50 protein-coding genes and 3 pseudogenes (2 of these 53 cut by a window edge) are annotated in these 57,671 nt (G+C 47.7%); 31 read left to right on the top strand and 22 right to left on the bottom strand.

The window, feature by feature from the left end:
- The 4 genes from SPI9445_RS0120370 to SPI9445_RS0120385 form a co-directional block, all read left to right on the top strand.
- Positions 1-360, top strand: partial view of a sigma-70 family RNA polymerase sigma factor gene (locus SPI9445_RS0120370; RefSeq protein ID WP_017306633.1) — the 3' portion only. It extends 216 nt beyond the left edge of the window; only the last 360 of its 576 coding nucleotides appear in the window; its start codon lies beyond the left edge, outside the window; its stop codon occupies positions 358-360.
- 17 nt (positions 361-377) lie between these two features.
- Positions 378-788: a hypothetical protein gene (locus SPI9445_RS0120375; protein ID WP_017306634.1), complete on the top strand. Its 411-nt coding sequence runs from the start codon at positions 378-380 to the stop codon at positions 786-788.
- A gap of 30 nt (positions 789-818) precedes the next feature.
- Positions 819-1,409, top strand: a complete 591-nt coding sequence (locus SPI9445_RS26380) for a Spy/CpxP family protein refolding chaperone (RefSeq protein WP_017306635.1) — start codon at positions 819-821, stop codon at positions 1,407-1,409.
- Between the two features lie 212 nt (positions 1,410-1,621).
- A complete protein-coding gene (locus tag SPI9445_RS0120385; protein WP_017306636.1) occupies positions 1,622-3,220 on the top strand; it encodes an Hsp70 family protein in 1,599 nt (532 codons plus the stop codon).
- A gap of 161 nt (positions 3,221-3,381) precedes the next feature.
- On the opposite strand, the gene rpsU is transcribed toward SPI9445_RS0120385, so the two are convergent.
- A complete protein-coding gene (rpsU, locus tag SPI9445_RS0120390) occupies positions 3,382-3,561 on the bottom strand; it encodes a 30S ribosomal protein S21 (protein ID WP_017306637.1) in 180 nt (59 codons plus the stop codon).
- Between the two features lie 481 nt (positions 3,562-4,042).
- On the bottom strand, positions 4,043-4,318 hold the full coding sequence (locus SPI9445_RS0120395) for an RNA recognition motif domain-containing protein (RefSeq protein WP_017306638.1): 276 nt from the start codon (positions 4,316-4,318) through the stop codon (positions 4,043-4,045).
- A gap of 322 nt (positions 4,319-4,640) precedes the next feature.
- Between SPI9445_RS0120395 and SPI9445_RS26385 the strand changes: the two genes are divergently transcribed.
- Positions 4,641-5,003 (top strand): hypothetical protein, encoded by a 363-nt coding sequence (locus SPI9445_RS26385; protein ID WP_164674569.1) that lies wholly within the window; start codon positions 4,641-4,643, stop codon positions 5,001-5,003.
- Positions 5,004-5,047: 44 nt separating this feature from the next.
- Here the strand turns inward: SPI9445_RS26385 and SPI9445_RS0120405 are convergent, their stop codons facing one another.
- The gene (locus SPI9445_RS0120405) at positions 5,048-5,482 is read right to left on the bottom strand and encodes a peroxiredoxin (protein ID WP_017306640.1); all 435 of its coding nucleotides are present in this window, start codon (positions 5,480-5,482) and stop codon (positions 5,048-5,050) included.
- A 124-nt stretch (positions 5,483-5,606) separates the two neighbouring features.
- Between SPI9445_RS0120405 and SPI9445_RS0120410 the strand changes: the two genes are divergently transcribed.
- The gene (locus tag SPI9445_RS0120410; protein ID WP_017306641.1) at positions 5,607-6,023 is read left to right on the top strand and encodes an Npun_F0494 family protein; all 417 of its coding nucleotides are present in this window, start codon (positions 5,607-5,609) and stop codon (positions 6,021-6,023) included.
- A gap of 49 nt (positions 6,024-6,072) precedes the next feature.
- Here SPI9445_RS0120410 and SPI9445_RS27115 read toward each other — a convergent pair.
- Positions 6,073-6,498: pseudogene (locus tag SPI9445_RS27115) on the bottom strand (RNA-guided endonuclease InsQ/TnpB family protein); the annotation flags it as partial.
- Between the two features lie 257 nt (positions 6,499-6,755).
- Between SPI9445_RS27115 and cobQ the strand changes: the two are divergent.
- The 6 genes and pseudogenes from cobQ to SPI9445_RS32295 all read left to right on the top strand — a co-directional run.
- Positions 6,756-8,249 carry a cobyric acid synthase CobQ gene (gene cobQ / locus SPI9445_RS0120420; RefSeq protein ID WP_026079967.1) on the top strand — a complete coding sequence of 498 codons (1,494 nt, stop codon included), beginning with the start codon at positions 6,756-6,758 and terminating at the stop codon, positions 8,247-8,249.
- Positions 8,250-9,164: a histone deacetylase family protein gene (locus tag SPI9445_RS0120425; protein ID WP_017306644.1), complete on the top strand. Its 915-nt coding sequence runs from the start codon at positions 8,250-8,252 to the stop codon at positions 9,162-9,164.
- Positions 9,165-9,216: 52 nt separating this feature from the next.
- Entirely contained in the window at positions 9,217-9,756 is a 540-nt protein-coding gene (locus SPI9445_RS0120430) for a GIY-YIG nuclease family protein (protein WP_026079968.1), read from the top strand.
- Positions 9,757-10,117: 361 nt separating this feature from the next.
- Positions 10,118-11,680, top strand: coding sequence for an AAA-like domain-containing protein (locus tag SPI9445_RS26395; protein ID WP_017306646.1), 1,563 nt, complete (start codon positions 10,118-10,120; stop codon positions 11,678-11,680).
- Between the two features lie 81 nt (positions 11,681-11,761).
- Complete coding sequence (locus SPI9445_RS27120; protein WP_017306647.1) at positions 11,762-14,362, top strand: AAA-like domain-containing protein; 2,601 nt, start codon at positions 11,762-11,764, stop codon at positions 14,360-14,362.
- Positions 14,363-14,369: 7 nt separating this feature from the next.
- Positions 14,370-14,465: pseudogene (locus tag SPI9445_RS32295) on the top strand (hypothetical protein); the annotation flags it as partial.
- Between the two features lie 35 nt (positions 14,466-14,500).
- Here SPI9445_RS32295 and SPI9445_RS0120445 read toward each other — a convergent pair.
- Entirely contained in the window at positions 14,501-15,394 is an 894-nt protein-coding gene (locus tag SPI9445_RS0120445) for a PhzF family phenazine biosynthesis protein (protein WP_017306649.1), read from the bottom strand.
- Between the two features lie 258 nt (positions 15,395-15,652).
- Here SPI9445_RS0120445 and SPI9445_RS27855 point away from each other — a divergent pair, with 258 nt between their 5' ends.
- The gene (locus SPI9445_RS27855; RefSeq protein WP_017306650.1) at positions 15,653-16,942 is read left to right on the top strand and encodes a septal ring lytic transglycosylase RlpA family protein; all 1,290 of its coding nucleotides are present in this window, start codon (positions 15,653-15,655) and stop codon (positions 16,940-16,942) included.
- Between the two features lie 59 nt (positions 16,943-17,001).
- Here the strand turns inward: SPI9445_RS27855 and trpA are convergent, their stop codons facing one another.
- The 3 genes from trpA to ndhL all read right to left on the bottom strand — a co-directional run bounded on the left by trpA (position 17,002) and on the right by ndhL (position 18,454).
- Positions 17,002-17,799: a tryptophan synthase subunit alpha gene (trpA, locus tag SPI9445_RS0120455; protein WP_017306651.1), complete on the bottom strand. Its 798-nt coding sequence runs from the start codon at positions 17,797-17,799 to the stop codon at positions 17,002-17,004.
- 68 nt (positions 17,800-17,867) lie between these two features.
- Positions 17,868-18,194 carry a DUF3007 family protein gene (locus SPI9445_RS0120460; RefSeq protein ID WP_017306652.1) on the bottom strand — a complete coding sequence of 109 codons (327 nt, stop codon included), beginning with the start codon at positions 18,192-18,194 and terminating at the stop codon, positions 17,868-17,870.
- A gap of 8 nt (positions 18,195-18,202) precedes the next feature.
- Positions 18,203-18,454 carry an NAD(P)H-quinone oxidoreductase subunit L gene (ndhL, locus tag SPI9445_RS0120465; protein ID WP_272943245.1) on the bottom strand — a complete coding sequence of 84 codons (252 nt, stop codon included), beginning with the start codon at positions 18,452-18,454 and terminating at the stop codon, positions 18,203-18,205.
- Between the two features lie 230 nt (positions 18,455-18,684).
- On the opposite strand from ndhL, the gene SPI9445_RS0120470 reads away from it, so the two are divergent.
- Together SPI9445_RS0120470 and SPI9445_RS0120475 are read left to right on the top strand one after the other, a co-directional pair.
- Entirely contained in the window at positions 18,685-19,719 is a 1,035-nt protein-coding gene (locus SPI9445_RS0120470) for a ParA family protein (protein ID WP_017306654.1), read from the top strand.
- A gap of 10 nt (positions 19,720-19,729) precedes the next feature.
- A complete protein-coding gene (locus SPI9445_RS0120475) occupies positions 19,730-20,332 on the top strand; it encodes a HEPN domain-containing protein (protein ID WP_017306655.1) in 603 nt (200 codons plus the stop codon).
- A 178-nt stretch (positions 20,333-20,510) separates the two neighbouring features.
- Here the strand turns inward: SPI9445_RS0120475 and pstA are convergent, their stop codons facing one another.
- The 4 genes from pstA to SPI9445_RS0120495 form a co-directional block, all read right to left on the bottom strand.
- Positions 20,511-21,413, bottom strand: a complete 903-nt coding sequence (pstA, locus tag SPI9445_RS0120480) for a phosphate ABC transporter permease PstA (protein WP_017306656.1) — start codon at positions 21,411-21,413, stop codon at positions 20,511-20,513.
- A 54-nt stretch (positions 21,414-21,467) separates the two neighbouring features.
- Complete coding sequence (gene pstC, locus SPI9445_RS0120485) at positions 21,468-22,436, bottom strand: phosphate ABC transporter permease subunit PstC (protein WP_017306657.1); 969 nt, start codon at positions 22,434-22,436, stop codon at positions 21,468-21,470.
- Between the two features lie 142 nt (positions 22,437-22,578).
- On the bottom strand, positions 22,579-23,694 hold the full coding sequence (gene pstS / locus SPI9445_RS0120490; protein WP_017306658.1) for a phosphate ABC transporter substrate-binding protein PstS: 1,116 nt from the start codon (positions 23,692-23,694) through the stop codon (positions 22,579-22,581).
- Positions 23,695-24,000: 306 nt separating this feature from the next.
- Positions 24,001-27,678, bottom strand: coding sequence for a hydantoinase B/oxoprolinase family protein (locus SPI9445_RS0120495; RefSeq protein ID WP_017306659.1), 3,678 nt, complete (start codon positions 27,676-27,678; stop codon positions 24,001-24,003).
- Between the two features lie 38 nt (positions 27,679-27,716).
- Here SPI9445_RS0120495 and SPI9445_RS27860 point away from each other — a divergent pair, with 38 nt between their 5' ends.
- Positions 27,717-29,138, top strand: a complete 1,422-nt coding sequence (locus SPI9445_RS27860; protein ID WP_017306660.1) for a methyl-accepting chemotaxis protein — start codon at positions 27,717-27,719, stop codon at positions 29,136-29,138.
- A gap of 113 nt (positions 29,139-29,251) precedes the next feature.
- On the opposite strand, the gene SPI9445_RS0120505 is transcribed toward SPI9445_RS27860, so the two are convergent.
- Positions 29,252-29,851, bottom strand: a complete 600-nt coding sequence (locus tag SPI9445_RS0120505) for a (2Fe-2S) ferredoxin domain-containing protein (protein ID WP_017306661.1) — start codon at positions 29,849-29,851, stop codon at positions 29,252-29,254.
- Positions 29,852-30,009: 158 nt separating this feature from the next.
- Between SPI9445_RS0120505 and SPI9445_RS0120510 the strand changes: the two genes are divergently transcribed.
- The 7 genes from SPI9445_RS0120510 (at position 30,010) to SPI9445_RS0120545 (ending at position 37,383) form a co-directional block, all read left to right on the top strand.
- The gene (locus SPI9445_RS0120510; RefSeq protein ID WP_017306662.1) at positions 30,010-31,602 is read left to right on the top strand and encodes a hypothetical protein; all 1,593 of its coding nucleotides are present in this window, start codon (positions 30,010-30,012) and stop codon (positions 31,600-31,602) included.
- A 785-nt stretch (positions 31,603-32,387) separates the two neighbouring features.
- Complete coding sequence (locus tag SPI9445_RS0120515; protein ID WP_017306663.1) at positions 32,388-33,941, top strand: B12-binding domain-containing radical SAM protein; 1,554 nt, start codon at positions 32,388-32,390, stop codon at positions 33,939-33,941.
- 159 nt (positions 33,942-34,100) lie between these two features.
- A complete protein-coding gene (locus tag SPI9445_RS0120520) occupies positions 34,101-34,499 on the top strand; it encodes a hypothetical protein (RefSeq protein WP_017306664.1) in 399 nt (132 codons plus the stop codon).
- 137 nt (positions 34,500-34,636) lie between these two features.
- Positions 34,637-34,867: an NblD family protein gene (nblD, locus tag SPI9445_RS0120525; RefSeq protein ID WP_017306665.1), complete on the top strand. Its 231-nt coding sequence runs from the start codon at positions 34,637-34,639 to the stop codon at positions 34,865-34,867.
- A gap of 277 nt (positions 34,868-35,144) precedes the next feature.
- Entirely contained in the window at positions 35,145-35,720 is a 576-nt protein-coding gene (aat, locus tag SPI9445_RS0120535; protein ID WP_017306667.1) for a leucyl/phenylalanyl-tRNA--protein transferase, read from the top strand.
- Positions 35,721-35,799: 79 nt separating this feature from the next.
- Positions 35,800-36,402 (top strand): DUF3172 domain-containing protein, encoded by a 603-nt coding sequence (locus SPI9445_RS0120540; protein WP_017306668.1) that lies wholly within the window; start codon positions 35,800-35,802, stop codon positions 36,400-36,402.
- Between the two features lie 42 nt (positions 36,403-36,444).
- On the top strand, positions 36,445-37,383 hold the full coding sequence (locus SPI9445_RS0120545; protein WP_017306669.1) for an NAD-dependent epimerase/dehydratase family protein: 939 nt from the start codon (positions 36,445-36,447) through the stop codon (positions 37,381-37,383).
- Between the two features lie 481 nt (positions 37,384-37,864).
- Here SPI9445_RS0120545 and SPI9445_RS0120550 read toward each other — a convergent pair whose 3' ends face one another.
- The gene (locus SPI9445_RS0120550) at positions 37,865-38,254 is read right to left on the bottom strand and encodes a DUF1823 family protein (protein WP_017306670.1); all 390 of its coding nucleotides are present in this window, start codon (positions 38,252-38,254) and stop codon (positions 37,865-37,867) included.
- 161 nt (positions 38,255-38,415) lie between these two features.
- Between SPI9445_RS0120550 and pap the strand changes: the two genes are divergently transcribed.
- Positions 38,416-39,909, top strand: a complete 1,494-nt coding sequence (gene pap, locus SPI9445_RS0120555; protein WP_017306671.1) for a polyphosphate:AMP phosphotransferase — start codon at positions 38,416-38,418, stop codon at positions 39,907-39,909.
- Here pap and SPI9445_RS32235 read toward each other — a convergent pair.
- Positions 39,899-40,138 (bottom strand): annotated as a pseudogene (locus SPI9445_RS32235) (RNA-guided endonuclease TnpB family protein); the annotation flags it as partial. The gene pap and the pseudogene SPI9445_RS32235 sit on opposite strands and share 11 nt — an antisense overlap.
- Positions 40,139-40,284: 146 nt before the next feature.
- Here SPI9445_RS32235 and psaK point away from each other — a divergent pair.
- Positions 40,285-40,548: a photosystem I reaction center subunit PsaK gene (gene psaK, locus SPI9445_RS0120565; RefSeq protein ID WP_026079972.1), complete on the top strand. Its 264-nt coding sequence runs from the start codon at positions 40,285-40,287 to the stop codon at positions 40,546-40,548.
- Positions 40,549-40,589: 41 nt separating this feature from the next.
- Here psaK and SPI9445_RS0120570 read toward each other — a convergent pair whose 3' ends face one another.
- Positions 40,590-41,102 (bottom strand): HugZ family pyridoxamine 5'-phosphate oxidase, encoded by a 513-nt coding sequence (locus SPI9445_RS0120570; RefSeq protein WP_017306674.1) that lies wholly within the window; start codon positions 41,100-41,102, stop codon positions 40,590-40,592.
- Positions 41,103-41,154: 52 nt separating this feature from the next.
- The gene (locus SPI9445_RS0120575) at positions 41,155-41,658 is read right to left on the bottom strand and encodes a cobalamin biosynthesis protein (RefSeq protein ID WP_017306675.1); all 504 of its coding nucleotides are present in this window, start codon (positions 41,656-41,658) and stop codon (positions 41,155-41,157) included.
- A gap of 329 nt (positions 41,659-41,987) precedes the next feature.
- Here SPI9445_RS0120575 and SPI9445_RS0120580 point away from each other — a divergent pair, with 329 nt between their 5' ends.
- Positions 41,988-42,749, top strand: a complete 762-nt coding sequence (locus tag SPI9445_RS0120580; RefSeq protein WP_017306676.1) for a proteasome-type protease — start codon at positions 41,988-41,990, stop codon at positions 42,747-42,749.
- Positions 42,750-43,157: 408 nt separating this feature from the next.
- Entirely contained in the window at positions 43,158-45,998 is a 2,841-nt protein-coding gene (locus SPI9445_RS27865; RefSeq protein ID WP_017306677.1) for a CHAT domain-containing tetratricopeptide repeat protein, read from the top strand.
- A 425-nt stretch (positions 45,999-46,423) separates the two neighbouring features.
- Here the strand turns inward: SPI9445_RS27865 and SPI9445_RS30785 are convergent, their stop codons facing one another.
- The 3 genes from SPI9445_RS30785 to SPI9445_RS0120600 all read right to left on the bottom strand — a co-directional run bounded on the left by SPI9445_RS30785 (position 46,424) and on the right by SPI9445_RS0120600 (position 53,207).
- The gene (locus tag SPI9445_RS30785; protein WP_017306678.1) at positions 46,424-48,679 is read right to left on the bottom strand and encodes a hypothetical protein; all 2,256 of its coding nucleotides are present in this window, start codon (positions 48,677-48,679) and stop codon (positions 46,424-46,426) included.
- A 636-nt stretch (positions 48,680-49,315) separates the two neighbouring features.
- Positions 49,316-51,313: an iron uptake porin gene (locus tag SPI9445_RS0120595; RefSeq protein ID WP_017306679.1), complete on the bottom strand. Its 1,998-nt coding sequence runs from the start codon at positions 51,311-51,313 to the stop codon at positions 49,316-49,318.
- A gap of 376 nt (positions 51,314-51,689) precedes the next feature.
- Entirely contained in the window at positions 51,690-53,207 is a 1,518-nt protein-coding gene (locus SPI9445_RS0120600) for a protein kinase domain-containing protein (RefSeq protein WP_017306680.1), read from the bottom strand.
- 203 nt (positions 53,208-53,410) lie between these two features.
- Here SPI9445_RS0120600 and SPI9445_RS0120605 point away from each other — a divergent pair, with 203 nt between their 5' ends.
- Positions 53,411-54,913 (top strand): hydroxysqualene dehydroxylase, encoded by a 1,503-nt coding sequence (locus SPI9445_RS0120605; protein ID WP_017306681.1) that lies wholly within the window; start codon positions 53,411-53,413, stop codon positions 54,911-54,913.
- A 25-nt stretch (positions 54,914-54,938) separates the two neighbouring features.
- Positions 54,939-55,232: a hypothetical protein gene (locus tag SPI9445_RS26425; protein WP_017306682.1), complete on the top strand. Its 294-nt coding sequence runs from the start codon at positions 54,939-54,941 to the stop codon at positions 55,230-55,232.
- Positions 55,233-55,237: 5 nt separating this feature from the next.
- On the opposite strand, the gene SPI9445_RS0120615 is transcribed toward SPI9445_RS26425, so the two are convergent.
- Positions 55,238-55,900: a DUF938 domain-containing protein gene (locus tag SPI9445_RS0120615; protein ID WP_017306683.1), complete on the bottom strand. Its 663-nt coding sequence runs from the start codon at positions 55,898-55,900 to the stop codon at positions 55,238-55,240.
- A gap of 109 nt (positions 55,901-56,009) precedes the next feature.
- Positions 56,010-56,924 (bottom strand): branched-chain amino acid transaminase, encoded by a 915-nt coding sequence (locus SPI9445_RS0120620; protein ID WP_017306684.1) that lies wholly within the window; start codon positions 56,922-56,924, stop codon positions 56,010-56,012.
- Between the two features lie 28 nt (positions 56,925-56,952).
- On the opposite strand from SPI9445_RS0120620, the gene SPI9445_RS31740 reads away from it, so the two are divergent.
- Positions 56,953-57,081, top strand: coding sequence for a hypothetical protein (locus SPI9445_RS31740; RefSeq protein WP_017306685.1), 129 nt, complete (start codon positions 56,953-56,955; stop codon positions 57,079-57,081).
- Between the two features lie 204 nt (positions 57,082-57,285).
- Positions 57,286-57,671 carry the 5' portion of a septal ring lytic transglycosylase RlpA family protein gene (locus SPI9445_RS29440; RefSeq protein WP_202803741.1) on the top strand. The gene runs 226 nt beyond the window's last position, so only the first 386 of its 612 coding nucleotides appear in the window; the start codon lies at positions 57,286-57,288; its stop codon lies beyond the right edge, outside the window.

Raw genomic sequence — 57,671 nt, forward strand, 5'->3', positions numbered from 1 at the left:
CAAGCTTCCACCTTCGGCACTTGGTTGTATCGTATTACTTGGAACGTTGCCCAAGATCAACGGCGTAGATTTGCCGTAATGCGTCAAGAACAAACCGAGGAAGCTTTGAGCGATCGCACAGCCCCCCCCCAAGTCACTCCGGATCTCCTACGACTCCACTACCAAGACTTGGTACAACGAGGCTTGAAGCAACTAGATCTCGAACATCGGGTGGTTTTAGTCCTGCATGATCTCGAAGATATCCCTCAGAAGGAAGTGGCGAAAATCCTAGACATTCCCCTTGGAACTGTTAAATCTCGTCTCTTTCACGCCCGCAAAGCATTGCGGCAATTGCTTCAGTCCGAAGGTGTGTCCCTGTGAAAGAGGAAAGAGGAATCATGAACAACAACGATCCTGACCGCGACTTAGTGGACTTCTTAAAAGAATATCGTCCTGTTCCCCCACAGGTCGATCCGGCAGTAGAGGAACGGTTGATGCGGCAAATCACAGACTCTCCTCGTTCCTTGGGTGTCGGTCGTCCCCGTCGTCTTTGGGTCTTAGGTGGGGTAATGATCGCAGCCAGCACCCTATTGACCTTGATTGTTGTTCCCCGACTCAACCTAAACCGAGTGAGTCCTATTCTGACTGAATCTGAACCAAACCCCTTATCAGACTTGCAACAACAGGAACTAGAAGAGTTCATGCTCACCCTTTGGGATACCGAAGTTATTAACTCAGAAACCCTAACCAGCAATTGGGATCAAAGTTGGCTCAGTCTCGCCAACTTTGAAACCGACCCCTCCAATTAACGGCACACAACAAGTCGCTTTATTAAGATTATGAACAATATTCAAAGAGTTTCATCCCTAACTGTTGCGCTTTTGACCCTTACGGGGGGAATTGCCTTAGCGCAGCCCTTATTTAACGAGTCAGGTCATGGCCTGCAAGCTCAACAAATGCAGCCAGGTCGCCACTGGGGAGAGCGTAAAGGGGAGGGGGGCCATGAGCGCTTAATGGAAACCCTCAATCTTGATGAAAACCAGCGCCAACAAATGCAAGCTATCCATGAACGGACCAGAGCGCAAATGTCCCAAAATTGGGAAGCACTGCAAGCCGCCCACCAACGGATGCGGGAACTGATGGCGAGTAGTTCTGCCTCAGAACAAGAATTGCGCGCTCAACACAATGAACTGCAACGTCTCCAACAAGAAATGGGCAACTTACGCTTCCAATCGATGTTAGAGATGCGGAACATCCTGACTCCTGAACAACGCAGCCAAATGAACCAAATGCACCAACAACGGCGCATGAACCGGGATAGCAGTTCTTCCATGGGTCGTCCGGGGGTAGGATTGCGAAATATCAACTCGGAAGAAGCGGCTCAAATGCGGCAACGGATGCAGAATCTGAGAAATAGCCCAGACCGCTAAATTCCACCGTTTTGGTACAACATCACCCACAGTAGTTATCCCAATTATGCCATCTTGAGCGCGGACGGTTCTGAGAAACCCCGTCCCCTCAAGATGTTTTTTTTGCTTTGAAGTCGAAGGAAGAGACTCTAGACTCTGTGACCGGAGATTGAGGGAGGACGGGGCGCTTGCCTGCTATAGTGATCGTTGAAATCCCTAGGCATCTGAAATTTATGGCGATCGCGATTGACTTCGGAACCAGTAATACAGTAATCAGCCGTTGGAATAGTGCCACCCAGCAAGGGGAAACCCTCAAACTGCCCGGTTTTTCTCAGCAATTAGCCAATAATCCTCCGTTAATCCCCAGTTTGTTGTATTGGCAGGATGTGCGGGAGGGGAAAGTGTTACTGGGGCAACAAGTGCGCGATCGCGGATTAGACTTAAAGAACGATCCTCGCTATTTTCGGGACTTTAAACGGGGTATTGGTTCGAGCATTCAGGGATTTTTACCGGAATTAGACGACAAAATAATCACCTTTGAACAGGTGGGTGAACAGTTTTTAAAGACCCTAATTGCTGAATTACAAAAAGAGCAACCGATTGATTCTTTAGTGTTAACGGTTCCGGTGGATAGTTTTGAACTCTATCGCCATTGGTTAACGGGAGTGTGTAGTCAGTGGAATATCGAACAGATTCGCATTCTGGATGAGCCGACGGCGGCGGCTTTGGGCTACGGGACGACGGATGAAGATGTTTTATTGGTGGTTGATTTTGGTGGAGGAACGGTCGATTTTTCCCTAGTTCAGTTGAATCTTTCGGGAGAAGGACTGGATAAAAAACCGATGGGATTTATCTTGAAGTGGGGAGAGAAATTATTAGGAGAAAGCTCTGGTCAGAAGGTGAAAACGGCGCGAGTTTTAGCTAAAGCAGGGCTAAATCTAGGGGGTTCGGATATTGATCACTGGTTGGTGGATTATTTTGCCCAAACCCAAGGGATTGAAAAGTCTAGTTTAATTACTCGTTTAGCGGAACGGTTAAAGGTGAAGCTTTCGAGCCAACAAAAAGCGACGGAGGTTTATTTTAATGATGAGACGTTGGAAAGCTACGAATTAAGTTTAGATCAAGGGACTTTTCGGGAGATTTTAACCCGGCAGTTGTTTTTTAATCAACTCGATGACTTGATGACTCAAGTATTACAACGGGGACGTTTACAGGGGATAGAAACCCGCGATATTGATGGGGTGTTATTGGTGGGGGGAACGACCCAAATTCCAGCCGTACAGGAGTGGATTCAAGGCTATTTTGAGCGAGATAAGATTAAGTCTGAACAACCGTTTGAGGCGATCGCATCGGGGGCGCTCCAACTGGCGCAAGGCTTTCAATTAAAGGATTTCCTCTATCACAGTTATGGGGTGCGTTACTGGAACCGTCGGAATAAATGCCATAGTTGGCACCCCATTATTAAAGCGGGGCAAGGCTACCCCACGAATCAGCCCATTGAGTTATTGTTAGGGGCATCGGTGGAGAATCAGCCTAGTATTGAGTTGATTATTGGGGAGTTGGGGGCCCAAAATAGTAGCACAGAGGTTTATTTTGATGGCGATCGCCTGATTACTCGAACCGTGAGTAGTGGAGAGACGGCTGTGCAGCCCTTAAATGATAGGGAGGGAGGGCGTACTATTGCCCAACTGTCGCCCCTCGGAAATCCGGGAAGCGATCGCATTAAAGTTCAATTTCGAGTCGATGAGCAATGTTCTTTGCGCATCACCGTTGAAGACTTATTAACCCAAGAAACCCTATTAGAAGATCGTCCTGTCGTACAGTTAAGTTAACTCCCCTATCCCCCCTCTTCCTCGTCCTCCCCGATTCCCGAGGGTGATTATTTTTCCCGACCTAAACCAACAACCCCAGATCAATGCAGAGAGGATCTGGGGCAGAGAGGATCTGGGGCAGAGAGGATCTGGGGGACTCAGTGAGTTTCTACTACTTTAGTTTAGCTAAAACGTTTTTTCCTGCGCCGTGCGATCGCCTTGCGTTTGCGCTTTTCTTGGGGCGTTTCAAAGTGGCGTAAACGCTTCATATCAGCGAATATTCCCGCTTTTGAGACTTCCCGTCTGAATCGTCTGAGTGCAGATTCAATACCTTCATTTTCGCCAACGGTTACTTGCGTCATTCAGTTTCCTCCTAAATATAAATAGACAGACAGTTCAAGACACCCCATGCTTTTGTTCGGCAGGGATGGTGAATTGCCCCACCCTGCCGTTGGCGAGGATGGAGCTTCCTGATTCAATGGGAAGTGCTTTCTATACCGAAATATAGCCAGTCTTATCTTCCCTCCCCAGGCAGAAGTCCTAGTTCCTAAGACCCAAATTTTCTCTTGCAACACAGCCCTTTTTAGCTTGGTTTTCGCTTTGGGAGTTAGTGGTCAAGATATATTTATCTTAGCATGGATTCGCTGTCGCTCAGTATATTGCTGGGTTGCTATCCATTTCCTCCCTGCAAGCGAGGAAGGGGAATTCCGCAACATTTTTGTTAAAGCGTCTTTTTTTTCGATCATAGCATTAGAGGCGGAAAAACCCAACTGGATAGAGCGGGTTTCTCAGCCTGCATTAGCATCCGCACTATAGGAATTCAGAAAATCTTAGGCGGCAACATTAGCCTCTGCGACCACCACCTCCTGACCCTCCATCCCGAGGCCTTGCTTTATTCACTTTCAGAGAACGCCCCAGCCATTCCGCACCATCTAGTTCTTCAATGGCTGCGTCTTCTTCCTCTGGAGTAGCCATTTCCACAAAACCAAAACCACGAAGGCGACCGGATTCACGGTCTGTGGGAAGATAAACCCGCCTAACGGTGCCGTACTCAGCAAAAACTTCTGATAGTTCCTCCTGGGTGACGCTATAGGCAAGGTTGCCCACATAGATCGACATAATGTATCTCCAAAACCAATGCAAAACTAAAAATAGAGCAGTTGAGATTCGGAGATCGACCTGCTAATCTGTATCAATGAACGATGAATCAACATCAATGAACGATGAATCAACAAACGATTTAGTCCGAACTTAACAAATACTCACCCCGGTAGTTTAACATGGAAGCACGGAAAAGGTATCAATATGTAAACGAACTGCAATGATTGATGAAGTGGTGATTCACTCTGTCCTTTTCCGGTCACATCTACCACTGAATGGAGTCTTCTCCATTATCCCCTCATGGGGAGTTGAGCAGTTGTTGAGCAGTATTCTGAAACCTATGTACAAGAACAATATGTACAAGCATTTCTGGCAATCAATGTTAAGTCTCGGGGTTTTCCTGACTGTGATGGGGGGCGCAATCTCTCCCCTGTTTGCCCAAAACAACCACAATCCTAGTCGAGAGGGGTTTCAAAAAAATGAGGTAAATTCCCTTTTCGGCAATACAGACGGCTTGAATCCTTTTGACTTGATTCACCGGGCCACGATGGGCAATGGGCGTTCTCTCGGAGATTTTCGCCGAGACACCAACCGCCAACTAAACCGGGCCAGTGAAGAGTTTCGCCGTCTTCAGTTAGAGCGGATGCAGCAGTTACAACAACCCCAACCCTCGGAAGAGGTTTCTCTTCCTGAAGAGGAGTAGAGTTAATGGGGGTCAATTCTCAATTGAGAATTGACCCTTAATTTTTAGCCGACGACTTTCAGAATGTCTTGAGCATGGCTGGAGGTTTGCACGGCTGCGTCTACATGGGTGATGTTGCCTTGTCCGTCGATAATGTAGGTGACACGCTTGGCATAACCGCCACCTTCGACATCGTAGGCTTTGGTGATGGTGCCATCTACATCGGTTAAGAGGGTGAAGGGCAGACCATATTTTTCTTTAAAGGCTTTGTGGGAGGCTTCGTCATCCATGCTGACTCCTAACACAACCATATCTTTCCCTTGATATTCTTCATAGTTGTCCCGGAAGCTTTGGGCTTGTTTGGTGCAACCGGGGGTGTCGTCTTTGGGGTAAAAATAGAGGACGACGATTTTTCCGGCGAAGTCAGCGAGGGAAACGGTGTTTCCTTGGTCGTCTGTGGTGGTAAAGGCGGGTGCTTTGGTACCGACTGTTAAAGCCATAATGAGAATGTTCCTTGCTCTAGATCAACAACGTCCTCACAAATTTTACAATAATTCACATACTACTGAAGTTCAGGGGGCATATCTCCCACTTCAGATAGAGCCACTTTTAACGGATGAATCTATGACGATTAGCGCGCCTAAAACGAACGGGAAGGCTGGGAAAATCCAATATTCTCAACAGACTATCCAACGGGCAGAACGAGCGTTGTTTTGCGCGCCGTTTTTGTTGGTGTTATGGGTCACGATGCGGGGGCAGAGTGTGGCGTTAGGGGCGATCGCGGGACAAACGGGGGTAGAACAAGGTTATACTCGCTCCCCCCTGTTGGAAATTACGGCGGAAAGTCAGTTAGGCTGGCTGATTAAGGTGGGAGTGTTACGGCGAGAAGTGGACGGACAAGGGATTACCGATAGTTTCCGCCTCACCCCCCTCGGTCGTCAAATTGTAGACCATTGGCAAAGCCAAGGGGCATTTCCTAAACCTACTCTAGGGCAACGGCTTTTAAATGCGATCGCCCGTTGGTTCACCTTATCCCTCTAATCTGCTCTATAAAACTTAAACAAAACCGGACATAGCCGGATATTGATGTTTATTTCTTGCTTCGTCCGGGACTGTCGGCAGCACCCCGTCCACAAGTGTAATCGTCGGAACCCGGCGATTTTTCTAAATTTATACTGGCGTTCAAATCTCTATCAATCTTCAGCCCACAGTTCTGACATTCAAAAGTCCGACGGACTAGGGGCATTTTTTGACGATGGCCACAGTTAGAACAAAGTTGACTAGATGGATAAAATCTATCGGCAATAATCAACTTTGAACCATAACGTTCTGCCTTGTAACCTAGTTGACGACGGAACTCATAAAATGAAGCATCAGCGATAGAACCCGCCAAACAATGATTTTTCAGCATACCTGACACATTTAAATCTTCAATGACGACTTGGCTGTGGTTTTTAGCCAAAAAAGTAGTGATTTTATGAATGGTGTCACGGCGAATGTTTGCTACTCTTTGATGATGTTAAGCAAATCTTGGATTAAATTCTTGCTCCCCCATACTGGGCATTGTGAGCCAGAATCTCCCCGACTGTATTGGGGTATAGTCGGGGTTGCCAAGGGGAAGAGGTTGACATCCTGCCCCCCGTGGAACGGCGGAGATTCCCAAACCTCGGGATTTAGAGGAATTCCCTGATCCAAAAGGAGATCACAGGCATAATGGAATAAGCACCAATCGACTCCTGCTCATTCCTTGACCTCTACCCCTAACTGTTGCCCATGAGAGCCATTATGGTGGTTGGAACCACCTCCAATGCTGGAAAATCCATGATTACCGCCGCCCTCTGTCGCATTCTCTCCCATCGAGGTTGGCGCATTACCCCCTTTAAAGGTCAAAATATGGCACTCAATGCCTATGTCACGGCGACAGGGGGCGAAATTGGCTATGCTCAAGCGGTGCAAGCTTGGGCGGCTGGGGTGAATCCCTTGGTGGAAATGAATCCGATTCTGCTCAAACCCCAAGGGAATATGACCTCTCAAGTGATTCTGAAGGGAAAACCCATCGGGTACACCACCGCCCAAGAATATTATGAGCAGTATTTTGAGTTAGGCTGGGAAGCCATTACAGAGTGTTTACAGCGCCTTTCGGCGGAATTTGATCTGATTATCTGTGAAGGGGCGGGCAGTCCGGCGGAAATTAATCTAAAACATCGGGATTTAACCAATATGCGGGTGGCGAAGTACCTCAACGCCCCCACCATTTTAGTGGTAGATATTGATCGGGGGGGAGCTTTTGCCCATGTGGTGGGAACTCTAGCCCTGTTGGAACCCGAGGAGCGGATCTTAATTCGGGGGATTGTGATTAATAAGTTTCGCGGCCAGCGTTCTCTGTTAGATTCGGGGATTAAATGGCTGGAAGACTATACAAAAATTCCGGTTTTGGGGGTGATTCCTTGGAGTGAGAACCTCTTCCCGGCGGAAGACTCTCTGGGTTTGTTGGAAAGGCGATCGCGCAAACCCAATTCCGAACTTACTATAGGTGTCCTCCGTTTACCCCGCATCTCCAACTTTACCGACTTTGACCCCCTCGACGCAGAACCCAGCGTTACCCTCAAATATATCCACCTCAACGACTCTCTCGCCTATCCCGATGCCCTGATTATTCCCGGTTCCAAAACCACCATTTCTGACCTCAAAGCCCTCCATGATAGCGGCATGGCGCAGAAAATCCAAGACTACGCCGCCGCCGGGGGGAATGTGTTAGGAATTTGTGGTGGTTTTCAGATGTTAGGGCAACTAATCACAGATCCCGAAGGTCTAGAAGGGGAAGATCGCTATTACCCCGGCCTCAATCTCCTCCCGGTGCGCACCACCATCACCCGCAACAAAGTGGTGCGTCAACGCAGTTGTTTGTCCCACTTTCCCCATAAAGGTCTACCCATTGATGGCTACGAAATCCATCAAGGCCGCACCCATCGTATAGAAGGGAATAAAGATACTCAAATTCCCTCCTGTCATCCTCTCTTTGATGATCCCGGATTGGGGGTAGTGGATCAGACTCAAACGGTGTGGGGCTGCTATTTACATGGTTTATTTGATAACGGGCCTTGGCGGAGGGCGTGGCTTAACCATTTGCGCCAACGTCGGGGTTTATCTTCCCTACCGACAGGGGTTCCTAACTACCGAGAACACCGGGAAATCATCTTAGATGGGATTGCCGATTTAGTCTCCCACAATCTCAATTTAGCCCCGATTCTCCCGATGTACTTATAGATGGCCGTTTCTATTGTTTACCACCCGGATTATGTTACCCCCCTGCCGGATCAACATCGGTTTCCCATGCCGAAATTTAAACTACTTTACGATTATTTATTGCAAACCGGGATTACCACAGGCGATCGCGTTTTCACCCCCAAAATAGCCCCTCGCGCTTGGATTGAACAAGTTCACACCCCCGACTATGTAGCCGCCTATTGTGAGGGAACTTTAGACCCCAAAGCCCAGCGCCGCATCGGTTTACCCTGGAGTCCAGCATTAGTCAAGCGCACCTGTACAGCCGTGGGGGGGACAATTTTAGCCGCCGAGTTAGCCTTAGAGAAGGGGATTGTTTGTAATACGGCCGGGGGAACTCACCACGCTTTCCCCAGTTACGGCTCCGGATTTTGTATTTTCAATGATTTAGCGATCGCCTCTCAACTCCTCCTCAATCAAGGGAAAGTCCAGAAAATCCTCATCCTTGATCTTGACGTTCACCAAGGCGATGGCACAGCCTTTATCTTTCGTAATGATCCGCGAGTGTTCACCTTTTCCATGCACTGCGAGGCCAACTTCCCCCACAGAAAACAACAAAGCGATCTTGATGTTCCCCTCCCCATTGGTTTGGATGATGATGGCTACCTGCAAATTTTGGCGCAACAGTTACCCGATCTACTGAGTGCAGTCAAACCGGATCTAGTGTTATACGATGCCGGAGTAGACACCCACGTTGAAGATCGTCTCGGGAAATTAGCCCTCAGTGATTGGGGTATTTATCGACGAGAGAAAATAGTATTAAGTACCTGTTATAGTGCCGGATACCCCGTCGCCGCCGTCATTGGGGGAGGCTACGCTAAAGATATCATGACCCTTGTCCGTCGCCATAGTCTCCTGCATCAAGCCGCCAGTGAAACCCTGATGAGTCAACCGTAACGTAACGGGTTTTCGTTTAAAATGTTTGGGTGAACTCAATCGATTATCTTGCATCATGACTTCCTCTGAATATCCCACTTTAGCCAGTTTAGAATTTATTCCCTATTTAACCGAAGCGGGAAAAGTGGCTGAATCTTGGCATAAAAAAATCGGGGTTTATGCCATTTTTGATCAAAAAAAGGTCTTACAATTGGTGAACTATTCTCGGGATATTGAGGTGAGTTTAAAACAGCATTTAGTCCGAAAACCGTTTAATTGTTATTGGCTAAAAGCCCAAACCATCGACCGCCCCAGTCGAACGATTTTAGACGAAATTAAGCAAGCTTGGCTAGCAGAAAATGGCGCAATTCCCCCCGGAAATAGTGAGGAAGAGGGAGATTGGAATGATCCCATTGATGCTAAATTAACCTGGAGTGAAGAAGAGCAAGAAGCTTATGAAAGTCAAGATGATTTAGGTAAAATTAAGTTATTAAAAAAAGTAGCCCGTCGATTAGAAGCTGAGATTTTAAAACAGTTAGAAGACCGCGGAGTGACTTTAGAAATACGCTTTAACCCCAAGCTGAAAGAACAAGGATTATTAGATTTAAAATGATGCAAGAAAATCGTGAAGATATTTCTTCATGCTGATAGCTTGAACAAAAAGAGCGACGCACACCCCCACCTGCTTGGGGCGAGGTGGCGGTGTCTTATGCTAATCCCGGACTCTTCTGATACCAATTTAACTTGAGTTGTGTGCAGTAGGGGAAGGTTTGGGGAACAGGGAACAGGGAACAGGGGGAATCGGAAAAAGGCAAGCCTTTTTGATGATTTATCCCTAAAACCTTGTAGTTTCTCGTTCCTAAACCGCTAAGAATCCTAATAACAGTGATTAGATGGATATTCAGCAGACCCTAAATATAGCTTTGAGTGAACTGTGATTAGAATGAGGGCATTGATCTGAATTAAAGTTTGTTGTGATTAACCTAGAAATACCGGAGGGACAAGTTCCTCTAGGCTCTCCCTTTTATGTCGAACGTCCCCCCATTGAGCCAGATTGCTATGAGGCGATCGCCCGCCCTAACACCTTAATCCGCATTAAAGCCCCCCGTCAAATGGGCAAAAGCTCTCTGATGAGTCGGATTTTAGGGGAAGGTGAACGGTTGGGGTATCAGGTGGCCTATATTAACCTGCAACTGGCGGATAGTCAGTTCTTAGAGACGCTGGACAGTTTTTTACAGTGGTTTTGCGCCAGTGTGGCCGAGGAATTAGACCTGCCAGAGAATCTAGATAAGTATTGGCAGGGGGTGTTAGGCAGTAGTCGCAAATGTACCAAGTATTTCAAAAAATACTTGCTCACGACTTTAGAGAGTCCCCTCATTTTGGCTTTAGATGAGGTGGATCGGGTGTTTCAACACCCAGAAGTAGCGATGGACTTCTTTGGACTCCTGCGGGCCTGGCACGAAGAGGGCAAAAATCAAGCCCTCTGGCAAAAGCTGCGCCTCGTCATTTCCCACTCCAAAGAGGTTTATATTCCGCTCAATATCAATCAATCGCCCTTTAATGTGGGGATTCCCATTGAACTCCCCGAATTGACTTTTGAGCAGGTGCAGAGCTTGATTGAACGTCATCATTTAACCTTCACCGAGGATCAACAGATGACCTTGATGAAGGTACTCGGAGGGCATCCTTATCTGGTGCGGTTGGCGCTCTATCATCTCGCCCAGCACAGGCTAACCTATGAGGAGTTATTGAGGACAGCACCCACCGAAGCGGGTATTTATTACGACCATCTGCGGCGACATTTGGGGAATCTGCAAGAGGACGAGGGTTTACTGGAGGCGATCGCGCAAATTATCCAACAGAATAATCCCGTCGAGATTGGCTCCGATGAAGCCTTTAAATTGCGCAGTATGGGGCTAGTAAAATTTGTTGGAAATGCCGTCACTCCGTTGTGTGACCTCTATCGGATTTATTTGCGCGATCGCCTGATCCTCCCCAACCCCCTCTCCAGCCCCAGTGAACAGAACTCCGGCTCCACCCTAGCCGCCATCCTGTTCACCGACGTAGTAGACTCCACCCCCAAAATGGTCGCCAACCAGCAGAAAACCCTCGAATCCCTCAAGCGGGACTTCAAAACCATGACAGCCATCTGCCAAGACCATCAGGGGCAAATCCTCAAAAACACAGGAGATGGTCTGTTAGTCTATTTTGTTAGCGCCGTGAAAGCCGTCGAATGTGCGCAACAGATGCAGGCCGCCCTGACCGCCCAAAACCACGACCTAGACCCCCATAGCATCCTAGAGCATCGTATCGGCATCCATGTCGGGGATGTATTGCTCAGTGATGGAGACGTTCTCGGTGCCGGGGTCAACATTGCCGCCCGACTTCAGAGCAAAGCCAAACCCGGAGGCATCTGTATCTCTCAGATGGTCTATGACACCGTAAAAGATCACCTCTACTTACCCGTAGAAGACATGGGACTTCAGGAACTCAAAGGCATCCCCTACCGCGTCCAGTTGTACCAAGTCCTCTCCTGACATTCTCCCGGCGCTGACCTTCGGGACAGCGCCGGATTCCCACCTCACAGACACAACTCAACCCCCCAATTAAGCCAGCCCATGAAAAGCCAACAGTCCCCCTCCCTCTATCAAGTGGGGGGGAGTTTACCCCACAACGCCCCCACCTACGCCCAACGTCAGGCCGACGAAGAATTCTATCAAGCCCTCCTATCCGGGGACTTCTGCTATGTCCTCAATGCCCGACAGATGGGGAAATCCAGCCTGCGGGTGCGCACCATGCAGCGTTTACAAGCCGAGGGCATCGCCTGCGTTGCCATTGATATCACCGTCCTAGGCACAGCCAGCGTCACCCCCGAAGCCTGGTATGCAGGGATGATTGACATTCTCATAGACAGCTTAGACCTAGATGACCAATTGGATTGTAATGCTTGGTGGGCAGAGCATAACTATCTATCCAACGTCCATCGCTTTAGTAAATTCATTGTCACCCTCCTCGAATTAGTCCCCAGTCCCCTAGTGATTTTCATTGATGAAATAGACAGTATTCTGAGCCTAGACTTTAACCTAGATGACTTCTTTGCCGTCATTCGAGACATTTACAACAAACGAGCGGATTTACCCGCCTATCAACGCATCACCTTTGCCCTAATCGGTGTTGCCACACCAGGAGATTTAATCGCCGACAAAAAACGCACCCCCTTTAATATAGGTCGGGCAATAGAATTGCAAGGCTTTGAGCTTCAGGAAGCCCTGCCCCTGAGTCAAGGGTTGGTCGAGATAGCCGATGACCCAGAGCAAGTCTTAGCCGCCATCTTAGACTGGACAGGGGGACAGCCCTTCCTGACCCAGAAGTTGTGTCACTGGTTGAGAGCAGACGTAGAACAGATTCCCCAAGGAAGGGAAAAAGAAGAAGTCGCTCAATTAGTCCAACGGCGGATTGTGGAGAATTGGGAAATGCACGACGAACCGGAGCATTTACGCACCATTCAGAACCGTCTCCTGAGTAATGAGCAGTTAGCCAGTCGTTTATTGGGGGTATATCAACAGATATTACAGGCCGGTCAAATGAAGGCAACAGGAGACTTAGAAATCACCTATCTGCGTTTAATGGGATTAGTGGTGAAACGGGGGGAAAGCTTAAAAGTAGCCAATCCCATCTATGGGGAGGTGTTTAATCTCGAATGGGTAGAAAAAGCCTTAAACCAACTGCGACCCTATAATGAAGCCTTTAACGCCTGGTTAACATCAGAGCGCCAAGATAAATCCCGTCTGTTGCGGGGGCAGGCCTTAAGGGATGCGTTGACATGGCGGGAGGGAAAACGGCTAAGTACAGAGGACGAGGATTTTCTGTCAGCCAGTCAGCAACAGATGAGCGAGGAAACAAGGTCAGCGCTCGAAGCCGAACAAACAGCCCGGGAAGTTCTGAGCCAAGCGTACCAGAAAGCCAAGGAGCGCATCCGTTGGGGAACAGGAATCTTGATGGTTTCCTTATTGGGGTCTGGGGTGGCTGTTTGGGGGGGTCATCAATTAGTCCGACAAGCCCAGACTGTAACCCGTCTGGAACAGCAAAGCAATCTAGCGTTAGAACAATTTGAATTCCAACCCATTCCCGCTTTAGTGACAGCACTAGAAACAGCATCAGAATTGGCCTCTCTAACAGACAATGGTCGTCGGATGGCTGACTATCCGACGAAACGCCCAGTCTTTGCCCTACAGTCGATCTTAGGCAGAATCCGCGCTAAAAATGAACTGCGGGGTCACTCTGGCGGGGTTTATGCTGCCCAATTCAGCCCAGATGGTCAACACATTGTTACCGCTTCAATCGATAGAACAGCCCGACTCTGGAATCAGGAGGGCAAGGAATTAGCCGTCTTAACAGGTCACTCCGGCGGGGTTTATGCTGCCCAATTCAGCCCAGATGGGCAGCGTATTGTTACCGCTTCAGACGATGGAACAGCTCGACTGTGGAATCAGGAGGGCGAGGAATTAGCCGTCTTAACGGGTTACTCCGGCGGGGTTTATGCTGCCCAATTCAGCCCAGACGGGCAGCGTATTGTTACCGCTTCAGACGATGGAACAGCCCGACTGTGGAATCAGGAGGGCAAGGAATTAGCTGTCTTAACGGGTCACTCCGAAGGGGTTATGTCTGCCCAATTCAGCCCAGACGGGCAGCGTATTGTTACCGCTTCGGAGGATAACACTGCTCGACTCTGGAATCAGGAGGGCAAGGAATTAGCTGTCTTAACGGGTCACTCCGAAGGGGTTATGTCTGCCCAATTCAGCCCAGACGGGCAGCGTATTGTTACCGCTTCGTGGGATGGAACAGCCCGACTGTGGAATCAGGAGGGCGAGGAATTAGCCGTCTTAACGGGTTACTCCGGCGGGGTTTATGCTGCCCAATTCAGCCCAGATGGGCAGCGTATTGTTACCGCTTCAGACGATGGAACAGCCCGACTGTGGACGTTAGACGGTCAAAGTATTGGCCTGTTTTCCGGTCATTTAGATGCAGTATTGTTTGTCCAATTCAGCCCCGATGGTCAGCAAATCCTCACCAGTTCTGGCGATGGTACTACAAGGCTTTGGCCTGTGCGGGATTTACCCCAGTTGTTGGCAGCGGGCTGCGACCATTTAAGGGACTTTTTGCGCCTTAATCCCCTGATTGACCAACGGTTGGAGGTTTGCCATGATTCAGACAACTGACACGGAATTGCGAGGTCACTCGGACTGGGTTAGGTCTGCCCAATTCAGCCCAGATGGGCAGCGTATTGTGACCACTTCTGAGGATCAAACAGCCCGACTGTGGAATCACAAGGGCGAGGAATTAGCCGTCTTAACCGATTAAACGAACAATTCCCCTTGGGCAATCATCACGACTTGCCCCCCAATATGTACATCGATCCCCTCTGTTTTCGGTTTTGCCTTTAAAAAAAGTAAGGAGGGACGCTCAATTTCATAGCCTTGTTCAACCTGTAGGTCTACCGTCGGTTGATTGAAATAATTATGTTCGGCTAAATAACCAGCGAGACACCCGTTAGCGCTGCCTGTGGCAGGATCTTCTGGGATGCCTAAATAGTCAGCAAAAACACGGACATTGAGTTGATGCTCCCTCCGATAGGTTTCTGGACAAAAGACTAAAATACATTTAGCCTCGCTGTTTGTAATTAGCTCAAAATAACGGTCACGCTGAAGCTGAATTTGTTGGACATCGGAGAGAGTTTTGAGGGGAACAATAATAAAGGGAACCCCCGTAGATACCGCTTGAATGGGGAAGCGGGGATCAATGGCTTCTGGGGGGAGATTGAGGATAGGGGCCAAGGTTTCTGGGGGGAAGGTGTCACCAAATTGGGGCGGATTTTGCTGCATCCAGAGGATTTCACCCAAGGGATGATCCCCTTGAATGGTGACGGGGATCGGGCCGACTTTTAGATTTAGGGTGAGGGTATCTGGGGGGGAGGAGAGAATTTTTTCCTTGAGGATGTAAGCGGTGCCGAGGGTGGGGTGTCCGGCAAAGGGGAGTTCTTGTTTTGGGGTGAAAATGCGCACGTCGTAGCCACCGGATCGGGGGGTATTACTGAGGATAAAGGTGGTTTCAGAATAATTCATTTCTCGGGCGATCGCCTGCATCTGTTGATCGTCTAAGGTATGGGCTGAAGTGATGACGGCAAGCGGGTTTCCCGTATAAGCTCCCACGGCGAAAACATCCACAATATAAAAGGGAATCAAGTGCGGCATAAAGGTTTTGAGAATAGAGAAGAAATCGATAAGATAGGGGAGTTTTGGCCTCCTGCTCCCCTACCAAAAGGTAGGATTTTAAGGGCTGGGGCGGGATAGTCCCCTACTCACTTTTCCCGATTCCCTGCGCTCTGTCAACAGGCAACCAGCCGCTTTGAGAAGGGCGGGGATCAAAATTTTCTTGATCCCCGAGGAAATTATGTATACTAAGGTACGTTTCGTTCCTCACTGGTGTGTCGTCTTTAAAAAATACTGCTCATGACTTTTTTCAGACTAGCCTGGGTGACATCCTGTGTCGGGATCTTACTAGGGTTTAGCCAATTTATCCTGACAGACTCTCGTTTAACAGGATTACGTCTAGCCTCTGCTCCTAAAAATAGTCATTTATTGAGTTATTCTTCAGATTGGGGTTCATGGATGCCCTCTGCCCCTTGGCAATGGTCTTGGGCAACCACGGGGTTACATCTTGGCGGCTACAATCGGGGTCAGGAACCACCTCTTGAGGTGGCATTCCAGCGTTTGCCTGAGACGCTTTCGAGTTGGGAAACGGATTTTCGTTCCTATGAAGGAGTCCCCCGCCCCTTACGGGGAAAAATAGTCTCTTGGCAAAATTCCGCTCAGGATGGCTTCTGTCCTCCGGCTTGGTCTTCTACGGCTCAATGGTCCCAGCGACCGCAGACGGAGAAGTTAGGGCAGTCTCAGCCTAAATTAACCCATCAGACTAGCCTGAGAGAACGTTTAAGTCAGGTCGTTGAGAATGTGTTTCATTGGTCAAAAATGACTCAGGAGGCGGGGAATGTGGTGAAAATTGCTCAGGTGGTTAATGGTGAAACCCGCAAGCTAACTGTTCCTGAGCGATTACAATGGGTGAGCGGGCGATCGCAACCTGAAACTCCTTCCAAGCATCGGGAGGAGTTTCATCTTTTGGTTAATGGTCAGACGGTGATGAAATTAGAAAACCGTCAACAGATTGAAGATTTAGCCGAGCGTTTACGGTATTTGCTGAATAAGGAGGACTTGGATCCGACGGAGATTAAGCCCAGTCTGCTAGGAGGCAATCCGGCGGGGATGGCGGGCGATCGCCTTTTATTTTTAGTGGATTCTAATATTACACCGCTTGAAGAACCCCATCGGGAATTAATGGTTATTCATTGGGTGAATCATCTCCGTCAAGCACTGGGCGCTGAGGCTTTGAGTTTGGTGGAAGCTCAACGGGCTATGTACAGTTTAGTCGAAACCCGTCGTCAGTTTGAGGGGTTAGCATCTTGGTATGGGCCTTATTTTCATGGTCGTATGACGGCCAATGGGGAAATCTATGATCAAGAGGCCTTTACTGCCGCTCATCCCTATTTACCTTTTAATACCTATCTCAAGGTGACAAATTTAGAAAGTCAGGAGAGCGTGATTGTGCGGATTAATGACCGGGGGCCTTATATCTATCCTCGCACCCTTGATTTATCCCGAGGGGTGGCGCGTTGTCTCGATAGTAAGCAGTCCGGTGTGGTGCGCTATCGGGCGGTGGTGATGGAATCTTACTCTCGCCTGTGACTTCCTCCCGACGCTGACCACAAGGACACCTGGCGGGGATTCGCTACATTGGGAATTTATTAGGAGACAATCGCGGCCTTTAAACTTTGGCAAAATTCCCCAATGGCTTTTAATCCCTCTTCCGGGGAATTTTCGGCGAGGCGTTTCACAAAGGCACTGCCCACAATGACCGCATCTGCCCCCCAAGCCTTGATTTGTTGGGCGTGTTCTGGCTGAGAAATACCAAATCCAACACCAATGGGCTTGTCTGTCAGATCCCGTAGGGCGGGAAGAATATCTTTGACTCTAGAGGCGACTTCGGTACGAGTTCCCGTTACTCCTGTAACACTAACGAGATAAATAAAGCCTTGGGATTGTTGTGCGATCGCCTCAATCCGTTCTTTCGGACTCGTTGGAGCCACTAATAACGTTACATCAATCCCTTGAGCCGCCGCCGGTTTTAACAAAACCTCGGCTTCTTCTAAGGGTAAATCCGGCACGACCAAACCTTTCACACCCGCTTGAGCCACTTGGGCGAGAAAATTTTCAACCCCTCGATAAAAAATGGGGTTGTAGTAAGTAAACAAAACAATGGGAGCCTTGACCTCTCCCTGTACCGACTTAACCACCTCTAACACCTTATCCAGTGTCACCCCCTGTTGTAACGCACGGGTAGCCGCCGCTTGAATCACCGGACCATCTGCTAAGGGATCCGAGTACGGCACCCCTAACTCAATTAAATCCGCCCCCGATTGATCTAATACTCTTAAGGCTTGGGCTGTCGTCCCTAAATCTGGATCTCCGGCCGTAATAAAGGGGATCAGGGCGCAAGTTCCTTGTTTTTTCAGGGCTTGGAAACAATCAGAAACAGAGGTCATGGGGGGTTGAAGGTGAAAGACTCAGACTTTTGATCTTATCAGAATTTGGTGCAGGGGATGAGGTCGCTTCACGTCTCAGACTGGGAAGGGTGGCCGCGCTCTTCTTGCTCAATTTCGGCTTGAAGTTGGGCTAACTCGTCAGGACTCATTTCCTCTAAACGCTTTTGTAGAACCGCGTCCTCGTAATCCTTCAACTGTTGATGATAGGTCATTTTACCCGTACCGACCCGGAATAAATAGGTACCTAACCAGCCTAACAGCCCCATCACCATCAAGGCTTGTGTCCAGATTCCGGCTTGAATACCATCGAGTCCGAACCATTGAAACCCCCAGTAGAGAACAGCACCGCCCCCGAAAATCACTAAGGTGAAGGCGATCGCATCAATTCGTCGCATCTTCTCTGTTAGACTCCCACTTGACGGCGTTTCGGGCGAAAATTGAGGAAGGGCGAGAGTAACAACAGTCCGGGGAACAGGAAGAAGACAAAGAAATACATCACCGTCCGTTCCACAGAACTCGCCACATACCAACGTTGATTCAAATACCAATAGAGAACTGAAGGGAGAATCAACAAATATAAGCCACTCAACACCAGATACAACAAGGCGGTTAAAGTTGTGGCCACATCTAAACTTAAAACACTCAGATCCATCATGGGGAGTTCACTCACTGGGCTAAAAACACCTATTTTAGTCTACATGAATCCCAGACCATCAGCATCCCACCCCTGAAAACCCCTACTTGCGGCTGATTTTTCCCCCAGCTTGATCGTTGATTCTTCATCTAGGTCTATCAGCGTTCCCTCGAAAAACCGGAAAGTGACAGACGAGGGCTAACGGACGCACCAATAATTTATACTAACGTTGATAGAAACGGTTCACTCAAATGACTTCATACGCTTTCTGGAACAATAAAGGTGGAGTAGGAAAAAGCTTTCTTTGCTTTGTAGCGGCTTCCGAATATGCTTACCGTCACCCTGATACAGATGTCTATGTCATTGATTTATGTCCACAAGCCAATGTCTCAGAAACTATACTTGGGGGAAATCCTAATAGTCCAAAGGCCCTAAACTCGTTAATTCAGAAAAAACCACGAGCAACAGTAGCAGGCTACCTAGAAGCACGTCTGAATTCGCCTTTTATGATGCTCCCTGATATTTCTCCCTATGTCTGTGAAGCTAGAGATTTTAATTCTAATATACCGAAGAATTTAAAACTTGTATGTGGTGACAATCTCTTGGAAATACTCTCTGAAGCAATCCGCCAAACCTCCCAACTTTCAATCCCTATTGATGCTTGGAAACAGGTACTTACTTGGATCAAAGACCTGACTGTTGCTCTGCGCAAAAAAAGTGGGAATCGGGACACTTTATTTGTGATTGATTGTAATCCGAGTTTTGCTGTTTATACACAGCTTGCTCTGGTTGCCGCAGAAAATTTAGTGATCCCATTCACGGCTGATGATAGTTCCCGTCGCGCTCTAGAGAATGTCGTGGCACTTCTCTATGGTATCAGCGATCCATTAACTGAAACCTATGCACGAATTAGCTTTGCTAAACGAGCAAAAGAAGAGGGATTAGATATTCCAAAGTTACATACATTTGTGAGTAACCGGGTGACTTTATTTGAAGGAAACCCCAGCAAAGCGTTTCAAGCGGTCAACAAAACAATTAAGCAGACGATGGATGCTCTACATCAGAAACATCGTCATATTTATGCGATATCTAAAGAATTGCCTAGCAAAAGTTTTATCTCTATTCCTGATTATCATAGTGCTTGTGTGGTAGCTGCTCATACTGGCACTCCTTTGCACAAACTCAAATCGGGTCCCAAAATAATTGTGGAAGAACGGGTGCAATTGAATAAAGATCCTCTGGATAGATACCGAACCGCACTTGAGGAATTTGTAGACTGTCTCTAAGATTATTACTGTGCCTTCACCAGCAGCTATTAAGTATCAGATCGCCTCCGAACAGGCTCGAATTCTTCGATCAACAGCAACTGATCTTCGGTTGCGACCAATATCACGGACTCAAACTCAAGTTTACTATCACTCCGCTCTTGCCGCATTTATTGCGGCATGGGATGCTTACATCAATGAACTGGTAAGAAATTTTTTCGATGCAACGGCGAATCCCTTAGATTCCCAATTCCATGCTGTACATTCTGTGGCGAAAGGGAATGCTGAACGGGAACTTAAAAGATTCAATACACCCAATGCAGAGAACACCCGTAACCTTTTAGTACAATATACTGGTTATGATCCTATCGGAGATTGGGTTTGGCCAGCCAGAAATATGAATGGGGTTAGGGTTCGTGAAAAACTCAACGAAATTATGAAAGTACGGCACAGTTTTGCACATGGCTTTAGTATTCCTGCATTTTCTTGGACTCAAACCCCTACGGGAAGAGTTCGGCTCACGGCTCAAGCTATTAAGGATGTTGATGCTTTCTGTCAAAATCTTGTTACTGTTACGGATCGCGGTATGAAACAGCATATCCAAACAATTTATAGTAGATCAATGCCTTGGTAGGAAAGAGGCAAGAGCCACTCTTGCAATAGGGGGGAGTCGGAGAATTATTACTTATTGCCTAGGGCTTGCTGAATAACTCTGCTCCGGGTGGGGAACAGGGAACAGGGGAGAGGGAATAGGGAATAATTCTTGATTCCTCGACTCCCGATTCCCGACTCTCCCACTTATTCAGCCAACCCTAGCTATAAAAGGCCTTCTGTTTGCCCGCCAAACGCGCCACAATACTGAAAATTAACACAATAGCCACTAAAACCATTGCCGCCGCCCAAGCTAAATCTTGAGAGGCCTTATAGGGAATAATCGAGAAGAAATAAATCAACACAGGCAAAGTCGCCACGGGCCGACTGGGATCCGTTGACCAAAAATTATTATTAAACGCCGTAAATAATAAAGGCGCCGCTTCCCCGGCTGCCCGTGCTAAGGCCAAAACTACCCCAGTAATAATTGCTGGGAGGGCGGCCGGAATGACAATGGAAATCACCATCTGGAAGCGGGTAGAACCTACCCCAATGGCAGCCTGACGCATTTCATTGGGAACCAATAATAAGGCTTCTTCTGTTGCCCGAACAATAATCGGTAACATCAACACCGCCAACGCCACACCACCAGAAAAGGCGGAAAACCCTCCCATAGGCATCACCACAATGGAGTAGGCAAATAGACCGCATAAGATAGCCGGAACCCCGGTTAAAACGTTGGCGGAAAATTTGACCAGATAGGCGATTTTACTCCCCCGACCAAACTCAGCTAAATAAATGGCCGATAAGATGCCAAAGGGAACCGCAATAGCACTGGCAATGGCGAGGGTGATTAAGGTGCCGATAATGGCATGACCAAACCCCCCTTCTGTTAAACCGGGAGGGGGAGGTAGTTGGGTGAAGGTATCGGGAAACTTGAGTTGATTCACCCCTCTAGCGGAGACATTAATCACCACCATAAACAGGGGAATTAAAATGGCACTGGTGAAAATAAAGGTTAGTGAGGTGAGAGTAATACTCAAGATTCGCCGATGGAGGGCGACTGATTTTTTAGATAGGTCAAATAGACGCTGATTAGGAATAGGTGAGGGCTGATTTTCCACGGTGTCTAAGGTTATTTACTCTGGAAGGAACAAGATTTACCCCTAGCGGGGGATTTATTCAATATTTTGGAAGCGACGAATGATTAACTCAGCCAAAATATTCACGATTAGGGAGAGAACCATTAAGACCAAACCTGCATACATCAGGGCGGAAACTTGCAAGCGTCCAGCTTCCCCAAACTGGGAGGCGATGAGGGCGGTAATGGTGGAACCGGGCTGAAGAATGGAAACATCAATACGGTTGGCATTACCTACCATCATGGCGGCTACCATGGTTTCCCCCATGGCGCGTCCCATTGCCAACATCACGGAACTAATAATCCCGGAAAGGCCGGCGGGAATTAGCACTTTGAGGATGGTTTCCCAACGAGTGGCACCCAAGGCCAAGGAACCAGCACGGAGGGAGGGGGGCAACACTTCAAAGGTGCTGCGGGTGATGGAGATAATCAGGGGAACAATCATCAGGGAGAGGACTAAACCCACGACGAAAAGGTTGTTTCCGCGAGGTGCGCCACCACTAAAAATGGGAATCCAGCCAAAATTGTTATTGAGGAATTGAAAGAAGGGGCGCAGGAAGGGAATTAAGACGAAAATTCCCCAGAGTCCTAGGACTACGCTGGGAATGGCTACGATTAACTCGATGGCGAAGGCGATAGGGGTAGTAATGTAGCGGGGGACAAAATCCTCAGTCAGGAAGACGGCCACACCGACACCTACAGGAATGGCAATCAGGAGGGCAATAAAGGAGGTGACGAGGGTGCCATAGATTTGGGGTAGTACGCCGTAAATGTTGGTGACGGGGTTCCAGGTCTTGGTGGTTAGGAACTCTAGACCAAACTGCTGAATGGCGGGAATGCTGGAGTTAGCGGTTTGTAGGATCACCCAAATTAAGACGGCTCCGGCACTGATGGCGAGGAGGAGGGTTAACCCCCAAAAGCCTACATCTAGGACGCGATCGCTACTAATTTTTTTCTCTAGACTGGGAGCAGAAACTTTATCCTGTATATCGTCAAAGGTTGTCATGATGGCGTGGAATAAAAAACAAAACCCAGAGAGCAAAAAACCGGGTTTCTAGGACTATTTTGGTAGTTTAACCAAGATTTAGGCAAGAAACCCGGCGGCTTTTTCTTCGGAGCCCTAGGCGAACGGCATAATCCAATCAGGGCTAGTTCACTTTAACGGCATCTAATTCTTTTTTGATCCGAGTCACGATACTATCGGGCATCGGCACATAGTACAACTCTTCGGTAATGGCGCGCCCTTCGGGGCCGAGGGTCCACTCTAACACTTCTTTGAGTGCATCCCATTTATTGGCATCGCTATATTCCCGATAAACCATCACCCACACTAAACCAGAGATGGGGTAAGCGTCGGGATGTTCAGGATCGGGAACCAGCAGGGCGAAATCATCGGGCATCTCAACCCCTTCAAAGGCTAAGGACGCATTGGCTGGCAGGGGATCGGGGAAGTTGCCCGCTTTGTTTTCAATGCGAGCAACGGGAATGTCGTTCAATTTAGCGTAAGCGTAGGACAGATAGCCGATGGCTCCTTCATTTTGTTGGATCCCGGCGGCTACCCCTTCATTCCCTTGACCACCAATGCCAACGGGCCAGTCTACAGAGGTACCGGCTCCGGCGGGCCAATCGGGACAAATGGTGTCGAGGTGATTGGTGAAGACGAAGGTAGTCCCGGAACCGTCGGAACGGTGGACAAAGGTGATCGGTTGATTGGGAAATTCTACGCCTTCGTTATCGGTGGCGATCGCCGGATCATTCCAGTTGGTGATCGTACCGCCCACAATCCCGCAGTAGGTCGTCCGGGACAGTTTCAATTCGGCATCCACCCCCGGCAGATTATAAGCAAAAATCACATACCCCCCGACTAAAGGCAGTTGCAGAGGTTCGTAGGGGTAAGCATCTTTAAAGGATTTTAAACGGTCGGCGGATTCAGTAATCGGCGCTTCACTGGCCCCAAAGTCCACAGTTCCGTTGATATACTGTTCCAACCCTGCACCACTGCCGACGGATTGGTAACTCACTTGAACCATAGAGTCTACTTGGCGGTTGAAGGTGTCAAACCAACGCTGGAACAGAGGAGCCGGGAAGGTTGCCCCCGCGCCACTAATGGCTACGGTGGAAGTCCGACCACTGCCTTCTGTCTCCCCATTATTATTGGCTACTTCTCCCCCACAGGCCACTAAACCCGCAGAAAGAGCCGCAACGGATAGCAGTTTGACGCTACGCCAAGAAAACAGTTGAGATGGGAAATTTAAAGATAACATCAGACCTCAAAAAAATGTGACTATACTGTTGTGCAAGCAAAGATTAAGCAGAGGAGAAAAGGGGGTTTTTGCCCCAACAAAAACCAAAAACTTTAGGAAATTTAACGAGGTTGAATGGGGTTGGTGTAATTGAGTTAGTGTGATTTGGGCAAAAGGAACTTAGGGGGACAATGATCTGTCTTAATCCCCAATAATTGGGTTCTACTGACCCCGTGACTGCTGCCAAAACGAGGACAACCCGCTACAGTGATGAGCGCATAAGTCATGCACCATAGGGAATTGTAGGGAGTCAAGGTTAACCCATGTTTAAGGGTAAGTTTTTTTTAGGGATCCAAATCCACCCCCACCGGGAGTTTCAATGACAAAACAATCCCCGGCTTCTAGCTCAACCATCGCTGTATTGCCCAATTTTTCTAGGGTTTCGCCCTGTCGTAAAACGTAATTTTTGCCCGGTAATCCGGCCTCTCCCCCGGCTAATCCAAAGGGGGCTACTCGTCGGCGACTGGATAAAATGGCGGCCGTCATGGGTTCTAAAACCTGAATTTGACGAATTACGCCATTTCCCCCCTTAAACAAGCCGTCTCCGCCACTCTGGGGGCGAATGGTGAAGCTTTTCAAGAGGACTGGAAACCGCCATTCTAGCACTTCAGGATCCGTAAGGCGGGAGTTGGTCATGTGGGTTTGTACGGCATCGGTTCCGTTAAAGGTTGCCCCGGCACCGGAACCGCCACAAATGGTTTCATAATATTGATATTTTTCGTTACCAAAGGTGAAGTTATTCATGGTACCTTGAGCGGCGGCCATGATGCCTAACGCTCCATATAAACAGTCGGTAATCAGTTGAGAGGTTTCTACATTCCCCGCAACAACGGCGGCGGGGAATTGAGGGTTAAGTAAACAACCGGGGGGGATAATAATTTCTAGGGGGTTTAAGCACCCAGCATTCAGGGGAATATCTTGATCAATTAGGCTACGAAAGACATATAAAACGGCGGCTTTACAAATAGCAGAGGGAGCGTTATAGTTGCTATTAGTTTGGGCAGATGTTCCGGTAAAATCAAGGACGGCTCGATTATTATTTAGGTTGGTTTCATCACGATGAATGGTGATTTTAACTTGAATTTTTTCCCCACTATCTAATTCTGTGCTAAATTCCCCATCTTTCAAGACATTAATCACTCGACGAACACAAAGCTCGGCATTTTCTTGAACATACCTCATATAAGCTTGCACGGTTTCTAAGCCGTATTGTTGAACCATTTTTTGCAGTTCTTGCACGCCCTTTTCATTGGCGGCAATTTGGGCTTGTAGGTCGGCGATATTTTGGGTTAAGTTGCGCACGGGATAGGGACGGGTTGTTAATAACTCAATTAGTTCTGGTTCTCGGAACGTTCCCTGATCCACTAATTGGAAATTATCAATTAAAATTCCCTCCTCTTGGACTTGTTGACTTTGGGGGGGCATGGAACCGGGGGTAATGCCGCCGATGTCGGCATGATGCCCGCGAGAGGCGACATAAAAGAGGGGTTTTGTGGTGAGATCAGGGGGGTTAAAAACGGGGGTGATCACGGTAATATCGGGGAGGTGGGTTCCGCCATTGTAGGGGTTATTGAGGGCGTACACATCACCGGGTTTAAAGGGGGTTTGTTGGTTTTCAATTAACCGGGTGACGCTTTCTCCCATTGAGCCTAAATGAACGGGGATATGGGGGGCGTTGGCGACTAATTGACCCTGCTGATCAAAAATGGCACAGGAGAAGTCTAAACGCTCTTTAATGTTGACAGAATAGCTGGTGTTTTGGAGGGTTGTCCCCATTTGTTCGGCGATGGAACGGAAGAGGTTATTAAAGATTTCTAGGAGGACGGGATCGGCTTGATCTGCGCTGGGGATGGCGCTAGGAGAGGGGGCGGGGGTGGCGACTTTGCGTAAAATCAGGTGCTGGTAGGGGTTCACTTCCGCTTGCCAACCGGGTTCAAGGACATTTGTTCCGGTGGATTCGATGATCAGGGCGGGACTGGGAATAATATCACCGGGTTGGAGGTCTTCCCGTTGGTAGACGGGGGCTTGATGCCATTGGTCGGCGGTGTAGAGGGGAACGGTGGTGAGGGGTTGGGGGGGGTGGGGGGTGGTGCGGGGGTGGGTCTTTTCGGGGGGGATTTGGGTAGGACAGACTAATTCGAGGGAGAGGGATTGGACGATTAGGGGTTTGTCGGGGAGGGTGAAGCCATAGCGTTGGTGGTGGAGGGTGGCAAATTCGGCCTGCATGGTGGCGTAGTTGTCCCAGTGGATGGGGAGGGTGGAGTCGGTGCCTTGGTATTTGAGGTGGAGGGTGCAGATTTCTTGACTGATGGGGGGTGGGGTGGGGTATTGTTGGCGCAGTTCGGCCTGGGTGGTTTGGGAGAGGTCTTGGAAGGCTTGGCTGAGTTGGGGTTCTAGGGCAGGGTTTAGGGGCAATTCTAGGGCCTTTTCCCGCAGGATGCGAATGTCGGCTAGGCCGATGCCGTAGGCGGAGAGAACGCCTGCGTAGGGGTGAATGAGGATTTGTTCCATGCCTAAAGCGTCGGCAATTAAACAGGCGTGTTGTCCTCCGGCTCCGCCAAAACAGCAGAGGGTGTATTGTGTGACATCATAGCCTCGTTGCAGGGAGATTTTTTTGATGGCGTTGGCCATTTTTTCGACGGCGATCGCTAAAAAACCACTGGCGACTTGTTCCGGTGTTCTCCCGTCGTCGATAGCGGCGGTTAATTGGTCGAATTTTTCCCACACAATGGCGGTATTGAGAGGCTGATCGCCATGGAGGCCGAAGATGGGGGGGAAAAAGGCGGGTTGTAGTTTCCCCACTCTTACATTACAGTCGGTGATGGTCAGGGGGCCGCCTTTGCCGTAGGCCGCGGGGCCGGGATGGGCGCCGGCGGATTGGGGGCCGACGAGGTAGCGGGTGCTGTCGTAGTGGATCATGGAACCGCCCCCGGCGGCGACGGTGTGAATGGCCATCATGGGGGTTTGTAGGCGCACTCCGGCGATTTCGGTTTCTAGGCTGCGTTCGTATTCTCCGGCATAGTGGCTGACATCGGTGGAGGTGCCGCCCATATCAAAGCCGATGATTTTTTGATATCCAGCGATCGCACTGGTTTTGACGGCCCCGACAATCCCCCCAGCGGGCCCCGACAGAATGCTATCTTTGCCCTGAAAGCGATGGGCGGCGGTGAGTCCCCCGTTAGACTGCATAAATAATAAATGGGGGGTGGTGGGCGTGGGGGGGTTTTTCTCTCCCCATAAAAAAGTCGCCACTTGATCCACATAACGGCGTAAAATGGGGGAAAGGTAAGCATCAACCACTGTGGTATTTCCCCGACTGACCCACTTCATCAGGGGGCTGACTTGATGGGAGACGGAGATTTGAGTAAAGCCGATTTCTTGGGCGAGTTGTGCGATCGCCTGTTCATGTTCAGGGTAGCGATAACCGTGCATCAGAACAATGGCACAACTGCGAATTCCGGCGTGATGGGCGATTTCTAAATCTTGCCTGACGGCTTCAATTTGCAGGGGAGTAAGAATAGTTCCCCTAGCATCAATCCGTTCGACGGCTTCAATCACCGTTTCGTACAGGAGACGTGGTAAAATAATTTCACGGGCAAAAATCTGAGGACGGTTTTGATAGCCAATGCGGAGAGCGTCTTTAAAGCCTTGAGTCACGACTAAAACAACGCGATCGCCTTTATGTTCTAACAGGGCATTGGTGGCTACTGTTGTCCCCATTTTGAGGCTTTCAATTTCCGCCGTGGGAATAGGTTGATCTCGACTAACCCCCATAATATCCCGAATCCCTTGTAGGGGGGCATCTGGGTATTGTTCCGGGTTTTCCGACAGGAGTTTATGAATGACAATTTCCCCATCGGGTCGTTTCGCCACAATATCGGTAAAAGTACCACCGCGATCAATCCAAAATTGCCAAAGATTTTGAGGGGAATTTACTGGGGTCATCATGAAAATTCAATCGTATTAAGTGATTATGAGGTTCTATGGAACAGATTAACAGTAACAGGTTTAAATTAAGATATTGGATTATTGGCGGTTATTCCATTCCTATTATTTTAGTCTTTTTTTCCTCTTTTTTTATCCTCAATGATGTTAATAAAATGAGAGAATCGACTAATTATCTACAAGAATCTTACAACATTGAAGAAACAATCAATAAATTTTCCCTCAGTGTGGTTCTTAGCTTAAAAGCGCATCAAATTTATCTGCTAGACCCCAATAGTGAAGCCCAAGAACGCTACAACGAATTAATGCAACAGTATAAAGGATATCAAACCGAACTCAACCGCTTGATTACGGATGCTACACGACAGCCTATTTTAGCTGAATTGAATGACTTATTAAGCCGTATGGAACAGAATAATCAACGGATTAATCAAAGTGTGGAAGCAGGTAACTTAGAACTAGCATTACAACAGTGGCGAGGGGCTAATATTCGCAGTATTTCAGATCGGGTTGAAGTCTTGTTAGATACTCTTAGCACTTCAGAACACGAAACTGTTTTAGAAGCCCAAGAACTACAACAAGCCCGACTGGATATTCTACAAAATACTGCGGGGCTACTGAGTATTATATCCCTGCTCGGTACGGTTGCTGTCGGTTGGTTTTTAATTCATCGCCTGATTCATCGCATTAGTTCAGAAGCCAATACTATCGCCACCTCTTCTGTGGAAATAACTGCCACCATCGAAGAACAGGAAAGTATTGCAGCACAACAAGCCGCATCTGTCAACCAAACTACTGCTACCATTGAAGAATTAAGCACCTCTTCCCAACAGTCTGCCGAACAAGCCGAAGCCGCCGCTAAAGCCGCTCGTCATATTTTAGTACGAGCCAATGGGAAAGATTTGGCCAGTGGGGATCTGATTAACGACAAGGATAATCTGGATGCGAAATCCCAGCAAATCGTTAAACAGGTGTTAGATTTAACCGAACAATTAGGGCGCGTTAACGAGTTTACGGAAGTTGTCCGGGATATTGCCAGTCAAACCAATATGTTAGCCCTTAACGCGGCTGTGGAAGCGGTGCGGGCTGGGGAAGCGGGGAAAGGTTTTGGGGTAGTGGCCACAGAAATCCGGAAGCTGGCCGATCAAAGTCGTCAATCGGCGGTGAGTATTACCCAAATCCTGCAATCAGTACAGACTACGGCTTACTCAACGGTAGAAGTGACGAAAGACGGAACCAAGGCAGTGGATGATATTGTGGAAGGGATTAATGCGATCGCCCTCAATGTGGAGCAAATCTCCCTCACCGCCCGCCAACAAGCCACCGCCACGGAACAAGTACGCCTAGCAATGGATGATATTAACCTGGGTGCGCAACAAACGGCGACAGGTATTGCTCAAACGAGGATCGGAGTACGCAGTTTACAGGAAACGGCCAATAATTTGAAAACCTTGGTTTAACGTAATACAAATTTAACTTGAGTTGTGTGCAATAGAGGAAGGTTTGGGGAGCAGGGGAGAATTATTCCCTATTACCTATTCCCGACTCCCGATTCCCGATTCCTGACTCTTACCTACTGAGGATTAAAATGTTGATTTAAAAGCTGGGGCAGCTTGCGGGGGGTGACTTGGGTATATTTGGCTTTATCGGGTAAAACGACCATAGCGGGGCCTTTTTTGCACTGATTGAGGCAACCTGTGGCTTTGATTTGCACTTGGTTTTCTAAACCGCGATCGCGCAAATACTCATCTAAAGCACTACATAACCCAGATCCCCCTCGTTGGCGACAATTCGATTTTTGACAAATGAGAATTTTTGCTTTTTGGCTGGGGGGAGTGGAGAGTATGGGGGGAGGCGATACCCGAGGAGAAGGGGAGGGAAAGTCATTAAAAACGGGTTGAAGTGCGATCGCCTTATACTTAAATTTTCCCGTTTTACCAGAGCGTTTTTGAGTCCCTGAGACTTTCACCCAACAGCCCGGATACAGGCTTGGATCCAAGGTTTTCCGTAGAGACTTGGGGACTTTGAGCCAATACTCTTGGTTGTGAATCACTAACCGCAAATACTTGATTTTCTCCCCATCCTTCATCACAAATCCTAACAACTGTCCAACCTGCTCAAAAGTCGAGGTTTTGGGGGTTTTAACCTCAGTGACTACCGTCGCTTGTCCCATGCTTGCGTTTCATCCTCCGAATTGCTGAACCAGTTTCCCAAGTGAGAGAGGTCGAATCCCCCCCTTCTTCTGTCCACTATAAACACAAAAACCATAAATGACAACTATTCTCAATTATTTTTCAAAGTAGCCAAGTTTGGGAACAGGGAGGAGTCTCAATGTTAGACTGGACTCATTTTGGCAGTCCAAATCATTCAAGCATGAGTTTATCTAAGCAAATGCGCCCCCGCGCTTCCGTCAAACGTTCCCCGAAAAAAGGCGGTAGCCTTTGGTTTGAGCGAATTATGGCGATTATCGCCTTCCTCAACTATGTTCTTGTGGTGTTTGACTTTACCTATGTTCCCTTGCGGGATTTTTGGTTACAGGGGCGCGTTAGACTCTTGAGTATTAATCTCGGAGGTTATCAACTAGAGATACCCGAAGAACCTATTGTTGTACATCGTTTACCCATTACTCAAGCTTACGACTGGGTAAAAGCCATTGAACCTCATCGGGACACAGAAGCCTATTTAAAGCGCGTTGAAGACTTAGAAGAAGAACTGATTCAAACCAGTTTAAGTTCTCCAGAAGTGGCGGAAATTCTCGAAGATTTGCGCCAACTCAGCGATGAAATGATTGATACTAACCCTTTTTTAATTGCCAATAAAACTGGGACATTGGAACAAATTAAAAACATCATGCGAGAACACATCTGGGGAGAAGAGGGTTCATCCAAAGAAGCGTTCCAAATTTTCTGGAGTCAAGAATATTTATCGACCCGAAATGCTATCCAAGAATTAAATTTTTTTAACCGCAAACTTCGCCCCCTCATCGAAACGAACTATTTTCGACCCATCGGAGAAAATGGTCGCCCAGTCAATAACTTCGGTTTACTAGACTTTCCTTTTGCCTTAATTTTTTTTGCTGAATTTTTACTCCGCAGTTGGTTCATCAGTCGTCGTCATACAGGCGTAAATTGGTTTGATGCTATGTTATGGCGTTGGTACGATATTTTACTGTTTGCTCCGGTTCTTTTTGGCTTACGTTCCATTCGGTTATTACGAGCAATTCCTGTTCTAATTCGACTTAATCAAGCCAACTTAATCGATTTAAAGACCATTAAGCGACAAGCCAGCCAAGGCTTTGTAGCCGGTATTGCTGAAGACTTAACCGAGGTGGTAGTTGTGGGAGTTCTCAACCAAGTTCAGGGGTCAATTCAACGGGGAGAATTAACTGATTTTTTAGCACAACGGAACACTAATCCCTATATCAATCTGAATGATATTAACGAAGTTGCCGAAATTTCTCGTTTAATTGTGCAGTTAATTGTTAATCAAGTTTTGCCCGCCACTCGTGAGGACTTGGAGGCGATTATTCATCATAGTTTAGACAAGGCAATTGCTGATATTCCGGGCTATCAAAATCTAAGTAAACTGCCGGGAGTAGAAAACTTAACCAAAAATGTGATAGAACAAACCATCCATCAGGTTTATTCCATCGTCTACACACAGATTCAACATATCCTAGAAGAAGATCCCGAATTTGACCGTTTGTTAGACCGTTTAATTAGTACTTTTACCCAATCCATGCGTTCAGAAATTCAAGCCAAGGAGAGTATGGAACGGATGGAATACTTACTCCATGCTTTAATTGAAGAGATTAAGGTGAATTATGTTCAGCGTCTGTCTGAGGAAGATATGGAGGCCTTATTAGATCAAACTCGCGCCTTGCGTCAAGCCGCACAAGCCACAATGGGGAACTCTGATCAGTGATGAGTCAATGTTCCACTCCGAATTGAAAAAATACCAGTATTTTTGATTTCTTACCCCCATGCACGTTGCACTTTATCGCTCTTAAAAAGGCTGAAAGTGTTATTTAATAATGCTTAGAGCCATATTCAGCAAGCCTTATGTAAAGTTTTATTGAAACATTCAACGTTTTCAGTAGAATTACATAGAATGAGAAGGGAGTTCATCGTAGGATAATCATAAGTCTTTCATTTTTGCTGTGTGCCTAACTCTGTTCCAAGATGTTTCTATCTTTGATGAAGAGTAGCCCTAAAAAATTAGCTGTGAAAAATTGGCATATTTTAGTTAGTCCATTGCACGGTGAACTCGCTTTAAAATTACTGTAATTTGATTTGAACTGAACAAACGATCGAAGAATAATGAGAGTTGGGAGGAAAGTCATTTATTCTCGGTTTTGGCTTATATCAAGTCTGTTGAAATAGAGCAAAGCTTAGTCAGCCAACTGTTAAACGCTTAAGGTTGAACAGTTTGGGCTTAGGGAATTACAGACAACAAGGGAATTGAGATCAAGTTAAGGGGATTGAGCCTAATGGCTATCCCATGAAATCAAGAATTTGAGCTTGTTTTTTAGATAGGGGTTGGGCGGCGTTGCTCTCAACTCTTCAATCCTCTATGGCAATCCTACATAGGTTTGGCTAGGGAAAATTCATGAATTCCCCCTAGGAGAAGAGGATAGCTTTATTCCTGATTTGGCCATGATAAACCTCTTAAAAATAACCCTTCATACTTGATCAAAGGTCAAGATTCTGATGAAAACCTTATTACTTTATCCTAAATTTCCCCAATCGTTCTGGTCTTATGACCGCTTCATGGAAATTGCGGGACTCAAAGCGGTTTTACCCCCTTTGGGACTCATTACAGTGGCCTCTTTGTTGCCCAAAACTTGGCAGATTCGGTTTTGCGATCGCAATGTTGCCCCAGAAACAGACGCAGATTGGGCTTGGTGTGATTTAGTGATCCTTTCTGCCATGTTAGTTCAACAACAGGATTTTCATAATTTGATTCAAAAAGCCGTCAAACTGGGTAAAAAAGTAGCCGTTGGGGGGCCTTATCCCACAGCTGTTCCAGAAGAGGCCATTCATTCCGGCGCACATTATCTAATTTTAGATGAGGGAGAATTAACCATTCCTCTGTTTTTAGAAGCGATCGCCCAAGGAAAAACCACAGGACTATTCCGATCCAGCGAAAAACCCGATGTCACCCTAAGTCCTATCCCCCGCTTTGATTTACTCCAGCAGGATGCTTATTTAATGATGGCCGTTCAATTCTCCCGGGGGTGTCCTTTTAACTGCGAATTCTGTGACATCATTGCTTTGTATGGTCGTAAACCGCGCACCAAAGAACCTGAACAAATATTAACCGAATTACAAACCCTCTATGATCTCGGTTGGCGGGGTTCAATTTTCATGGTTGATGATAACTTTATTGGCAATCAGCGCAATGTGAAACGCTTACTCCGGGCATTAAGTCCTTGGTTAGCCGAACATAATTATCCCTTTACCTTCCTAACCGAAGCCTCCGTAAATTTAGCCGAAGATGATGAATTACTCTCCCTCATGGTGGAATCGGGTTTTTATGCCGTTTTTCTAGGGATTGAAACCCCAGATCAAGAGAGTCTGCACGTCACAGGAAAAGTGCAAAACACACGCCAGCCCCTCGTTGAGGCCTGTCGTAAAATTAATGATGCAGGTTTACTGATTTATGCCGGATTTATTCTGGGTTTTGATGGAGAACGTGCAGGCGCTGGGGCAAGGATTCAAGAATTTGTGTCAGAAACCAGTATTCCTCAACCGATGTTAGGGATTTTACAAGCGCCGCCCTTAACAGCCTTGTGGCATCGTCTCAAAGGGGAAGAACGTTTGATCATGGGTGAGAGAATTCATCCCACCGGAGATCAAAATACACTGATGAATTTTATTCCCACTCGCCCGATTGCCGAAATTGCCCAAGACTATGTAGAGGGTTTTTGGACAATGTATGAACCGAAACAGTATCTGAAACGTTGTTTCGAGCAATGTCTGCGTATTGGTGTACCTTTGAAACCACGGCAAACGATGAAATTTCCTCTGGCGAAAGGCTTTCATTTAGTGCTTCAGGTGATGTGGTATCAGGGAATCTGCCGTTCCGAAATTCGCGGTCAATTTTGGCGGCAACTGTGGGTTATTTTCTGGCAAAAACCCCAAGTGCTTAATATGTATTTAGGGTTATGTGCGGCAGGTGAGCATTTTTGGGAGTATCGTGTTTTAGCCCGAGAACGTATTATGGAACAATTAGGCTATGATCCTTTGAATGTTTTAGCTTAATCTGCTTGGGATAGACTTCCCTGGCCTAGATTCGGGGAAGTCTAAACTCTATTGTTCAAAGGACATTGTTTTGAGGGCATTCTAAAGCCCGCGCTGTCTGCGATGGCGCAACTCGCTAGTTCACAGATCACACGAACCTGAGAGGTTAAAAGACGCGGTATGTTTGGGAATTTCCAGAAAAGTCATCTTCGGATTGAAGTGAATGCCTCGGCTGATGCGATCGCCGATAGTTTACTAAAACCGGAATTATTTCGTCAATGGCTGATACCCCAACAGTTTGAACGTGGACTGCCGGAGAAACTTTACCCGGATTTAGTCTTTCGTGCTTCTTTGGGAATTGTCACCCTTGAACATCATGTCGATGTGGTTTATCCTAACGCCCTCCGTTTGATTTTAAGTCAAGGTATTGACGGTTATCATGAATGGTACTGGGGAGAGGGTTGGGTTCAATCTCGTTTAGAAGGGGTTTCTCTCTTGCCGTTAAATTTAGGACAAACCTTTGCTTTATCTCGTTTACGGGATTTTGTGACTCGGAAAAAAGAAAATGGAGAACATTAAGGCAACGGAAAAGATGGTTGATTTTGAATAATTATTGATTATCAGAATGATTAGTGATTCTGATTTCTTTTCTCTGCCGATTGGGTGAATTTTGTTTAAACTGGGGGCAAATTTAAACCCGATTTAGGCTTAACTTCATGACCCATCAACCGAACTCAGGTGTTCAGGTTTGTCCCGCTTGCGGGGTGAAAATTGTAGGCAGAGATACCGTTCTATTTTCCGCAGGTGCGCCCGGAAATCGTGCGAGATTGTGGGCGAGGGTGTGTCAATATGTGAAAAAACCGGGTTGTATTAATGAGGAAGAAGAGTCCATCGGTGTAGTCAAAGAGGGTGACTATTACAGCCAACAACAATCAAGTTCTCCGTAGGTTGGGTGAAGTGAAGCGCAACCCAACATCCCCCCCTGACGATGTGAACCTTAAAGCCAAAATAAGAAACTGGGTTTCTGTCAAGAAATAGGGGGAAAATGAGGGGAGGCAAGAAACCGGGTTTCTGGGTTGCGAAAACCCCCAAGATGCTCCCAAACACAACCCAAGCCCTCAGCGTAACTCTTAAGGCTTTTATTTGGGAGCAAAAATCCGCTATGCTTAGATGAGGTTAATCCTTAAGCGTATCTCGTCTTAGATTCTGATGACATAGCACCGCATGGACTTTCAGATTTCCTCTTTGATTGAAGGCTATTCTCAAGGTTATTTTTTAATGGCGGATGAAAAGGGGGAGTTGGGTTGGTATTCAAGCCGTCAGCGCGCTATAGTCCCCCTAGATGGTCGTTTCCGCTATCCCAAATCCCTACGCCGGGTTTTGAATCAAAATCGCTTCACTACGGCGATTAACCGCGATTTTAAGGGGGTGTGTGAAGGTTGTGCAGCGCGGGAGACGACTTGGATTTCTGAGGATTTACAAGCGTTATATTGGCAACTGCATCTAGCGGGATGGGCGCATAGTTTTGAGACGTGGGAAGGGGATAAACTGGCGGGGGGGATTTTGGGGATTGCCATTCGTGGGCTATTTGTGGGAGAGTCGATGTTTTACCGGATTCCCGATGGGTCTAAGGTGGCGATGGTGCGGTTGGTGGAACATTTGCGACGACGGGGGTTTCAGGTGTTTGATGCTCAGTTGCAAAATCCCCATTTAGAACGGTTTGGGACGGTGACGGTGACGGATCGAGATTATCAAATTCTCTTGCAAAAAGCGATCGCTACTCCCTGCCGTTTCCTGTGAAGCCTCACGCTAGAATAGAAGCTAGTCCTCTCTGGATTAAGACTAACTTGATCTAAACGTTTCTCTAAGCTCATTCATCATGAAACGCCGAACACCCCCCCCCTATCAGCGCGGTTATAACTCCGGATATAGTCGCGGATATGATTCCCCCCCCCCTTCTCGTCCTCCAAGTAAGGAGGGGGATGGTTTCTTGAGTCGTTTAAATTATGGAATGTTAGCCCTCCTCGCTGGGGTGTTTATTGTGGGAGTGGGACTGGGGATGACCTTGAGTATCACGTCTAGCACCAATAATGTGGCCAATGTAGCGACGCGGGAAGTAATTGACCGTAGCGCCCCGGATGCTGCCCTCTGTCAACAGTTTGGGGCGAGTGCCATTGTGACGGATATGCGGGTATTTGTCACGTTGAACCCTTTTAATGTCTATGTGACCCAGCCCCAAATGACTCCCGGATGTGTCTTGCGACGGAATAACTGGTCAATTTTGGAACAACGGAAATTAGTCTCGGATCAAAGTGTGAGAGACTGTAAAAACCGCATGAATACGTTTGGTTTTACAGGAACTTTAGATGGCGGTTCTCCGAGGATCTCCTGTATTTATCAAAATGATGCGGCCGGGAATTTGTTCTTAAATAAACCGGGTACGGTGGATGTGCAGGTACCATCGGAAACGAATCAGTTCTAAGTCCAGCAGTAACGAGAAAAACAATCAGGAGGCTAGAAAATCATGCGCGTGTTGATTATGGGGGGGACTCGGTTTATTGGGGTGTCTTTGACCAAAATCCTCGCCCAACAGGGTCATGAGGTGGTTTTGTTCAATCGGGGGAATAAACCCGCCCCTCTAGAGGGAATTGACCAGATTCATGGCGATCGCAAAAACCCCCAAGACTTAACCGAAAAACTGGCTGGACAACGGTTTGATGCGGTCTTTGATAATAACGGCCGGGAATTAAGCGACACTCAGCCTCTGGTGGAATTATTTAAAGACACGGTGCAGCACTTTGTCTATGTCAGTTCGGCCGGGGTTTACTTAAAATCAGAACAAATGCCCCATATTGAAGGGGATGCCGTCGATCCCCAAAGTCGTCATAAAGGGAAACACGAAACTGAGGCCTATTTAGCCCAGCAAGGATTGCCTTGGACTTCCGTTCGTCCGGTGTATATTTACGGGCCGCAAAACTATAATGACCTAGAGGCGTGGTTTTTTGATCGGATTGTGCGCGATCGCCCCCTTCCCATCCCTTACGACGGCACCCACATCACCCAACTCGGCCACGTCAAAGACTTAGCCAGCGCCATGGCCGCCATTTTAGGCAACGACACGGCCAAAGGTCAGCTATACAACATTTCCGGGGAGCGTTATGTCACCTTTAAAGGATTAGCCCTCGCTTGTGCCGAGGCCGCCGGAAAAGCCCCTGATAGCGTGAAATTAGTCTATTTTGACCCCAAAACATTCGATTTCGGCAAACGGAAAGCCTTCCCCCTGCGCGTGCAGCACTTTTTCACCGACATCCACAAAGCCAAAACCGAGTTAAACTGGCAACCGGAATTTGACCTGATTGGGGGGTTAAAAGACTCATTCCAGAACGATTATCTGCCATCGGGTCGAGATCAAGCGGAGATTGATTTCTCGGTGGATGAGCAGATTTTAGCCAGTGTCCAGTGAAGTTGGAGTTTAGACTAAACGGGAAAGAAACGGGTTGCTTCGTACCTCCCAATGACCTTGTTTTAGGGCAGCTGTAGCAGAAAACAAGCTGGTGCAAGAAACCCGGTTTCAAGTTCAAGGTCAGAAACCGGGTTTTTAACAAAAATGTTGCGGAATTCCCCTTCCTCGCTTGCAGGGACCGGATGGACTTGACCACTAACTCCCAAAGCGAAAACCAAGCTAAAAAGGGCTGTGTTGCAAGAGAAAATTTGGGTCTTAGGAACTAGGACTTCTGCCTGGGGAGGGAAGATAAGACTCGCTATATTTCGGTATAGAAAGCACTTCCCATTGAATCAGGAAGCTCCATCCTCGCGCCTCGGCAGGGTGGGGTAGTTCACTAGGGTTGGAGGCACTCACGAAGCGCACTTAAAGCTAAATTGACAACGGAAAGAAATTAACATCACGGCGGTTAAAACTGCTCGTGTCGCATTTCATCCCCCACTTAAAAGAGGGAGGCTTTCATGCTCCCGCTATTTTCCCGTAAATAACTTAACAACCAATTGGCCATCGTTGCCCGTCTAGCCTGAGTGGGGCTGAACTCCCCCACCTTATAGCCTTTAAAGCCCAATTCCTCCTTTAAAAGTTGTTTATTCGCCGCCGGGATAGAGCGCGTTAACTTCACCGTTGGGGGACGATGGGCGATAAAATCTGGGGGCTCCGGGTAATCTTGCCGCCACTCTGGGGCAACTTGTTCATTGTTCCACTGTTGGCTGGTTTTATCGTAGCGATAGCCCAAATAGTACCAGACCAATTGATTCACCGTATCATCGCTTAACTCCTCATTGAGAATCGCCCAAATGGTATCCGTGTTTAGGGGGGGTAAGTTAATCATGAAACTTGATCCGGGTAGTAATCCGGAAACAATTATCCATCATGAAGGGTTAGGCCTCAACCCACCTGTTGACGGAAACTTTAATTCCTTGGGTGGTTTGCTCACCTCTCCCGGTTCTCTTGCTAGAGTGAAGCTATGAACCCACGAGAACTTACGGCTCTATGTTAGATACTCTGGATCTAGAACGTTCCCTCGACAAAGACACCTATACAACCCAAGTTGAGGACTTAATGCAGCAGTTGCAAGTCTTACAACAATCCTGTTGGGAGCGTCAACTGCCCTTAATTGTTGTTTTAGAAGGATGGTCTGCGACGGGGAAGGGATCCCTGGTGAAAAAAATGGTGAACTCAATGGACCCTCGGGGGTTTTCCGTGCATCCTACCCTGGCTCCCACCCCTACGGAGGAACAATATCCGTTTTTATGGCGCTTCTGGCAACAATTGCCCCCTCGGGGGAGCTTTGGTATTTTTTACCATAGTTGGTATACCCATGTTTTAGAGGATCGTCTCTTTGATAAATTGCCTGAATATAAAGCCCCCCAAGCACTGGCGCAGATTAACGCTTTTGAACGTCAACAGGTCGAGGATGGGGTGGCGATCGCTAAATTTTTTATCCACATTAGCCGCAAAGAATTAAAAAAACGGATCAAAACCCTTGCTAAAGATGAACTGAGTGCTTGGCGAGTTCGTCCCGAAGATTGGTTACAAGCCAAATATTATGCTCAATACTGTGCCTTAGCTGAGGAAATGTTCCTCCATACCAGTACAGGTGTCGCTCCGTGGGTCTTAGTTGAAGGCAACTGTAAACGCTGGACAAGGGTTAAAGTCTTATCCCAACTGGTTTCTACCCTCACCAGTGCCTTAGATCGTCAGGCCATCCAACAACCCCTTCCCCCCAGCACCCCTCAAGTGCAACTCCTCCCCACAGAACCGGATTTTCTGGCGAAAGTAGACCTTTCCCTCAAACTAGATCGCGAGGAATATAAAGAAAAACTGCGCAACGCTCAACTGGAACTGCTCCAGCTACAATTACAAATTCATAAACATCAAATTCCCGTTTTATTAGTCTTTGAAGGCTGGGATGCGGCCGGAAAAGGGGGAGCCATTAAACGGTTTACTGATACTCTCGACCCTCGCAGTTATGAAGTAAATGCCTATGCAGCCCCCACAGAGGAGGAGCATAAATATCACTATCTCTGGCGCTTTTGGCGGAAACTGCCCGAAGCGGGGAAATTTGGCATTTTTGACCGCAGTTGGTACGGCCGGGTTTTAGTGGAGCGCGTGGAAGAGTTTGCCACGGAGGCGGAATGGCGCAGAGCGTACCGGGAAATTAACGAATTTGAAGCCCAATTAGTCAGCAGTAATTATGTGTTAGTCAAGTTCTGGTTACATATTAGCCCGGAGGAACAATTAGCCCGCTTTGAAAAGCGCAAAGAAGATCCCCTCAAACAATATAAATTAACCGAGGAAGATTGGCGCAATCGGGAAAAATGGCCGTTGTATGAAGTGGCGATTAACCAGACCATTGGACGGACTAGCACCCCCGGAGCGCCTTGGACGATTGTCCCCGGAAATGATAAATATTATGCCCGAGTATTTGTGATTGAAACCGTCATTCAAGCGGTTAAGGCACGGTTGAAACAGTTTAAAGATTAGTTGACGCTCCCCGCTCTTGCATAGACGGGGATTCTTCATTCATCGACTCGCCATAATCCAGCAGGATTTCTCCAACCAAACTAGAGGGCAAATCTCCTGAAGCTTGAAATTTGACGCGCCCCGCCATATTTATCCCTTTTTGCAAGATGTTCAGTGCGGTGTTTCTATCACGACAATCCTTGTATCCACAATGAGGACAAACATGAGTTCGACTAGATAGAGACTTCTGGCGCCCCTACACCGACTCCCGATTCCCGGACTTTTTCAGCAAGCCCTAATTATTGATAATTGCTCAGGAGTGTATCCCCCTGGGCGATTTTGTGGCAAAATGGGTCGTCAAAAGTCATGTTGATATTGGAATAAAGGAGAAAACCCTTGACTCATACCCTTTTACTTGCTGCTGTTGGTGGAACGTCCGTAAGCTGGAGCCCTAAAGTGGCTATTGTGATGATTGTTTGTAATATTATTGCGATCGCCTTTGCGAAATTCACCGTTCAACAACCCAGCGTCGGCCCTGCCCTGCCCATGTCTCCCTTTTTCGGGGGAATGGGTTTCCCCGCCCTCTTAGCCACCACCAGCTTCGGGCATATCCTCGGCGCTGGGGCTATTCTAGGTTTAGCCAGTTTGGGCGCTCTCTAATTTCCCCCTTGTATCCATCCTAGAAGGAGCAGGAAATCCTCTCAATTCGATGACGAGTTTGGATTTCCTCGCTCTTCTAGCACCAAGCGGTTTAAATCATTGCCTCGGATGTGATAAGCCCCCCCAAAGCCTAAAATAAAGCGCCCCTGAGTGGGAGTTAATTCCACCACCCGAAAATCTGGTAAACGCCGAAATACCGTCACAATATCCCCGAATTTATCCTGAAATTGATCGGCGATATATTGCCATTCCCCCGTGTTACGTTCTATGAATTTGGCTTGACAAAGATAGCTTAAACGGCAACGAGCAAAAATCTGTTGCGCGCCCCCTTCATCTTCAATGATCAACACACTAGCTTGAGGACGGACTAATAAATTTTGGGTATGGGTTGATAAACCACTGACAAACAAATAAATTTGTTTCTGGGCATTCATAATAAAGGGCGCATAACTCGCATCTGGAACTCCCTCTGTGCTGACTGTGCTTAACATCAGACTTTGAAACCGTCCGGGAAAACTTTGGTAGATTTCCTGCGCTTGTTGAATTGAATTCATTGTGTTTTTCTATTTTTGCTCGAATCAATGGCGGTACTCTCCCAATGACCCATCATAACGAATTGGCTCGACTAGATAGGGCAACAGCAAGGGTGAGGGATCCTTTGCGCCCAGCTTGCTTGATAATTTGCTTCGGTACCAACAATCTAGCCCCCTCTCCTCCCGCTGCACACAAGGCCGCCGCTTCTGCAACGCTGGGGATGCCGACTTTCTGCTGCACGACCCCCGAAGCCGTGGGGACTCGAATCCCTTGGAGTTGCTGGCGTGTAAAGGTTTGTAGGGGGAAGTGGCGATCGCGACAGAGGGCCAAAATCCCGGTTTCCTTAGCTTTTACGTCCAATGTGGCAATTCCCGCGATCGCCTCCGGTGCCAAATCATAATCCCGGAACACCTGCTCCACCCCCTCCGCCATTAACTGACCATCCGTATCCTGTTGACACCCCATGCCTACCCATAACCAAGCCCGACCATTTTCTTGACAAAAATCCTCTAATATGCAGTTAAATTGAAGCATCGTTGCGATCGCCGCCCAAGGTTGATCATCGGCAAAAGTCATGTTGTTGTGAGGAGAAACTGAAAAAACTTGTACAGTACACTATTATACGGTTTGAACGCTCCAGCACTAAATTGAGCCAGCATCCGGGTCATTTTGGGCTAAGATAGAAAAGGCTCGGATTGTATTGTCATGTCCGAAACTTCAAGCCTGTACTTTTGAAGAAACTCCCTCGGGTTTTACAGGACTATTTAGACTTAAATATTTTGGGTAAACGCGACAATACTAACGCGAGATTTTGGGCTAAACCATTAGCCGCTTTAACTTCTATTTTTCACCATAACTGAACTTGAGTGACGCACTTTAGTTTCCAATCTAAACGAACACAGGGTATGACATACTGTTTAGGCATTATTACACGCTCCGGGCTGGTCATCGCCGCCGATTCCCGCACCAATGCCGGAGTCGATTATATTTCTACTTATCGGAAATTATTTGACTTTTCCGTACCGGGAGAACGAGTCATTATTCTCTGCACATCGGGGAATTTAGCCATTACCCAAAGTGTTATTACCGCCCTAGAACGGGATATTGAAAATCAAACTGAAACCAACTTACATACCCTAAATTCTTTTTATGACATTGCCCATTATATTGGCCAGAAAATCCGAGAAATCCAAGACCGGGATAGACCTTGGTTAGAACGAGATCATATTGACTACCAGTGTAGTTTACTTTTAGGCGGTCAACTCCCCGGAGAAAAGCACAAACTCTATTTAATTTATCCCCAAGGGAACTTTATCCAAGCCACCAAAGAAACTCCTTTTATCCAAATTGGGGAAACCAAATATGGTAAACCTATTTTAGATCGCACCCTAACCTATGAAACCCACTTAGAAGCCGTTGCTAAATGCGCCCTGCTGTCCATAGACTCCACCATGAAATCTAACCTATCCGTGGGTCCACCGATTAATCTCGTCATGTATGAACGAGATACCCTCGTTTTGCGGCATCGTCTCCAATTACGTTTAGGTGCGCCCTATTTAGCAAAAATGCGCAAACTCTGGGAAGAATCCCTGCGCAAAGCCTTTGATGCTATGCCGAATTTAGAGTGGGAGTATGGTGATGAAGCTGGGGATGTTTTTCTCGATTAAAGAAAAACTGATCTAGTCTCTAGTGAACTACCCCACCCTGCCGAGGCGCGAGGATGGAGCTTCCTGATTCAATCGGAAGTGCTTTCTATACCGAAATATAGCCAGTCTTCTCTTCCCTCCCCAGGCAGAAGTCCTAGTTCCTAAGACCCAAATTTTCTCTTGCAACACAGCCTTTTTTAGCTTGGTTTTCGCTTTGGGAGTTAGTGGTCAAGTCCATCCCCTTCCTCGCCAACGGCAGGGTAAGGTAACAAGCTTGATAACTGATCCTTCAAGATGTGATAGAACCGAAGTAGTGAATCTGATCCCTGATCCCTCTAGCGCTAAAACCTTTCCTGCAAGATGTGATAGAACCGAAGTAGTGAATCTGATCCCTGATCCCTCTAGCGCTAAAACCTAGAGCAAAATTCTATGGCGAATCTTTCGGCCTTGTGTTCGTCTCTGCTTCTTTTCGGTTCTTCTAGTAGCCTGTTCCTCGGGTTATGGGGAACGCCCAACCTCCAAGCCGTTTTAGCACAAAATCATCCAGATTTTACCTACCCTTTAGCTCAAGGTTCTCCCTCTCACGATGAATCATTGATGGAGGCGGTTTATCTCAATCAAGAAGCAGAGCAATTGTATCATCGGGGGGATGCTCAAGGGGCGATCGCACTTTATCAAAAAGCCCTCGCCATTTTCCGCCAGATTAACGTACCCGCCGGGGCTGGGCGGAGTTTGCAGGGCATGGGGGAAGTGTATCTCGCCCTTGAACGAAATCAGGAGGCGTTATCCTCCTTTCAGGAAGCCCTAAAGTTGTTCCAAAGCGTCAATCATCCCGAGTCTATCGCCTATACCCACCAATACTTAGGGCAAACCTACGAACAGTTAGGCGATCGCACCCAAGCCATCACCAGTTATCAACAAGCCCGGCAAATCTTACAACAACTGCAACGGGGCAATCCCGAAGATCCTCAAAGTATTAGAACCAGTCTCATTTTAACCACATCTGCCCTCGCCGCCCTCGCCTTTAAACAAGGAGATTATCTCCCTGCCATTACTCAGTATCAAACTGTCTTAACATTACAACGAGAAGCCGACGACAAAATTGGCCAAGCTTACACATTAAATAACCTCGGCGTAGTTTATGCTAATTCCAGTCAATATGCCCTAGCCTTAGACCATTATTATCAAGCCTTACAGATTGTTCGGGATCTCGCCAATAATGCCAAAATTCGCTATCTCGGCGCAGAAGCGGCCATCCTGAACAACTTAAGTTCCCTCTGCTTAGTTTTAGGAGAAATCAATCAAGCCCTAGAATTTTCCGCTCAAGCCGCAGCCCTCTATCAAACTTGGATCAAAGGTTCAGTTTCCGGCTCTAACCTGCAAGGCTTAGAATTATTACGAGATGCCCTGAGTCAATCCTATCTCAGCCCCCCCATTCTCCATCAAAGTTTAGCCATTCGTCCTCCCTTGGGAGATGAACTGGATGTCACCTTTGCCCAAGCCGGAGAAGCCGTTAATTGGCTCAATTTAGCCCAAATCTACACCCAACAAGGCGAATTGACCCAAGCCCTAGAATTCGCCCAAAACGCCCTAAAAACCTATCAAGACCTGAACCGTTTACCCGCCGTCGTAGTTAGTCTGAATCAAGTGGGTCAAATCTATCAAAAATTGGGACAAATTGACCGCGCCCTTGCCCTTCATCAACAAGCACTTGACCTAGCTAGCCGCTTGTCAGATGCCGAAAGTAAAGCCCAAAGTTATAGTCTATTAGCCCAAGCCTACAACAGTCAAGACAAGCCCGAACAAGCCCTTAATTTTTATCAACAAGCCTTAACAGAATATCCGGCTAAAAGTGCCGGGTCTATTCTAACTCAAAATGAAATCGGTCGCCTCTTAATCACTCAAAAAAAGTACAGTGAAGCCGCCCGAATATTAACCCTAGCCATGGATAACTTTGAAGCTCTGCGACCGGGTTTAAATGATGCCCAGAAAGTCTCATTATTTGAACAAGGCAAAACCATCTATCAACATTTACAACAGGCTTTAGTTGCCCAAAACCAAGAGGAAAAAGCCTTAGAAATTGCTGAACGAAGTCGAGGGCGGGCTTTTGTGGATTTGTTAGCTCGTCTTGTCACCTATCAACCCCAAACAAATCCCCCCAGTCCCACCGTGGCACAAATTCGCCAAGTCGCTCAACAACAACAAGCAACTTTAGTTGAATATTCCTTGATTGGGGAAGATACATTGAATCCTCAATTATATATCTGGGTGATTACCCCAGAAGGAAAAATTACCTTTCGCCAGAGTCATTTAGATCAGGTATTAATCCCGGCTGGACAAGGACAAGTCCCCTTAACTCGCTTTGTAGAACAAAGCCGCAATATCTTACTCTCTCAACGGAAACAACAGAGTGAGCAAAGGTTAGCTGAACTCTATCAACTGTTAATTCAACCCATTGCCGATTTCCTCCCCACAGACCCAGAAAAAAAGGTGATTTTTATTCCCCAAGGAATCTTATTTTTAGTTCCCTTTCCAGCCTTGCGAGATGAACAAAATCAATATCTCATTCACCGTCACACCATTTTAACAACACCTTCTTTGCAACTGTTAGCCTACACCCATCAATTACCCAAAGGACGGGGGGAAGGTGCATTAATTGTCGGGAATCCTACCATGCCGAGGATTCCCGTGCCGGGGAGTTCAGCGCCTGTGTCCTTGATGCCCCTACCGGGGGCAGAAACCGAAGCGAAGGCCATCGCCACGACTTTGGGCTATCCGGCCTTAATTGGCGACGAGGCCACGGAAAAAGTGGTTGTCCAACAGATGCAGCAAGCCCGTATTATTCACCTCGCTACTCATGGTTTACTGGATGAGGTGAAACAGATTAGTCCGACTCCTGGAGCGTTGGCGCTCGCCGTTTCCCCTCCCGATGATGGCCTCCTCACCCCCCAAGAAATCCTAAGTCTGCGTTTGAAGGCTGATCTCGTGGTGTTGAGTGCCTGTCACACGGGACGGGGGCGGATTACTGGGGATGGGGTGCTAGGGTTATCTCGTGCTTTTCTAGGGGCAGGGGCAAGGAGTACCATTGTGTCACTGTGGGCGGTTCCCGATCAGCCTACAGCTACACTGATGATTGAATTTTATGCTCAATTGGCCGAAAAAGGCGATCGCGCTCTAGCCTTACGTCATGCCATGTTGCACACCCTCAAAGAATATCCCGACCCCACTCATTGGGCGGGTTTTACCCTCATTGGAGAAGCCAAAGATTAACAGGAAATGGTAAAATCCTCCAGGAGATTCTGTTCCCGGACTTCGGAAACTAGGGCGAAAGCCCCGTCTCTTTAGAGCGGGGTAAGCTTACTTAGGGTCTGCTGAATATCCCTCTAAGCAGTGTTACTAGGACTTTCAGCGGTTTATACCAAATTAAATAGACTTGAGGGCAAAAACCTGAATTCCCCCCGTTCCCTGTTCCCTTGACTTCTAACAGCGAGAAACTGTAAGGTTTTAGGGATAAATCATCAAAAAGGCTTGCCTTTTTCCGATTCCCCTTCCTGTTCCCCGTTCCCTGTTTTCCACCCAGAGTAGAGTTATTCAGCAAGCCCTACTTATTAACGCCATTTGATCAAAAACCCCGCTCATTACATTTGAGCGGGGTTTTTTTAGTCAAAGGACTTTATTCAGAATTGAGCCATCAATTAGTTAGGAAGAATGCTGGGATCGATTTCTTCCAGACCTTCGATTCCTTCTAATTCAGTCCCGTCGTCATCAGCTTCAACTTCGGTTTCGTCATCAGCTTCAACTTCGGTTTCGTCGTCAACATCAACTTCGGTTTCGTCATCAACATCAACTTCGGTTTCGTCATCAACATCAACTTCGGTTTCGTCATCAACATCAACTTCGGTTTCGTCGTCAACATCAACTTCGGTTTCGTCATCAACATCAACTTCGGTTTCGTCATCAACATCAACTTCGGTGTCATCATCAACATCTAAGTCGGTGTCGTCATCAACATCTAAGTCGGTGTCGTCATCAACATCTAAGTCGGTGTCGTCATCAACATCTAAGTCTAAATCGAGATCATCATCAGCCGCCAGTTGATCATAGATGGATTCAGCTTCCTCTTGAGAGATTTCGCTTAAACCAACCAAAGAGGGGAAAGCACGGCTAGAAGGACCACGCAGTTTGTAACCTAACGCTAAACCACGACCACGACCGCGAGAAGCCACTAAGTAACGAACACCAGAGACTTCACCAAACTGGACATCAACTTGTGCCGTTTGATTCACGAAGTAGATAGGAGAACCTAAGACCAAGAAGCGACCACGACCACCCCGACCTGTGAAGATATTCACAATAGCGGGATTAAATTTGAAGCGGTTGTTGCGCTCAAATTTGATTTTGATTTCGTTGCTGATGCGCTCTTGTTCTTCAAATTCAACGCTTTGAGGAGTGCTTTCAACTTTCACGTCCTCAAATTTGATTTTGCCACCTTCAAGAACATTGAAGTTAAAACGACCAACTTGGAAAACATTGCGGGTTTTGAATTCCCGTTGGTTAACCGTTAAGAAGTTAACATTAACCTCTGTGCCAGTATTCCGTAGTGCCAAGAAAGTGGGATTCCCAGCCAAGTTTTCGTACTTGTAGTTACGAGACAGACGAGATACATTCACCTCCCCTACACCACTTTGGGTCAGGAATTGAATATCGCCCCGGAATTTACCATCTAATTCAAAATTCGTGCTATCTTGCTTCACTTCAAACTCAACGGGTTTGTCGCCGCGTAAGTTGCTGCCACTAAAAGCGGTAGCAGTAGAGTTCAGCAGGGCAAAATAACCACTCGCTTGACCATCAATTTTATAGTTCAGAGAGCGAGCGAGGTCTAAAGAAGCACGGTTTTTCTCGGTGACATCACCCACTTGTTGCAGGTTAGCCATTGCAAAGTCAATAGCACCAGACCCTTCAATTTTGAACTTGTTGCGACTACCACCACCAACAGATTCAATTTTGAACTTGGTGGCTTCGCCAGACACCCGGAGAGTACCATCAGAGTAATCAAGGTCAGTCCCTTGGGTCGTCGCTAATTGATTCTCGGAAGAGCTAGTGGTGCTGGTGTCGCTAGTGGTGCTAGTGCTGCCACTGGTGCCGCTAGTAGTGCTAGTGCTGCCACTAGTGGTGCTAGTGCTGCCACTGGTGCCGCTAGTAGTGCTAGTGCTGCCACTGGTGCCACTGGTGCTGCTGCTAGTGGTGCTTGTGCTGCTACCCCCTCGGTTCAGAGTAACGTCTTTCCCTTCAAACTCAAATTTGATTTTTTGAGTGGCGATGGGGATGACTTCAGGAAGAGTGGCACCAGCCGTTTGAACAAAGCGATAGTCAGAAGGTAAGTCAATCAAACCATTGTCAATATTGGCATCAATTTGACCGATTTGCAGTTTCCCTTCAGTGGGGGTGAAGCCAGTCCCTTCAACATTGGAGAGATAGGGTAGGAACAGTTGAGGTGCCGCAACTTCAGGTCGGATTAAGGTACCCGGAACGTTGAGGGGGTTACTGTCGAAGAAACCAACCTTGAAGCTCAGAATCGTATCAACACGGGAGAAGGGAACGAGGAAACCATTACCGTTAAAAGCAACCCCAGACAGTTGACCTTGTAATAACCCTGTGTCTCCAGCGTTCACTTTACCGTTGCCACCATCATCAAAGTAGCTTCCGGTGGGAACGAAGTTGGGGTTAGTCAGGACACCGTTAGGGCTAACGATGCGCAGTTGGTTAATCCCGATGTCAAACAAGCTAACATTCCCTTCTGGGTTTTGAGAGGGAATAAAGAATGCTGCTTCACCTTGAATGCTACCACCCGTCACAGGGATTTGAGCTTGAGCCGCAGGGGCAACGCCGAGGGCAAAAGTTCCAGCCAGACCTAAAAACAGTGCAGTTTGACGAGTTGATTGAGAAACCATAGTGAAATACTCCACAAGTAAAATGAAGATGAGTTGGACTGTTGTTGATTTAGAAGTCTCTTGCTGTTGGATGGACTCCTAGAAGCAAGCTTGAAATACAGCCAGTTAGATTCGGAGAGAGAAGGTAGAAGCCCCAGAAGGATTAGAGAAAAAGTTGCCGGACCGGGTTACAACCACCCATTTTAGGGTTTTTTCTCTTCTGTTGTCTCCTATGACGGGAGGGGTTGCCTCAGTGTTCCCAATTTTAGAAAAATTTTTCTGGGTAATTTCTCAAGGAGATTAGTGATTTTAGTCACAAGATATACGCAGAAAAATGTAAGACTTTAGTGCAAATGACATCCGCAAAAGGTACTAATTTTTTTGCGTTTTTGTCGGGAAAAAGTCAAATCAATAGGCTGAGGGTCGGCTCTCTCTTTGACCAGCAAGCGGATTGCCTTATGCCTAAGCCCTCTTGGTTTGTTAGGTGGTTTTTTCCCTTTCACCCTTAACCTTACCATCGAGTTTAAGGGTGAATTCTGACTCTCTTTAGTATAGGTGTTAAAAGTTACCGACTAGATATTGAGGAGAACCGCTAGAGGAAGCGACCGAAAAAAAGGGGGAACAAAGTCCCCCTCTGGTTCGGTCTTAACTGTCACCCTAGAAGCTGAAGGTGGTTCGCAAAGCGCCAATGGTGACGGTGCTGTTGCTACTGTTGTGACCGGGGTTGAAGACGACGATCACGCCCGGTGTGATGCTGATGTTGTCGGTGAGACGCAACCGATAGAAGGCTTCGAGGTGGTAGCTGGTGGCAGGTTGACCGCCGGGCGGGGGGTTGATGACGTTTTGGGGGAAGCCGGGGATGTTCCGACCTAGGCCGCCTTGGGAGACGTTACTGCTGGTGATTTTGGGGGGTTGCCCGAAATAAAGCCCGCCTAGGTTGCCTTGACCGCCGAGGTCAGGGAAGTTGAGGAAGGCCATCCAGTTGAGGGTTTCTACGGAACCCGAACCCGGGAGGTAATTAGAGGTGCTGTAGCCAACCCAACCCCCTAGGGTGAATTTGGGGGTGACGCGCCATTCCGCATTGAAACCAAAGGCGTTGGTTTGCATGGGGGCGCGGAGGAAAGCACCACTGTTACTGGTGATCAGTTGATCATCCCCAAGTCCGGTGAGTAGTAGACCCAAGGGGGAGTAGGAATGGATGTATTGCAGGGCTACGTCGATGTCATCGCTGGGGGAGAGAACGACTTGTAACCCGGCCGTGGTGGCGGCGTAGTCTCCGCCAAAGAGTCCACCACTAAAGATGGTGCCGGGGAAACTGTTTTCTGGGTCGCTGGAGGAGTAAACGGCTTGTAAACTGGCGATGGGGGAAATTTGCCAGTCAAACCCGATACCCCCTTGACCCCCACCGATGCTGGAGATGGGGTTACGTTGGGCAAAGCGTGACAGGGGACCACTCCCGGCGCTTTCGACTCGGTTGGATCCCCGGAAGACGTTGACGGGGCTAATGCCGCGAGGACCGACCATAACGGCTAGGTTGTTGCCGAAGAGGTGCCGGTAGTTGAGGTCACTGAGGAAGAGGTTGGCGTTGGTGTCGCCTTCGTAGGCTAATCCGATAAAGTTCCGGTATTGGCTGGGTAAGCTGCGATCGCCTGCGAAGGAATCAACGGTGCTTCCGGTGCCCGCTTGGAAGCTAGTCAGCAGTAAACTCCGGGGACTAAATTGGGTGAATAAGCTCAGTTGAGCGTTGGCAATGACGTTAAGATTTTGCTGACGATCTTGGAAACGCAACCCCAAGAAGTCAAAGGTTCCTCCGTCACGACCTTGAATCCCGATGATGGCTTGGCCGAACAGTTTAGTCGTGGTGGAGAATTGGTTATCTTCTTGGAAGGTGATGCGCGCATCAAGGGCATCAATACGACCCCCGAGCATTTCTAATTCCCCTTGGAATTCCCGCATTAAGGCTTGTAGCACTTCGAGGTCTTCCCGGGTGGCGAGGTCGGCGGTGGACTCGGCCAGAATACGCTCGATTTGTTGTAAGCAGGCGTTGAGTCCGGCGGCGAATTCGTAGCGACTCAGGGCGCGGTTGCCTCGGAAGGTACCGTCAGGATACCCAGCAATACAACCATAGCGGGTTACGAGGTCACTCAGGGCTTGATAGGCCCAGTCTCCGGGGAAAACGTCCCGGAATTGGGTGACGCTGTTCACTTGGGACATGGGATCCCCTTCAACATTATTGTTGAAGATCACGGGGGCGGGTTGGCTGGGGTTGGCTAGGGTGTCCTTCAGGTTGGAGGATGAGGGGGCGGCTGGAGTCGGTCGAGTGTTGAAGAAGGAGGCGGGGGTTTGGGCGTTGGTAAAGCCCTGCTGCCGAAGGGAAGAAGTCCCCTCAGAAGATTGTAAGAGGGAAGCTTCAGTAAAAGATCCTTCAGTCGCCTGGGTTCCGGTTACAGCAGCAGTCAATGTAGATGCGGCGGGACTTTTGCTGACGGTTGACTCAGAAGATTCAACGGAGGACTGAGTTTTAGAAGACCCAGAAGCGGCTAGCAGTTCTGACGCGGTGGTTGCTTGTGCTTGTAAGGGAGCGGTAAACAGCCCTAACAGTGTGAGCAGGACGGCAGAAGACAGGGTTTTCTCGTGTTTAAAATTTAGTTTCACGGTTTTATGACTCCTCAAAACACCATATCAATCATCGTAAGACCTAAGATGGATCAGGAATCATTTTGACCAACCTGCTTAATCGAGATTAAAGCAGGAGGGGGATTAGACTACCAGAGTCCTGACACGCAACTTAGTTGAATTCTACAGTTAGCACCAACTCTGACCGAGTTAAGTTTGATGAATGACTGGAATTCTCGGCTATTTTAGCTGATTTATTGACCAGTGAACACAGGCAAGAAGCTGAGATTAATTCCGCTCCATTTTTTGCTGGAGAAAAATTAATCGGATAGCTCAGAATGGGAGTCAAGGCAAACCTGAGCTTGTCGCTTTCCCTAGCATTGTTTCACCATTCTTATGGGGGGGGGCTAGCCCCCTAAGATTTATAGTGTTGACTCATGATTTCTAGCTGTTGACGGATGCCTTCAGGGTTTAACCAGCCATAACCTGCTTCTCCGAGAACTTTAAGCAGTTGCTGAAAATCTTCTTCTGTCCAATCGGGAGAACCATAGCGGGTGAGGGCTAATCTAATTTCCTCTTCTGAGAGATTACCCAAGGGATTGGCTGGTTTAAAGAATGGACGGGGTAGATATTTGGGTAAACGGGCTTGAATCCAATCTTTTAAGGAAGGTTTAGCCGGAACAAGTTGAACTTGTAAGGTCAGGGTGTATTTAATTTCTGGGGCAGAATATTGATGTAAAATAATTTGCCGCTCGTAGCTTTCCCCAAGGGTTAAATGACGAGGATCAATGGTGATTTGATAGTCTCGTTGTTCGGGGTCAAAATGGGCGGGACTCACACGAATCCAGGGATGAATCGCTCCACTGTGGGGGGGATCATCGGCATGGGGGGCAATTTCCCAAGTTCCCTCGATGAGGGAGGGGGGGAGTCCCCGTTTGAGTCGGAGGGATTGGTTGAGAACTTGCCCGGTGTGATGGGCTTTAAAGACAATGGGGGGAAGTTCGAGGGGGATTTCCGGCACCCGGGCCAGGGAGAGTCGTTCTAGGGCGGTTCTAGCTTGGTGGGCGGATTGGTAGGGGTTGGGGGGGTTGGGATTGACTAGACTCTCTAGCCACTGCACAAAGTCGGGGTTGAGGGTGGAGAGTTTGGGGGCGAGGGGACTGAGGGTGAGGCGATCGCCAATGGGGGGCATTTCCTCCCAAGGCGTTTGGCTAAACCAACTGAGCCAAGCTAATCCTACCGCCCGCAAATCCCCCCGAGGATTCTCCAGTTCGTCGGGTTCTGATTGCCCATGCCAACCCAAATCTACTAGATAAAGATTCAGTTGATCATCCAGCAAAATATTCTCGGGTTTCAGGTTTTGGTGCAGAATGACTGGAGTCTGTTGGTGGAGTTCACTTAACAGGTCTAATAACTTCAGAAAAACTGTTTTAATTTCTGCAAAAGATAACTCTTTTTTATGGTGCAGGGGTTGACAATTATCTATATAATTGCGTACCCAGCAGAACCCTGTTCCCTTTTCGGTCGGGGTGGGGAAACCATACTGATAGGTCAACAGTTGAGGATGATTGACCGTTTGTAGACGCTGAATTTGCTGTTTTAGGGCTTGCCAAGGAACAACGGTTCCGTCGGGTTCTGCGGCTTCAAAATGTTTAATCACCACCTTCTGCTGCGTGATGGTGTCTTGGGCGAGATAGGTGATACAACCGCGCTCAATGGGCTGTCCTAGCTCTTGGAGCATTTGGTAACGCTGGGTGGGGCGTGCTATTTCTGGGGCGACAACAGGGGGGTGAGCGGCACTGGGCTGACGCTCTGGTGTTAACGTTTGGAGTACCCCTTGACTCTGGGAAAGGTCATTAGCGTAGGCATCCCCTACGGACACACCGGAGGAGAGGGAAGAACTCGAAAGATTGGGTTGCTGAGGTTGTACCATTGCTGTTGTTGTTCAGAGCGATCGCCAAATAATAACCTAGAGTATCAGTGAGCTAGAGTATAAACGGATTCAGAGCATCTAACTCCCCTTACTTTACCGGAAAATATTCCCGAGTGTTCAAGCATCACGAATCCTTATCAAGAGGTAGCCCATTCATTCCCTGATCATGGCATCCTTAACTATAAACCCTGACCCAGAAAAAAATGCCAGAATCGAAAAGAATCATCGTCGTGGGTGCAGGCTGGGCCGGACTTAGTGCCACCTACCACCTCGCACAACAAGGATATCAGGTAACACTGCTCGAAGCCGCTTCCCAACCCGGCGGACTGGTGGCGGGCTGGAAAACTCCCGGTGGACGTTCCGTAGAGGGCGGAATTCATGGTTTTTGGTATCCCTACCGCAACATTTTCCAGTTAGTCGAACACCTTAAGCTAAATCCCTTTACCCCCTTTACCCGTTCCGCTCAATACTCCCCTCAAGGGTTAGAAGTTGAGTCTCCCATTTTTCAAGATGAAATTCAACTCCCCGCCCCCCTCGGCACCTTTTTATATCCTAAATTTAAGCGCCTCCCCCTCATTGATCGTCTTTCCGCCCTTCCCCTTCTCCATGCCGTGTTAGACTTCGACAATTCCCCGACGGCTTGGCAACGGTACGATAAAATGACCGCCCGGGAATTATTTAAACAATATGGGGTTTCAGCGCGTCTCTATCGAGAAGCCTTTGAACCTATGTTATTAGTGGGTTTATTCGCCCCCGGAGAACAATGTAGTGCGGCGGCGGCGTTGGGAATGCTCTATTATTTCATCTTGGCTCATCAACCCAACTTTGATGTCGTTTGGTGTCGCGGCACGGTGGGCGAAATGATTTTTAAACCTTGGGTGCGGGAAATCCAAAAATTAGGCGGTCAAGTTTTGACTAATCAACGAGTCACGGATTTAATGCTCAATGAAAATGGTCAAGTGCAGTCGGTGATCTGTGAAAATGACCGTTTTGAAGGGGATGCCGTTGTGTTTGCTCTGAGTGTGATTGGCATTAAACGGATTATTGCTCGCAGTAAAACCCTCAATCAATACCCAGAATTCCGGAACTTAATGAACCTCAACGGAATTGATGTTTTAGCCACTCGTCTCTGGTTTGATCAAAAAGTCCCTATTCCCCTGCCCTCTAACGCTTGTTTTGGCTTTGATAGCACCACAGGCTGGACATTTTTTGATCTCAATACTCTTCATGATGATTATAAGGAGGAAACCGGGAGCGTTATTGAGGCGGATTTTTACCATGCTAATCAATTATTACCCATGACAGATCGGCAAATTGTCGCCAAGGTGTACCGGGATTTACTCACTTGTATTCCTCAACTCAAGGAGGCGAAAATTATTGATAAAAGTGTGATTCGCGTTCGTCAAGGTGTCACCCATTTTTCTCCGGGGAGTTATCAGTATTTATTAAGCCGGAAAACGACGATTCCTAATCTGTTTTTAAGTGGGGATTGGATTGTCACAGATCATGGGTCTTGGTCCCAAGAAAAAGCCTATGTGACGGGTTTAGAAGCCGCCAATGGGGTGATTGATTATTTTAAAATTGGAGAAAAAGCCCCAATTATTCCCGTCGAACCCGATGAAGTCCATATTCAATTTCTGCGTAGCATAAATAAGGGGATTCGTCAAGTGCAGAATGCTATTTTACCAGATTTTTGGTTAGACTAGGAGCAAGATCATCACGGGAGGAATTATGAGTGACGCGGAAAAACAAGAGTTAGAAAAGATGGGTTTACCGTTGAACAATCAAGAGGAAAAGCCCCTTTCTTCCTCGGAGTTTGCGGCGAATTCTTCGCCGTTAGTGAATACGGTTTCCCAACTGAGTGGGATTGTTTCGCCCTACTTTATTGTGTTGGTGGGGTTATATATTTATAACAGTAACTTCTGGATTGGTATTGTCTTAGTGGGGGTGGGAATTGTTTCCCTGTTCAAAATCTCACTGAGTGATGTTGAACGGTGGATTGAGGGAATCAAGAAGTTACTGTGAGGGGCTTAATCCCGTTGAAAAACGACGGAAAGATTATTAGCAGGCATGGGGACGGTTTCCAGCCAGGTTAAACTATGATCGGCGGCTACGTCTTGCACGGTTTCTAGGTTACGGACTCCCCATTCTGGATTCTGCGATCGCAATGACCCATCAAACGCCTCATTACTCACGGCCGTATGGACTCCCCCCTGCTTAAAAGGCCCATAGAGGTACAGAATCCCCCCCCGAGGTAAAATCCGCTTGGCCCCCGCCATCAAGCCTAAACAAGCCTCCCACGGGGCAATATGAATCATATTAATATTCACCATGCTTTCAATGGGGTACTTTTCTCGTTCCTGTGCCGTATAATGAGCCGGACTGTTGCCATTTTCCACCGACCAACGGGACTCACAAACATTCAAGAAAAAAGGCGGGTATAAATTCGGACTCGGTTCTATCTCTTGCCAAGCTTTAATACTCGCTAATAATTCCGGTTGACAATCACTGGTTAACCAGCGTCGCGGCTTTAAACGAGGGGCAAAATAAACACTATGTTGACCCGTCCCACTGGCAATTTCTAAAACCGTCCCAGTAGGGTTAAGAACACGCTTTAAGACCGTTAAAATCGGCTGACGATTGCGCTCCGTTGCGGGAGCATATCGGCGGAAATCATTTAAATTTTGTTGCACAAGTCAAGGAAGATGTGAGGAATAGAAAAAGTCAGAGAGAAGTCTTGAGAGGAGATAGAGAGATAGGAAAAACCCTTAGCTATCTTGCTCTACCCCGGAGTTTTTTCTCTTAATCAAGAGGAATCTTATACACCCAATCTTGATAATCAGAGTCGCGATTTTCCGTAATCGCCACCAGTTTTTCCCGCAGTTTATCCGTAATGGGTCTATTTTTCGGCAGATGATAATTTTCAATCTGTTTAACTGGGGTAATTTTCGCCGCCGTACCACTTAAAAAGACTTCATCAGCAATCAGTAACTCCGTCTTATCAATCCCCCGTTCAATAACCGGAATGCCTAAATCTTCCGCCAGAGTGACAATACTATTGCGGGTAATCCCTTCTAAAATATCCTGGTCATAACTGGGGGTAATAACTTTACCGTTACGCACCATAAAAACATTCATCCCCGAGGCCTCGCAAATCTTGCCTTGAGAGTTCATTAAGAGTGCTTCATCAAAACCAGATTCGACGGCCTCAGTTTTAGCCAAGGAAGAGGCAATATAGGCCCCGCTAATTTTACCCCGTAAGGGAAAACTGCGGTCTTCCTGACGATGCCAAGAACTCACCCGACAGCTTACCCCATCGGGCGATAAATAATCCCCTAATTCCAAACCGTAAACAAAGAAATCCTTCTCGATATTATGTAAACGGGGGGCAATTCCTAAATCAGAAGTGTAGACAAAGGGGCGAATATAAAAGGAAAATGTGGGTTTGTTTTTTTCGACAAATTCAACAATCACCTGTTGAATCTTCTCAGCCGGGAGATCAAAATGTAGGAAGCGCGCACTGTTGCTGAGGCGTTTACAATGTTCATCAAGGCGAAACAATAAGATTTGTTGCGGATTATTAGGATCAGGAATGCCACGCAGTCCTCCAAAGGCTCCAGTGCCGTAGTGTAGGGCATGAGTGGCGATGGAAATATTGGCTTCCGCAAAGGGGACAAATTGGTTCTGGAAATAGGCGATGGGGAGGAAGTTGTGCATTGCAAATGATGGGGAAACGGTCGTAAGAATGGCAATTCTATCCGTTGTGCAGTATATCATGGCGGCTGGCGTTGGAGGGGAAGGGATTGAGTCGGATCAGAGGATTGGGCAAATTTACGGCAGCTTTGCAGCTTTGGAAGATTTTATAAAGCTTTAGTGAAGCGTATAAAAAAATACGCAGAAAAATTATCTTTTGCGTACATTGAGGGTATTGTGAAATTAGGTCATGAGTTTTTTCAGGGGTGTCAATTGATGAGGTTCTACGGTCGAAGCGTTTAAGTAGAACCACCCATGATCTAGGAGTGAAGACACCAAGAGGTTGTAGGGCTTGGGCAAACAATGTCCTACGAAGGAGGCAAATGTGAGTATTCAATCTCGAATTTTATGGGGATCTGCCCTAATTATTGCGTTAGGCGTAAGTATTGGATTATACCCAACTTCTGCGGCGATTGCTGAGGAGACGGGCAAGGAGGAAAAAGAGATAGAGGTGGCGGTGGTGGGTCAGCCAGAAAGTCCACCGTTCGCGCAGGATGCTGTTGGCGCAGCCTCTCGAAGCGAAGAAAAGGAGGAAAAGGTAATAACGAGAAGTCCTCATGCTCCTCGTCCTCAAAATACGGTGTCTCCTCAGAGGAGGAGAACTTCGGAAGCGGTGGCCTATCGTCCCGCTCCAGCCACCTCTCATTTATATCGTGGGGTAGCGTCTTGGTATGGCCCCAATTTTCACGGTAGACGGTCGGCTAGTGGGGA

The sequence above is a fragment of the Spirulina subsalsa PCC 9445 genome (assembly GCF_000314005.1).
Classification (GTDB): domain Bacteria; phylum Cyanobacteriota; class Cyanobacteriia; order Cyanobacteriales; family Spirulinaceae; genus Spirulina_A; species Spirulina_A subsalsa.

Bases quoted from the DNA above. Each gene is read 5' to 3' on its own strand.
- SPI9445_RS0120375 (WP_017306634.1), top strand. From the start codon at position 378: ATGAACAACAACGATCCTGACCGCGACTTAGTGGACTTCTTAAAAGAA.
- SPI9445_RS26380 (WP_017306635.1), top strand. From the start codon at position 819: ATGAACAATATTCAAAGAGTTTCATCCCTAACTGTTGCGCTTTTGACC.
- SPI9445_RS0120385 (WP_017306636.1), top strand. From the start codon at position 1,622: ATGGCGATCGCGATTGACTTCGGAACCAGTAATACAGTAATCAGCCGT.
- rpsU (WP_017306637.1), bottom strand. From the start codon at position 3,561: ATGACGCAAGTAACCGTTGGCGAAAATGAAGGTATTGAATCTGCACTC.
- SPI9445_RS0120395 (WP_017306638.1), bottom strand. From the start codon at position 4,318: ATGTCGATCTATGTGGGCAACCTTGCCTATAGCGTCACCCAGGAGGAA.
- SPI9445_RS26385 (WP_164674569.1), top strand. From the start codon at position 4,641: ATGTACAAGAACAATATGTACAAGCATTTCTGGCAATCAATGTTAAGT.
- SPI9445_RS0120405 (WP_017306640.1), bottom strand. From the start codon at position 5,482: ATGGCTTTAACAGTCGGTACCAAAGCACCCGCCTTTACCACCACAGAC.
- SPI9445_RS0120410 (WP_017306641.1), top strand. From the start codon at position 5,607: ATGACGATTAGCGCGCCTAAAACGAACGGGAAGGCTGGGAAAATCCAA.
- cobQ (WP_026079967.1), top strand. From the start codon at position 6,756: ATGAGAGCCATTATGGTGGTTGGAACCACCTCCAATGCTGGAAAATCC.
- SPI9445_RS0120425 (WP_017306644.1), top strand. From the start codon at position 8,250: ATGGCCGTTTCTATTGTTTACCACCCGGATTATGTTACCCCCCTGCCG.
- SPI9445_RS27120 (WP_017306647.1), top strand. From the start codon at position 11,762: ATGAAAAGCCAACAGTCCCCCTCCCTCTATCAAGTGGGGGGGAGTTTA.
- SPI9445_RS0120445 (WP_017306649.1), bottom strand. From the start codon at position 15,394: ATGCCGCACTTGATTCCCTTTTATATTGTGGATGTTTTCGCCGTGGGA.
- SPI9445_RS27855 (WP_017306650.1), top strand. From the start codon at position 15,653: ATGACTTTTTTCAGACTAGCCTGGGTGACATCCTGTGTCGGGATCTTA.
- trpA (WP_017306651.1), bottom strand. From the start codon at position 17,799: ATGACCTCTGTTTCTGATTGTTTCCAAGCCCTGAAAAAACAAGGAACT.
- SPI9445_RS0120460 (WP_017306652.1), bottom strand. From the start codon at position 18,194: ATGCGACGAATTGATGCGATCGCCTTCACCTTAGTGATTTTCGGGGGC.
- ndhL (WP_272943245.1), bottom strand. From the start codon at position 18,454: ATGATGGATCTGAGTGTTTTAAGTTTAGATGTGGCCACAACTTTAACC.
- SPI9445_RS0120470 (WP_017306654.1), top strand. From the start codon at position 18,685: ATGACTTCATACGCTTTCTGGAACAATAAAGGTGGAGTAGGAAAAAGC.
- pstC (WP_017306657.1), bottom strand. From the start codon at position 22,436: ATGACAACCTTTGACGATATACAGGATAAAGTTTCTGCTCCCAGTCTA.
- pstS (WP_017306658.1), bottom strand. From the start codon at position 23,694: ATGTTATCTTTAAATTTCCCATCTCAACTGTTTTCTTGGCGTAGCGTC.
- SPI9445_RS0120495 (WP_017306659.1), bottom strand. From the start codon at position 27,678: ATGACCCCAGTAAATTCCCCTCAAAATCTTTGGCAATTTTGGATTGAT.
- SPI9445_RS27860 (WP_017306660.1), top strand. From the start codon at position 27,717: ATGGAACAGATTAACAGTAACAGGTTTAAATTAAGATATTGGATTATT.
- SPI9445_RS0120505 (WP_017306661.1), bottom strand. From the start codon at position 29,851: ATGGGACAAGCGACGGTAGTCACTGAGGTTAAAACCCCCAAAACCTCG.
- SPI9445_RS0120510 (WP_017306662.1), top strand. From the start codon at position 30,010: ATGTTAGACTGGACTCATTTTGGCAGTCCAAATCATTCAAGCATGAGT.
- SPI9445_RS0120515 (WP_017306663.1), top strand. From the start codon at position 32,388: ATGAAAACCTTATTACTTTATCCTAAATTTCCCCAATCGTTCTGGTCT.
- SPI9445_RS0120520 (WP_017306664.1), top strand. From the start codon at position 34,101: ATGTTTGGGAATTTCCAGAAAAGTCATCTTCGGATTGAAGTGAATGCC.
- nblD (WP_017306665.1), top strand. From the start codon at position 34,637: ATGACCCATCAACCGAACTCAGGTGTTCAGGTTTGTCCCGCTTGCGGG.
- aat (WP_017306667.1), top strand. From the start codon at position 35,145: ATGGACTTTCAGATTTCCTCTTTGATTGAAGGCTATTCTCAAGGTTAT.
- SPI9445_RS0120540 (WP_017306668.1), top strand. From the start codon at position 35,800: ATGAAACGCCGAACACCCCCCCCCTATCAGCGCGGTTATAACTCCGGA.
- SPI9445_RS0120545 (WP_017306669.1), top strand. From the start codon at position 36,445: ATGCGCGTGTTGATTATGGGGGGGACTCGGTTTATTGGGGTGTCTTTG.
- SPI9445_RS0120550 (WP_017306670.1), bottom strand. From the start codon at position 38,254: ATGATTAACTTACCCCCCCTAAACACGGATACCATTTGGGCGATTCTC.
- pap (WP_017306671.1), top strand. From the start codon at position 38,416: ATGTTAGATACTCTGGATCTAGAACGTTCCCTCGACAAAGACACCTAT.
- SPI9445_RS0120570 (WP_017306674.1), bottom strand. From the start codon at position 41,102: ATGAATTCAATTCAACAAGCGCAGGAAATCTACCAAAGTTTTCCCGGA.
- SPI9445_RS0120575 (WP_017306675.1), bottom strand. From the start codon at position 41,658: ATGACTTTTGCCGATGATCAACCTTGGGCGGCGATCGCAACGATGCTT.
- SPI9445_RS0120580 (WP_017306676.1), top strand. From the start codon at position 41,988: ATGACATACTGTTTAGGCATTATTACACGCTCCGGGCTGGTCATCGCC.
- SPI9445_RS27865 (WP_017306677.1), top strand. From the start codon at position 43,158: ATGGCGAATCTTTCGGCCTTGTGTTCGTCTCTGCTTCTTTTCGGTTCT.
- SPI9445_RS30785 (WP_017306678.1), bottom strand. From the start codon at position 48,679: ATGGTTTCTCAATCAACTCGTCAAACTGCACTGTTTTTAGGTCTGGCT.
- SPI9445_RS0120600 (WP_017306680.1), bottom strand. From the start codon at position 53,207: ATGGTACAACCTCAGCAACCCAATCTTTCGAGTTCTTCCCTCTCCTCC.
- SPI9445_RS0120605 (WP_017306681.1), top strand. From the start codon at position 53,411: ATGCCAGAATCGAAAAGAATCATCGTCGTGGGTGCAGGCTGGGCCGGA.
- SPI9445_RS26425 (WP_017306682.1), top strand. From the start codon at position 54,939: ATGAGTGACGCGGAAAAACAAGAGTTAGAAAAGATGGGTTTACCGTTG.
- SPI9445_RS0120620 (WP_017306684.1), bottom strand. From the start codon at position 56,924: ATGCACAACTTCCTCCCCATCGCCTATTTCCAGAACCAATTTGTCCCC.
- SPI9445_RS31740 (WP_017306685.1), top strand. From the start codon at position 56,953: ATGGCAATTCTATCCGTTGTGCAGTATATCATGGCGGCTGGCGTTGGA.